Source organism: Nonomuraea turcica (genome assembly GCF_030718205.1).
GTDB lineage: Bacteria > Actinomycetota > Actinomycetes > Streptosporangiales > Streptosporangiaceae > Nonomuraea.
The window spans coordinates 1-57,671 of the sequence record NZ_JAUZQF010000008.1 but is presented as its reverse complement, the minus strand read 5'-3'; the positions used below and the strand labels follow the sequence as shown (position 1 = coordinate 57,671).

Annotated in this window: 49 protein-coding genes (1 of these 49 running past the window's edge); 34 read left to right on the top strand and 15 right to left on the bottom strand. The window is 70.3% G+C overall.

Annotated elements, in window-relative coordinates; all coding sequences use genetic code 11:
• The 8 genes from Q9G87_RS21410 to Q9G87_RS21375 form a co-directional block, all read left to right on the top strand.
• On the top strand, positions 1-850 hold the 3' portion of the coding sequence (locus Q9G87_RS21410; RefSeq protein ID WP_305918193.1) for an ABC transporter ATP-binding protein. It extends 215 nt beyond the left edge of the window; 850 of the gene's 1,065 nt are visible here — the last part of the coding sequence; the start codon falls outside the window, past its left edge; the stop codon is at positions 848-850.
• Positions 847-2,025 carry a CehA/McbA family metallohydrolase gene (locus Q9G87_RS21405; RefSeq protein ID WP_305918192.1) on the top strand — a complete coding sequence of 393 codons (1,179 nt, stop codon included), beginning with the start codon at positions 847-849 and terminating at the stop codon, positions 2,023-2,025. The genes Q9G87_RS21410 and Q9G87_RS21405 overlap by 4 nt, the downstream gene beginning before the upstream one ends.
• 17 nt (positions 2,026-2,042) lie before the next feature.
• Complete coding sequence (locus Q9G87_RS21400) at positions 2,043-2,912, top strand: TIM barrel protein (RefSeq protein WP_305918191.1); 870 nt, start codon at positions 2,043-2,045, stop codon at positions 2,910-2,912.
• Positions 2,909-3,982: a Gfo/Idh/MocA family protein gene (locus Q9G87_RS21395; RefSeq protein ID WP_305918190.1), complete on the top strand. Its 1,074-nt coding sequence runs from the start codon at positions 2,909-2,911 to the stop codon at positions 3,980-3,982. The genes Q9G87_RS21400 and Q9G87_RS21395 overlap by 4 nt, the downstream gene beginning before the upstream one ends.
• 2 nt (positions 3,983-3,984) lie before the next feature.
• On the top strand, positions 3,985-6,717 hold the full coding sequence (locus Q9G87_RS21390; RefSeq protein ID WP_305918518.1) for a glycoside hydrolase family 38 N-terminal domain-containing protein: 2,733 nt from the start codon (positions 3,985-3,987) through the stop codon (positions 6,715-6,717).
• 162 nt (positions 6,718-6,879) lie between these two features.
• Complete coding sequence (gene speB / locus Q9G87_RS21385) at positions 6,880-7,818, top strand: agmatinase (RefSeq protein ID WP_305918189.1); 939 nt, start codon at positions 6,880-6,882, stop codon at positions 7,816-7,818.
• Entirely contained in the window at positions 7,815-9,326 is a 1,512-nt protein-coding gene (locus Q9G87_RS21380) for a purine-cytosine permease family protein (RefSeq protein WP_305918188.1), read from the top strand. The genes speB and Q9G87_RS21380 overlap by 4 nt, the downstream gene beginning before the upstream one ends.
• The gene (locus Q9G87_RS21375) at positions 9,326-9,964 is read left to right on the top strand and encodes a cyclase family protein (RefSeq protein ID WP_305918187.1); all 639 of its coding nucleotides are present in this window, start codon (positions 9,326-9,328) and stop codon (positions 9,962-9,964) included. The genes Q9G87_RS21380 and Q9G87_RS21375 overlap by 1 nt, the downstream gene beginning before the upstream one ends.
• Here the strand turns inward: Q9G87_RS21375 and Q9G87_RS21370 are convergent.
• Positions 9,961-10,452 (bottom strand): Lrp/AsnC family transcriptional regulator, encoded by a 492-nt coding sequence (locus Q9G87_RS21370; RefSeq protein ID WP_305918186.1) that lies wholly within the window; start codon positions 10,450-10,452, stop codon positions 9,961-9,963. The genes Q9G87_RS21375 and Q9G87_RS21370 overlap by 4 nt on opposite strands.
• A 269-nt stretch (positions 10,453-10,721) precedes the next feature.
• Between Q9G87_RS21370 and Q9G87_RS21365 the strand changes: the two genes are divergently transcribed.
• The 7 genes from Q9G87_RS21365 to Q9G87_RS21335 are packed head-to-tail and all read left to right on the top strand — an operon-like array spanning position 10,722 to position 18,448.
• On the top strand, positions 10,722-12,155 hold the full coding sequence (locus Q9G87_RS21365; protein ID WP_305918185.1) for a gamma-aminobutyraldehyde dehydrogenase: 1,434 nt from the start codon (positions 10,722-10,724) through the stop codon (positions 12,153-12,155).
• Positions 12,156-12,161: 6 nt separating this feature from the next.
• A complete protein-coding gene (locus Q9G87_RS21360) occupies positions 12,162-13,226 on the top strand; it encodes an ABC transporter ATP-binding protein (RefSeq protein WP_305918184.1) in 1,065 nt (354 codons plus the stop codon).
• Positions 13,227-13,235: 9 nt separating this feature from the next.
• Complete coding sequence (locus tag Q9G87_RS21355) at positions 13,236-14,432, top strand: polyamine ABC transporter substrate-binding protein (RefSeq protein WP_305918183.1); 1,197 nt, start codon at positions 13,236-13,238, stop codon at positions 14,430-14,432.
• A gap of 3 nt (positions 14,433-14,435) precedes the next feature.
• On the top strand, positions 14,436-15,287 hold the full coding sequence (locus Q9G87_RS21350) for an ABC transporter permease (RefSeq protein WP_305918182.1): 852 nt from the start codon (positions 14,436-14,438) through the stop codon (positions 15,285-15,287).
• The gene (locus Q9G87_RS21345; RefSeq protein ID WP_305918181.1) at positions 15,284-16,069 is read left to right on the top strand and encodes an ABC transporter permease; all 786 of its coding nucleotides are present in this window, start codon (positions 15,284-15,286) and stop codon (positions 16,067-16,069) included. The genes Q9G87_RS21350 and Q9G87_RS21345 overlap by 4 nt, the downstream gene beginning before the upstream one ends.
• Before the next feature lie 25 nt (positions 16,070-16,094).
• The gene (locus Q9G87_RS21340; protein ID WP_305918180.1) at positions 16,095-17,489 is read left to right on the top strand and encodes an NAD(P)/FAD-dependent oxidoreductase; all 1,395 of its coding nucleotides are present in this window, start codon (positions 16,095-16,097) and stop codon (positions 17,487-17,489) included.
• A gap of 59 nt (positions 17,490-17,548) precedes the next feature.
• The gene (locus Q9G87_RS21335; RefSeq protein WP_305918517.1) at positions 17,549-18,448 is read left to right on the top strand and encodes a serine hydrolase; all 900 of its coding nucleotides are present in this window, start codon (positions 17,549-17,551) and stop codon (positions 18,446-18,448) included.
• A 1-nt stretch (position 18,449) separates the two neighbouring features.
• On the opposite strand, the gene Q9G87_RS21330 is transcribed toward Q9G87_RS21335, so the two are convergent.
• From Q9G87_RS21330 to Q9G87_RS21295, 8 genes are all read right to left on the bottom strand, one after another.
• The gene (locus Q9G87_RS21330) at positions 18,450-19,955 is read right to left on the bottom strand and encodes a DHA2 family efflux MFS transporter permease subunit (RefSeq protein ID WP_305918179.1); all 1,506 of its coding nucleotides are present in this window, start codon (positions 19,953-19,955) and stop codon (positions 18,450-18,452) included.
• Positions 19,956-19,989: 34 nt separating this feature from the next.
• Positions 19,990-22,809: a BTAD domain-containing putative transcriptional regulator gene (locus tag Q9G87_RS21325; protein ID WP_305918178.1), complete on the bottom strand. Its 2,820-nt coding sequence runs from the start codon at positions 22,807-22,809 to the stop codon at positions 19,990-19,992.
• Between the two features lie 7 nt (positions 22,810-22,816).
• Positions 22,817-23,572: an isocitrate lyase/PEP mutase family protein gene (locus tag Q9G87_RS21320; protein ID WP_305918177.1), complete on the bottom strand. Its 756-nt coding sequence runs from the start codon at positions 23,570-23,572 to the stop codon at positions 22,817-22,819.
• Positions 23,569-24,375 carry a cytochrome P450 gene (locus tag Q9G87_RS21315; protein ID WP_305918176.1) on the bottom strand — a complete coding sequence of 269 codons (807 nt, stop codon included), beginning with the start codon at positions 24,373-24,375 and terminating at the stop codon, positions 23,569-23,571. Before Q9G87_RS21315 ends, Q9G87_RS21320 begins: the two co-directional genes overlap by 4 nt.
• 57 nt (positions 24,376-24,432) lie before the next feature.
• Positions 24,433-25,113 (bottom strand): DUF998 domain-containing protein, encoded by a 681-nt coding sequence (locus Q9G87_RS21310; protein ID WP_305918175.1) that lies wholly within the window; start codon positions 25,111-25,113, stop codon positions 24,433-24,435.
• Positions 25,110-26,315 carry a glycosyltransferase gene (locus tag Q9G87_RS21305; protein WP_305918174.1) on the bottom strand — a complete coding sequence of 402 codons (1,206 nt, stop codon included), beginning with the start codon at positions 26,313-26,315 and terminating at the stop codon, positions 25,110-25,112. The genes Q9G87_RS21310 and Q9G87_RS21305 overlap by 4 nt, the downstream gene beginning before the upstream one ends.
• A 96-nt stretch (positions 26,316-26,411) precedes the next feature.
• Complete coding sequence (locus tag Q9G87_RS21300; protein ID WP_305918173.1) at positions 26,412-27,224, bottom strand: DMT family transporter; 813 nt, start codon at positions 27,222-27,224, stop codon at positions 26,412-26,414.
• A 36-nt stretch (positions 27,225-27,260) separates the two neighbouring features.
• The gene (locus tag Q9G87_RS21295; RefSeq protein WP_305918172.1) at positions 27,261-27,878 is read right to left on the bottom strand and encodes a DedA family protein; all 618 of its coding nucleotides are present in this window, start codon (positions 27,876-27,878) and stop codon (positions 27,261-27,263) included.
• Between the two features lie 420 nt (positions 27,879-28,298).
• On the opposite strand from Q9G87_RS21295, the gene Q9G87_RS21290 reads away from it, so the two are divergent.
• Positions 28,299-29,495 (top strand): sensor histidine kinase, encoded by a 1,197-nt coding sequence (locus Q9G87_RS21290; protein WP_305918171.1) that lies wholly within the window; start codon positions 28,299-28,301, stop codon positions 29,493-29,495.
• On the opposite strand, the gene Q9G87_RS21285 is transcribed toward Q9G87_RS21290, so the two are convergent.
• The 3 genes from Q9G87_RS21285 to Q9G87_RS21275 form a co-directional block, all read right to left on the bottom strand.
• Entirely contained in the window at positions 29,455-30,096 is a 642-nt protein-coding gene (locus Q9G87_RS21285; RefSeq protein ID WP_305918170.1) for a VC0807 family protein, read from the bottom strand. The two genes, Q9G87_RS21290 and Q9G87_RS21285, sit on opposite strands and share 41 nt — an antisense overlap.
• A 215-nt stretch (positions 30,097-30,311) precedes the next feature.
• A complete protein-coding gene (gene leuE / locus Q9G87_RS21280) occupies positions 30,312-30,959 on the bottom strand; it encodes a leucine efflux protein LeuE (protein WP_305918169.1) in 648 nt (215 codons plus the stop codon).
• A gap of 4 nt (positions 30,960-30,963) precedes the next feature.
• Positions 30,964-32,157, bottom strand: coding sequence for a serine hydrolase domain-containing protein (locus Q9G87_RS21275; RefSeq protein WP_305918168.1), 1,194 nt, complete (start codon positions 32,155-32,157; stop codon positions 30,964-30,966).
• A 90-nt stretch (positions 32,158-32,247) separates the two neighbouring features.
• Here Q9G87_RS21275 and Q9G87_RS21270 point away from each other — a divergent pair, with 90 nt between their 5' ends.
• From Q9G87_RS21270 to Q9G87_RS21240, 7 genes are all read left to right on the top strand, one after another.
• Positions 32,248-33,111: a TIGR03619 family F420-dependent LLM class oxidoreductase gene (locus tag Q9G87_RS21270; RefSeq protein ID WP_305918167.1), complete on the top strand. Its 864-nt coding sequence runs from the start codon at positions 32,248-32,250 to the stop codon at positions 33,109-33,111.
• A 31-nt stretch (positions 33,112-33,142) separates the two neighbouring features.
• Positions 33,143-34,534 (top strand): selenium-binding protein SBP56-related protein, encoded by a 1,392-nt coding sequence (locus Q9G87_RS21265; RefSeq protein WP_305918166.1) that lies wholly within the window; start codon positions 33,143-33,145, stop codon positions 34,532-34,534.
• On the top strand, positions 34,531-35,130 hold the full coding sequence (locus Q9G87_RS21260) for a hypothetical protein (protein ID WP_371825803.1): 600 nt from the start codon (positions 34,531-34,533) through the stop codon (positions 35,128-35,130). The genes Q9G87_RS21265 and Q9G87_RS21260 overlap by 4 nt, the downstream gene beginning before the upstream one ends.
• Positions 35,131-35,233: 103 nt before the next feature.
• The gene (locus tag Q9G87_RS21255) at positions 35,234-36,625 is read left to right on the top strand and encodes a cellulase family glycosylhydrolase (protein ID WP_305918165.1); all 1,392 of its coding nucleotides are present in this window, start codon (positions 35,234-35,236) and stop codon (positions 36,623-36,625) included.
• Positions 36,626-36,750: 125 nt separating this feature from the next.
• Positions 36,751-38,577 (top strand): M14 family zinc carboxypeptidase, encoded by a 1,827-nt coding sequence (locus Q9G87_RS21250; protein WP_305918164.1) that lies wholly within the window; start codon positions 36,751-36,753, stop codon positions 38,575-38,577.
• 255 nt (positions 38,578-38,832) lie between these two features.
• On the top strand, positions 38,833-40,401 hold the full coding sequence (locus tag Q9G87_RS21245; protein WP_305918163.1) for a chitinase: 1,569 nt from the start codon (positions 38,833-38,835) through the stop codon (positions 40,399-40,401).
• Positions 40,398-41,831: a carbohydrate-binding protein gene (locus Q9G87_RS21240; protein WP_305918162.1), complete on the top strand. Its 1,434-nt coding sequence runs from the start codon at positions 40,398-40,400 to the stop codon at positions 41,829-41,831. The genes Q9G87_RS21245 and Q9G87_RS21240 overlap by 4 nt, the downstream gene beginning before the upstream one ends.
• Positions 41,832-41,864: 33 nt before the next feature.
• On the opposite strand, the gene Q9G87_RS21235 is transcribed toward Q9G87_RS21240, so the two are convergent.
• Entirely contained in the window at positions 41,865-43,436 is a 1,572-nt protein-coding gene (locus tag Q9G87_RS21235; protein ID WP_305918161.1) for a molybdopterin-dependent oxidoreductase, read from the bottom strand.
• Positions 43,437-43,553: 117 nt separating this feature from the next.
• Between Q9G87_RS21235 and Q9G87_RS21230 the strand changes: the two genes are divergently transcribed.
• Positions 43,554-44,945, top strand: a complete 1,392-nt coding sequence (locus Q9G87_RS21230) for a hypothetical protein (RefSeq protein ID WP_305918160.1) — start codon at positions 43,554-43,556, stop codon at positions 44,943-44,945.
• On the opposite strand, the gene erm is transcribed toward Q9G87_RS21230, so the two are convergent.
• Entirely contained in the window at positions 44,934-45,758 is an 825-nt protein-coding gene (erm, locus tag Q9G87_RS21225) for an ErmE/ErmH/ErmO/ErmR family 23S rRNA (adenine(2058)-N(6))-methyltransferase (RefSeq protein ID WP_305918159.1), read from the bottom strand. The genes Q9G87_RS21230 and erm overlap by 12 nt on opposite strands.
• A gap of 244 nt (positions 45,759-46,002) precedes the next feature.
• Between erm and Q9G87_RS21220 the strand changes: the two genes are divergently transcribed.
• The 10 genes from Q9G87_RS21220 (at position 46,003) to Q9G87_RS21175 (ending at position 56,206) form a co-directional block, all read left to right on the top strand.
• Complete coding sequence (locus Q9G87_RS21220; protein ID WP_305918158.1) at positions 46,003-47,064, top strand: AAA family ATPase; 1,062 nt, start codon at positions 46,003-46,005, stop codon at positions 47,062-47,064.
• Entirely contained in the window at positions 47,061-48,839 is a 1,779-nt protein-coding gene (locus tag Q9G87_RS21215) for a vWA domain-containing protein (protein ID WP_305918157.1), read from the top strand. The genes Q9G87_RS21220 and Q9G87_RS21215 overlap by 4 nt, the downstream gene beginning before the upstream one ends.
• Before the next feature lie 44 nt (positions 48,840-48,883).
• The gene (locus tag Q9G87_RS21210) at positions 48,884-49,561 is read left to right on the top strand and encodes a response regulator transcription factor (protein WP_305918156.1); all 678 of its coding nucleotides are present in this window, start codon (positions 48,884-48,886) and stop codon (positions 49,559-49,561) included.
• On the top strand, positions 49,558-50,964 hold the full coding sequence (locus Q9G87_RS21205) for a sensor histidine kinase (protein ID WP_305918155.1): 1,407 nt from the start codon (positions 49,558-49,560) through the stop codon (positions 50,962-50,964). Before Q9G87_RS21210 ends, Q9G87_RS21205 begins: the two co-directional genes overlap by 4 nt.
• 24 nt (positions 50,965-50,988) lie before the next feature.
• On the top strand, positions 50,989-51,516 hold the full coding sequence (locus tag Q9G87_RS21200) for a hypothetical protein (protein WP_305918154.1): 528 nt from the start codon (positions 50,989-50,991) through the stop codon (positions 51,514-51,516).
• A 62-nt stretch (positions 51,517-51,578) separates the two neighbouring features.
• Positions 51,579-52,607 (top strand): peptidoglycan-binding protein, encoded by a 1,029-nt coding sequence (locus tag Q9G87_RS21195; RefSeq protein ID WP_305918153.1) that lies wholly within the window; start codon positions 51,579-51,581, stop codon positions 52,605-52,607.
• Entirely contained in the window at positions 52,607-53,317 is a 711-nt protein-coding gene (locus Q9G87_RS21190; RefSeq protein WP_305918515.1) for an ABC transporter ATP-binding protein, read from the top strand. Before Q9G87_RS21195 ends, Q9G87_RS21190 begins: the two co-directional genes overlap by 1 nt.
• Positions 53,314-54,510, top strand: a complete 1,197-nt coding sequence (locus tag Q9G87_RS21185; protein ID WP_305918152.1) for an ABC transporter permease — start codon at positions 53,314-53,316, stop codon at positions 54,508-54,510. The genes Q9G87_RS21190 and Q9G87_RS21185 overlap by 4 nt, the downstream gene beginning before the upstream one ends.
• A 109-nt stretch (positions 54,511-54,619) precedes the next feature.
• On the top strand, positions 54,620-55,471 hold the full coding sequence (locus Q9G87_RS21180; RefSeq protein WP_305918151.1) for a hypothetical protein: 852 nt from the start codon (positions 54,620-54,622) through the stop codon (positions 55,469-55,471).
• A gap of 33 nt (positions 55,472-55,504) precedes the next feature.
• On the top strand, positions 55,505-56,206 hold the full coding sequence (locus Q9G87_RS21175; RefSeq protein ID WP_305918150.1) for a helix-turn-helix transcriptional regulator: 702 nt from the start codon (positions 55,505-55,507) through the stop codon (positions 56,204-56,206).
• Here Q9G87_RS21175 and Q9G87_RS21170 read toward each other — a convergent pair.
• Complete coding sequence (locus tag Q9G87_RS21170; protein ID WP_305918149.1) at positions 56,189-57,217, bottom strand: AI-2E family transporter; 1,029 nt, start codon at positions 57,215-57,217, stop codon at positions 56,189-56,191. The genes Q9G87_RS21175 and Q9G87_RS21170 overlap by 18 nt on opposite strands.
• Positions 57,218-57,671: the final 454 nt, after the last annotated feature.

The following is a 57,671-nucleotide window of genomic DNA, read 5'->3' as shown; positions in this document are numbered from 1 at the left end:
GCCGGGCGGCCGGGACGTCGCGATGGTCTTCCAGGACTACGCGTTGTTCCCGCACATGGACGTCACGGACAACATTGCCTACCCGCTGCGCATCAAGAAGGTCGCCAAGGCGGCGCGCCGCGACAAGGCGGTCGAGGTCGCGGCGCGGCTCGGGCTCGAGCACCTCATGGACCGGCGTCCCGGCCGGCTGTCCGGCGGGCAGCAGCAGCGGGTCGCGCTGGCGCGGGTGATGGCCACGCAGGCGCAGGCGTTCCTGTTCGACGAGCCGCTGTCCAACCTGGACGCCCGGTTGCGGCTGGAGGCGCGGACGTTCCTCAAGAAGCTCCAGCGGGAGCTCGGCGTCACCACCGTCTTCGTCACCCATGACCAGGCCGAGGCGCTGGCCATGGCCGACCGGATGGCGGTGATGGAATCGGGGCACATCCGGCAGATCGGCACGCCGGCCGAGGTGTTCCAGCGGCCCGCCAACACGTTCGTGGCCGGATTCATCGGCTCCACGCCCATGAACCTGCTGGACGGCGCCGTACGAGGTGACAGGCTGGACGTGGCAGGGTGCAAGGTGGCCGTCCCGGCCTCGGCCGAGGGGCGGCTGAGCGACGGGGAGAAGATCGTGTACGGCGTGCGACCCGAGTACATGTCCTACTCGGCCGAGCCCGCGGAGGGCGCGCTCGGCGGGAAGGTGGCCATCGTGGAGAACCTCGGCGCCTCCCATCTGGTGACCCTCGACGTCAACGACGTGACCGTGCAGGCCGTCGTGCCGGAGGGCAGCGAGCCGGCGCTCGGCGAGGACGGCTACGCCGTTCCGCGGCGCGACCGGGCCCTCGTCTACCGGGACGGAGAGCTGGTGTGAGGGGTCACTGGAGCCTGGACGACCGGCTGGAGCTCACGCTGCGGGAGGTGCCGTTCGAGGTGCCCGCGGGGACCGCCGCCGTGACGGTGCGGCTGTCCTACGACCGGTCGCAGGGAGTGCTGGACCTCGGGTGCGGCTCGCCGGACGGGTTCCGCGGCTGGTCGGGCGGGGCGCGCGACGAATACACGATCACCGCCGACTGGGCGACTCCCGGTTACCTGCCCGGTGCTGTGGAGGCCGGCACCTGGCGCGTGTGGTTGCGGCTGCATCGCATCCCGCTCCAGGGGCTCGACTACACGCTGGACATCTCCACGGAGTCCGCTGTCCCTCCGGAGCCGGTCGTCGAGGAGCCGCCGCACGGGGAGCGGCCGCCCCGCCGGGAGATTCCCGATATCGACGGCATGCGGTGGTTCGCCGGGGATTTCCACGCCCACACCGTGCATAGTGACGGCAACCTGACCCTCGCCGAGCTCGCCGAGCTGGCCCACGGGCGGGCGCTCGACTTCCTGGCCGTCACCGACCACAACACCGTCAGCCACCACCCCTGGCTGGCCAAGATCGACCGCGAGATCACGCTCATCCCCGGCCAGGAGGTCACCACCGACCGCGGCCATGCGAACGTGTTCGGCGACGTCGGCTGGGTGGACTTCCGGCAGCCCGCCGACTCCTGGGTCGAGCACGCCGAGCGTGCGGGCGGCCTGATCTCCGTCAACCACCCGCTCGGCGGCGACTGCGCCTGGCTGCTGCCGATCAGCCGCCGGCCCCGGCTCGCCGAGGTGTGGAGCTCCGGCTGGTGGGACCGGCGCTGGGGCGCGCCGCTGGCCTGGGCGGACGCCTGGCGGGACGACGTGATCGCGATCGGCGGCAGCGATTTCCACAGCCACGGCTCCGACGGCCTGCCCGGCGCGCCCACGACCTGGGTGCTGGCCGAGGACACGAGCACGGTGCTGGACGGCGTGCGGGCCGGCCGCACCGCCGTCTCGGCGGGGCCGGACGCGCCGCTGCTGCTCAGACTGGGCGACGAGCTGCTGGCCCTGGACGCGGGCGGCCTGGTCCTGGTGCGCCCGGACGGCGGCAGACAGCTGATCCGCGACGATCGCGCGCTGATCCCCGCAGGTGTAGGGCGGCACCGCCTGGAAACCCACGAGAACGAGGTGATGGCCCTGTGCGAGTGAATGTCGCCAATGCGCCCGTGAGCTTCGGTGTGTTCGAGCTGACCGACGCGCCGCCGCCGCTCAGTCCCGACGCGATGGTGCGCGCGCTCTCCGAAGCCGGGTACGAGGGCATCGACTCCGGGCCGATCGGTTACCTGGGCACCGGCTCCGAGCTGGCCGACCGGCTGGCAGGGAGCGGGTTGCTGCTCGCGGGCGGCTGGGTGGACCTGCGGTACGGCGACGCGGAGGCGTACGCGCGGGGGCTGCCCGCGCTGGAGGCCGCGCTGGACGTCTTCGCCGCAGCGCCGCCGGCGCCCGAGGGGATGGGGCCGCGGCCCACGCTGGCCTGCTCGGGCTCGCCGGAGCGGTTCGCCCGCCCCGGCGGGAGCGTTCCAGGGTTGCCGGCGTCCGAGTGGCCCGCCTACGCCGCCCGCGTGCAGGAGGCCGTGGACCGCTGCCGCGACCGCGGCTTCGAGCCGGCCTTCCATCACCACCTGGGCACGTACGTGGAGACGTCCGAGGACGTGGAGCGGCTGCTCGAGCTGACCGACGTACGGCTCTGCCTCGACACCGGGCACCTGCTGCTGGCCGGGGGAGACCCGGTGGCGGCGCTGCGCGCGTGGGCCGGCCGGGTGGAGCACGTGCACATCAAGGACGGCGACACCAAGATCCTCGCCCAGGCCCTGGCCGATGGGGCCGACCTGCGCGAGCTCATGGGCCGTGGCGGATTCGCCCCGCTCGGCGAGGGCGAGCTGGATCTGCCTGCCGTGGCGCGGACCCTCGGCGAGATCGGGTATGCGGGGTGGATCGTCATCGAGCAGGACACGCTGCCCGGCCGCCGCACCGTCGCCCAGAACATCGCCGACCAGGCCGCCAACCGCAGGAAGCTGGAGGAGCTGGGATTGTGAGAATCGCACTGTTCGGGTGCGGCGCGGTGACGCAGGCGGTGTACGTGCCGCTGCTGTCCAGGCGCCGCGACCTGTTCGAGGTGACGGCCGTGTGCGACCTGTCGCCTACGCTCGCGGGCGCCGTCGGAGACCGGCTCGGCGCCGCCCGGCGGTACACGGCGCTGGAGGACATGCTCGCCGCCGGCGGCTTCGACGCCGTGCTCGTGCTGGCCTCCGGCTCCCACGGCGAGGCCGTGCGCCGGGCGCTGGCCGCCGGCCACGCCGTGCTGTGCGAGAAGCCGCTGGCGCTGACCCAAGCCGAGGTGGCGGCGCTGCCCGAGGGACGGCTGATGGTCGGCTACATGAAGCAGTACGATCCCGCCGTGCGCCGGGCCGAGGAACTGCTGGCCGAGCTGGGCGGACCCGGTGTCATCAGGGCGGTCGAGGTGACGGTGCTGCATCCGAGCGGGGAGTCGCAACTGGCGTTCGCGAACCTGGCGCAGGCGCGGGACGTGGACGCCGGGCTGCTGGCCTCGCTGCGGGCCGCCGAGAGTGCGCTCGTGTCGCGGGCGGTAGGGGACTCGTCGCAGGTGCAGAGTTTGTACGGGGTAGCACTCGGCTCGATATGTCACGACTTGTCGCTCCTGCGGCGCTTTACCGGGTCCCCAACCGAAATTTCGTACGTCGAGACCTGGGGTCCCCCGCCCGGCTCCATCGAGATCTCGGGCCCGCTGCCCGCCCAGGGCAGGTTCTCCATCCGCTGGCACTACCTGGAGGACTACCCCGCCTACCGCGAGAGCGTGACCATCCACCACGACAAGGGCACGCTGGAGCTGGTCTTCCCCTCGCCCTACCTGATGAACGCGCCGACGACGCTCACCGTCGTGTCCGGCGGGGAGAGCCGGACCGAATGGCGGGACGTGACCGAGGCGTTCGAAGTACAACTGGCCGCCTTCCATGCTTTCGTGAACGATGGCAAGCCGCCGCTCACCGACGTGGGCGGCGCTCTGGAGGACATCGTGACGGCCCAGCGGATCGCCGCCCGCTACGCCGTACAACATGATCTGCCCCTGGGAGGGGAGGCCGCGTGAGCATGGAGATCGTCGTCGTACCGCACACGCACTGGGACCGGGAGTGGTACGAGCCGTTCCAGCGGTTCCGGCTGCGCCTGGTGGCGCTGCTGGATGAGGTGCTCGACACGATGGAGCGCGAGCCCGGCTACCACTTCACCCTCGACGGGCAGCTGGCCTGCGTGGACGACTACCTGGAGGTGCGGCCGGAGAACCGCGACCGCATCGCCGCGCTGGTCGAGTCGGGGCGGCTGGCGATCGGGCCGTGGCAGATCCTGCTGGACGAGTTCCTGTGCTCGGGCGAGAACATCGTCCGCAACCTCGAGCTCGGCATGGACCGGGCCGACAAGCTCGGCGGGGCCATGCCGGTCGGCTACCTGCCCGACATGTTCGGGCACACGGCGCAGATGCCGCAGATCCTGCGCAAGGCCGGGCTGTTGCACGCCTGCGTTTACCGCGGCGTGCCGTCCTCCGTCACCACCGACTCCTTCGCCTGGGTCGCCCCGGACGGCACGGCGCTGCGGACCCAATACCTGCCGGTGGGCGGGTACGGGAACGGCGCCCACCTCTTCTCCGACGCCGAGGGGCTGACCGGGCGGGCGGCCGAGTTCGTCACGACGATGCGGGAGTGGCACGGGCCCGAGGGCGCGCTGCTGGCCATGTACGGCACCGACCACTCCGCGCCCGTGCGCGGCCTGCCGGAGATGGTGAAGGCGATCGGCGCCCGCATGGACACCCTGTCCGGCTATATCGGGAAATATCCAAGTGAAGTAGACGGGCTGCCGCGCGTGCACGGGGAGCTGCGCTCCCACGCCCGAGCCAACATCCTCCCCGGCGTCATCTCCATCCGCCCCCACCTCAAGCAGGCCATGGGCCGCGCCGAGCGCATGGTGGAGCGGTACGCCGAGCCGCTGGCCGCGCTCTGGGGCGGCGAATGGCCGGGACGCTTCCTCGACATGGCGTGGTGGCGGCTGGTGGACGCCAGCGGGCACGACTCGGTGACCGGGTGCGGCGTGGACGAGACCGCCCAGCAGGTGGCCGCCCGCATCGCCGAGGCCGAGCACCTCGGGCAGGCCGTCCGCGACATGGTGACCGCCCGGCTGGCGGCCGCCGTGCCGTCTGACGGCGTGCTCGTCGTCAACCCCACGCCCGGCGTACGCAGCGGCATCGTGATCGTGGACGTGGCAGGCACCGACCCGCTCGTGGACCCCTCGGGCGCGCCGGTGCCGGTGCAGCCGCTCGACTACGCGCCCACGCTGCTGCTCGACGCGGAAATGGACCCCGCCACGGCGCTGACGTTCATCCACGGGACCGAGCTGTACGGGCAGCACATCACCGGCTGGGCGGTCAAGGGCGGCACCCTGACGTTCACGGTGGCGCGCGAGAGCTCGGTCGTCATCGACGTGGCCGACCTGCGCGACGCGCTCGAGGGCGTGACCCGCGTGCGCATCGTCGCCGAGCCCAGGCGTACGGTCGCGGCCATGGTGGAGGCGCCGCCGCTGGGCCACACCAGCCTCCGGACCCGGCCGCACGAGCAGGTGTTCACCCCGCCGGTGCCGTCCGGCGGGCTGCCCAACGTCGAGCACCACCGGTCCTGCTGGATGGGCTCGGACTCCGCGACCCTGCCGGTGCGCGGGGACGAGGAGGTGCTGGACAACGGGCTGCTGCGGGTCACGATCAACCGTGACGGCACGCTGACGCTGGTCGGCCAGGACGGCACGACCGTGACCGGCGCGGGCCGCATCGTGGACGGCGGCGACGTCGGCGACACCTACAACCACGCGCCTCCGCTGGCCGACCTGATCGTGTCCGAGCCGTTGTCAGTCGAGGTGGAGCTGGTTTGGTCGGGGCCGCTGGTGGCGGCGGTGGACGTGCGGCGCACGTACGCGTGGCCGGCCGCCGGCGACGCCCTCGACGGCGCGCCCGAGGCCCCGGCCGGCTCGCGGACGACCCGTACCGAGGAGATTCTCGTCACGACCCGGGTCGAGCTCCGGGCCGGCGAGCCGTTCGTCCGCCTGCACGTCACCCTCGACAACCGCTGCGCCGACCACCGGGTCCGCCTGCACATCCCGCTGCCCGCCGCGGCCACCGAGTCGCACGCCGAGGGCCAGTTCGCTGTCGTCACCCGCGGCCTGACCGCCGAGGGCGGCTGCGGCGAGACGCCCCTGCCCACCTTCCCCGCCTCGTCGTGGGTGGCGGCCGGCGGGGTGGCGGCGCTGCTGGAGCACGTGACCGAGTACGAGCTGGTGGACGGGGAGCTGGCGCTGACCTTGTTGCGCTCGGTCGGCTACCTGTCCCGCAACCGCAACGCCTTCCGCCCCGAACCGGCCGGTCCTCAGCTGCCGACCCCGGCGGCGCAGTCGCGGGGCGTCCGGTCGGTGAGCCTGGCGCTGATGCCGTACCAGGAGTCCTGGGGCGAGGTAGTGCCGCACGCGGAGGCCTTCCGCCATGACCTGGTGGTGGTGCCGGGGGGCGGCGATCGCGCCCTTCCGCTGCCGGAGCCTGCGGCCGGGCTGTCGGTGACGGGGGACGGCGTGGTGATGACCTCGCTGAGGATGCGTGATGAGTGGCGGGAACTCCGCGTGGTCGCTCTGACGCCCAACGACACGGAAGCCGTGATTTCCGGCAACCTTCTGCAGGCCCGGCATGCTGATTTGCGAGGGCGTCCGGGGGAATCAGTGCACGTCGAAGGCGGTGAGGTGCGGCTTCCCCTGAAGGCGTGGGAAATCGCGACCATCCAAATTCGTCAACTCTAGGTGAATCAACGTGCCTGGCTACGGCGAGTGATCGTCGTCGCGTCCGCGGAGGCACACCCCTCAACACGCCTTGCCGCCTTGTGGTCAGCCACAACACACACCGTCATACTTCAGGTGACCTCCAATTGCCCCAGGTCAGAAGCATGACGAACACTGGCCGACATGACTATCGGCCCCGTCGACTCCTCCAAGGTCCCGCGCTTTGCGGGGCCCGCCACCTTCGCCCGCCTGCCCCGCCTCGACCAAGTGGAGCGGGCGGACGTCGCTGTCGTGGGGGTGCCCTTCGACGCCGGCGTGTCCTACCGGCCTGGCGCCAGGTTCGGGCCCGCGGCGGTCAGGGAGGCCTCCCGGTTGCTGCGGCCGTACCATCCGGCGCTTGACGTCTCGCCGTTCGAGCACGTGCAGGTGGCCGACGCTGGGGACATCGCGGCCAATCCGTTCGACATCGGTGCCGCCATTGAGGCGATCGAGGGGGCGGCCGAGGGGATCGACGCGAAGCTCGTCACCATCGGCGGGGATCACACGATCGCGCTGCCGCTGCTGCGGGCCGCCGCCAGGAAGCACGGGCCGGTTGCGTTGCTGCACTTCGATGCGCATCTCGACACGTGGGACACCTACTTCGGCGCCGAGTACACGCACGGGACGCCGTTCCGGCGGGCCGTGGAGGAAGGGCTGCTCGACACCGAGGCCGTCAGTCATGTCGGGATCCGGGGGCCGTTGTACGGCAAGAAGGACCTCCAGGAGGATCGGCGGCTCGGCTTCGGGATTGTGACCGCGGCCGATGTGCTGCGGCGCGGGCTGGACGAGGTGATCGACGCGTTGCGGCAGCGGGTCGGCGACCGGCCGCTGTACGTCTCCGTCGACATCGACGTGCTCGACCCCGCGCACGCCCCGGGGACGGGGACTCCTGAGGCGGGCGGGCTCACCAGCCGGGAACTGTTGGAGATCCTGCGTGGCCTGGCCGGCTGCGACCTGGTCGGAGCCGATGTGGTCGAGGTGGCGCCGGCCTACGACCATGCGGAGATCACCTCCATCGCCGCCTCCCACGTGGCGTACGACCTCGTCAGTTTGCTAGCGATGCAGGAGAAGAAGCAGCCATGAGCGGCATCACCGAGATCGAGACCTACGGGGTCGAGCGCATCCCCGACGCCGACCGCACCGCGCGCCCGCTTGATCTGTTCAGGGTGGCGTTCGGCGGTGCGAACACCTTCGCCACCTGCGTGCTCGGGGCCTTCCCCATTTTGTTCGGCCTGTCGTTCTGGCAGGGGCTGGCGGCCACCGTGCTCGGGCTGGTGGTGGGGGCCCTGATCCTGGCGCCGCTGTCGTTGTTCGGGCCGCTCAACGGGACCAACAACGCCGTCTCCTCGTCGGCCCACCTGGGCGTGCACGGGCGGATCGTGGGCTCGTTCCTGTCGCTGCTCACCGCGATCGCGTTCTTCTCGATCTCGGTGTGGTCGTCGGGGGACGCTTTGGTAGGTGGCGCGCACCGGCTGGCCGGGCTGCCCGACACTGACCTGTCCTATGGCGTCGCGTACGGGATCTTCGCAGTGCTCGTGCTCGTCGTCTGCGTGTACGGCTTCAGGTTCATGCTGTTCGTCAACAAGATCGCGGTTGCGGCGGCGTCGCTGCTGTTCGTGCTGGGAGTCTTCGCCTTCGCCGGCGACTTCGACCCGTCCTACCCCGGCACGCTCCCGGTGGGCGATCCGCTGTTCTTGCCGTCATTCATCGGCGCGGCGTTGATCGTGTTGTCGAATCCCGTGTCCTTCGGCGCGTTCCTCGGTGACTGGTCCCGCTACATCCCGGCGAACACGCCGCGCTCGCGGGTCATGGCCGCCGCGTTCCTGTCGCAGATCGCCACCATCCTGCCGTTCTTCTTCGGCCTCGCGACCGCGTCGATCATCGCGACCAAGGCCGCCGAATACGTGGACCCGGCCGCGCCCAACTACGTCGGCGGCCTGCTGGCGGTCTCGCCGGGCTGGTACTTCGTGCCGGTCTGTCTCATCGCGCTCATCGGCGGCATGTCCACGGGCACGACCTCCCTCTACGGCACCGGGCTCGACTTCTCCAGCGTCTTCCCCCGGTTCTCGCGCGTGCAGGCGACCGTGTTCATCGGCACGCTGTCGATCGTGTTCATCTTCATCGGGCGGTTCGCCGCGAACCTCACCCAGAGCATCTCGACGTTCGCGACCCTGATCATCACGTGCACGGCGCCCTGGATGGTGATCATGATGCTGGGGTATGTGACTCGGCGTGGCTGGTACGACCCCGAGGCGCTCCAGGTCTTCAACCGGCGCCAGCGCGGCGGCCGCTACTGGTTCACGCACGGCTGGAACTGGCGCGGGCTGTCGGCATGGCTGGTGTCCGCCGGTCTGGCGCTGATGTTCGTGAACCTGCCCGGGCAGTTCGTCGGGCCGCTCGGCGACCTGGCGGGCGGGGTGGACGTCTCGCTGCCGGTCGGCCTGGCCGTGGCGGGCCTGCTCTACCTGGCGCTGCTGGCCGCCTTCCCCGAGCCGCGTGAGGTCTACGGCCCTGAGGGGCCGCGCCTGGTCCGCGTGGCCGACACGCCGGTGCTGCCCATCGTGGACGCGGCGACCGAGCCGGTGACGTGATGGAGCTCGTCGACCTGTCTGTCCCGATTCAGGAGGGGATGCCCGTCTATCCGGGCGATCCCGAGGTCTCCGTCGGCCCGGCGCTCACTGTGGCGCGGGACGGGGTCAACGTGCTGGAGCTGCACCTGGGCTCCCAATCGGGCACGCATGTGGATGCCCCCTTCCACGTCGACGACTCGCTGCCCACGCTGGACGACCTGCCGCTGGAGCGCTTCTACGGGCCCGCCGTCGTGGTGGATGCCACCGGCCTGGCCCCGCGCTCGCCGATCGGGGCGGCTGCCTTCCAGAACGTCGCGGGTCCGATCGTGCTCGTCGCCACCGGGTGGTCGGCGTACTGGGGGACGGACGCCTACCAGGGGCACCCGTTCCTCACCGAGGAGGCCGCGGCGCTGCTCGTCGAGCGCGGGGTCAGGACGGTGGGGATCGACGCGCTGAGCGTGGATCCCACGCCGGCCGAGGACTTCCCGGCGCACCGGGTGTTGTGCGGCGCGCACGCCGTCATCGCCGAGAACCTGACCGGTCTGGAGCGGCTCCTGGACGCGCAGGCACGCGGCAGGCCGATCGAGGTTTCCCTGCTGCCGATCCGGCTCGCGGGAGCGGACGGGGCGCCCGTCCGGGCCGTCGCGAGGGTCGGTTAGCGGGTGCCCCAGGAGTAGGTCTGCTTACGCAGCTTCAAGTACACGAACGACTCCGTGGCCCGCACGGCGGGAATGGCGCGGATCTTGCTGAGGATCTCCAGCAGGTGCCCGTCGCCCTCGCACACCACCTCGACGATGACGTCGAAGGAACCGGCCGTGAGGACCACGTAGTCGATCTCCTCGATGGCCGCCAGTTCGTCCGCCACCGACTCCAGGTCGCCCTCGATGTTGACGCCGATCATCGCCTGCCGGGGGAAGCCCAGCGTGAGGGGGTCGGTGACCGCGACGATCTGCATGACGCCGGCGTCCTGGAGGCGCTGCACGCGCTGGCGTACCGCGGCTTCGGACAGGCCAACCGCCTTGCCGATGGCCGCGTACGGCATGCGCCCGTCACGCTGGAGTTGCTCGATGATCTGTTTGGACAGATCGTCGAGCACGACGGGGGCAGCGCTCGAGTTGTCGCGGCGTACGCGGGGCGGCGTCGTCATCGAGAGGAATCCTCCTAGCGGTCCGGCGTTTCGGGGGCGTTCCCGCTTGGTTGCCGTCCTGGTGCGACATGTTGTCAGTTCCAGGCATTCTGTCAAGCGAATTCGTAGCAATTTGATATCTTCACCACGAAATCCCTTGTCCGGATGCCTTCACTCTGTCAGAGTCGCGGCATCTCAGCCCACTCACGAGGAGGTCAGCCATGACCGAGCTTGTCGAGGGCATCAGTAAACACAGCGACCATGGTCATGGGACCGACGAAGGAGGGCACATGACCACCCGTCTGCAGAACTACATCAACGGTGAGTTCGTGGACGCCAAGAGCGGCCGCTTCTCCGACATCATCGACCCGTGCACGGGCGAGGCCTATGTCCAGGCCCCCGTCTCGGGCCCCGAGGACGTCGAGGCCGCCTTCGCCGCCGCGGCCGCCGCGTTCGACTCGTGGGGCAGGACCACACCGGGGGAGCGGGCCAACCTGCTGCTCAAGGTCGCCGACGCGATCGACGCGCGGGCCGACGAGATCAACGAGGCCGAGTGCCGCAACACCGGCAAGCCGCGCGCCCGCATGGCCGAGGACGAGACGCCGGTCGCGTCCGACCACTTCCGTTTCTTCGCGGGTGCGGCCCGCACGCTCGAGGGCCCTACGGCCGGCGAGTTCCTCGCCGAGCACACCAGCGTCATCAGGCACGAGCCGATCGGCGTGATCGGGCAGGTCACGCCGTGGAACTACCCGATGATGATGGCGGTGTGGAAGATCGCCCCGGCCCTCGCGGCCGGCAACACGGTCGTGCTCAAGCCGTCCGACACCACCCCGGCCTCCACGCTCAAGCTCGCCGAGATCCTCGGTGAGGTGCTGCCTCCTGGCGTCTTCAACGTCGTCACCGGCGACCGCGAGACTGGAGCGCTCGTGGTGAGCCACCCGACGGCCTCCATGGTCGCGATCACCGGCTCGGTCGGCGCCGGCATGTCCGTGGCCAAGAGCGCCGCCGACGACCTCAAGCGGGTGCACCTGGAGCTCGGCGGCAAGGCGCCGGTCGTGGTCTTCGAGGACGTCAAGGACCTGCGCAAGGCCGCCGCCGACATCGCCACCGCGGGCCTCTACAACGCCGGCCAGGACTGCACCGCCGCCTGCCGGGTGCTCGTGCACGAGAGCGTGCACGACGAGTTCGTGGCCGCGCTGACCGAGGCCGCCGCCGGCACCGTGACCGGCGACCTGGACAACGAGGACGCGTTGTACGGGCCGCTCAACAACGAGAACCAGCTGGCCAAGGTCCAGGGCTTCATCGAGCGGGTCCCCGCCCACGCCAAGGTCCTCACCGGCGGTCAGCGGGTCGGCGACAAGGGCTACTTCTTCGCCCCGACCATCGTCGACGGGCTCAAGCAGGACGACGAGATGGTGCAGAACGAGGTCTTCGGGCCCGTGATCACCGTGCAGACGTTCACCGACGAGGCCGACGCCCTCGCCAAGGCCAACGACGTCAAGTACGGCCTGAGCGGCTCGGTCTGGACCTCCGACCACGGCCGCGCGATGCGCATGTCGAACCGGCTGGACTTCGGTGTGGTCTGGGTCAACACCCACATCCCGTTCGTGTCGGAGATGCCGCACGGCGGCTTCAAGCACTCCGGCTACGGCAAGGACCTGTCCGTCTTCGGCCTGCACGACTACACCAGGGTCAAGCACGTCATGCACTACATCGGTGAATAGGCCACGATGACCACCAGTGCCATCGAGCTAGAGAACGTCGTCAAGGAATACCTCTCGCACGGCGAGGTGGTCCAGGCGGTCAAGGGTGTCTCGCTGGACATCGCCGAGGGGGAGTTCTTCTCCCTCCTCGGCCCGTCCGGCTGCGGCAAGACCACGACCATGCGGATGATCGCCGGCTTCGAGGCCCCGTCGAAGGGCCTGGTGAAGCTGCTCGGCCAGGACGTCACGAACGTTCCGCCGAACAAGCGCGACGTCAACATGGTCTTCCAGTCCTACGCGCTCTTTCCGCACATGAGCGTCTGGGACAACGTGGCCTTCGGCCTCAAGCAGCGCAAGACGCCGCAGGAGGAGATCAAGCGGCGGGTCGGCGAGATGCTGGAGATCGTCGACCTGACCGGCCGGGAGAAGCGCCGGCCGCGTGAGATGTCCGGCGGCCAGCAGCAGCGGGTGGCGCTGGCCAGGGCTTTGGTCAACCGGCCGCGGGCGCTGCTGCTGGACGAGCCGCTCGGGGCGCTCGACCTCAAGCTGCGCCAGGCCATGCAGATCGAGCTCAAGCGCATCCAGCGCGAGGTCGGCATCACGTTCGTGTACGTCACGCACGACCAGAACGAGGCGCTCACCATGAGTGACCGCATCGCCGTCATGAACGACGGCCTGGTCGAGCAGCTCGCCGGGCCGCGCGAGATCTACGAGCGGCCCGCGACGTCGTTCGTGGCCGGCTTCATCGGCACCTCCAACCTGCTGGCGGGGACGGCCACCGGTGGCGAGCTGAAGATCGCCGGTGGGCGGGTGCTGCTGCCCGGCCGTGAGGGCGATGTGACGGTCACCGTGCGCCCGGAGAAGATCACCATCGGCACGGAGCAGCCCGTGAACGGCGTGAGCTCCGTCCGCGGCACCGTGGCCGAGGTCGTCTACCTGGGCACTTACAACAGTTACGCCGTGAGTCTCGCTGACGGGGCCGAGATCACGGTGTTTCAGCAAAATGCGCATGACGCCACGGCCACGGCGGAGCGGGGCGACTCCGTGTGGCTGTCGTGGCAGGCGCAGCACTCGTACGTGATTGGAAGTTGATAGCACCTCATGAACCCCCGTCTCCGCACCCGTCGTGACGCCTTCAGAATCGCCGGCTTCTCCGCCGCCGGGCTCGCCCTTGCCGCCTGTGGCGTGCAAGGGCAGAAGGCCGCACCGCCCAAGGCCGACGCCGTCCAGGACTTCTGGTCCAAGCAGACCAAGCACGGCAAGGTCGTCTTCGCCAACTGGCCCGAGTACATGCCCGAGGACCAGGCCCCGCTGAAGAAGTTCCAGCAGGCCACCGGCATCTCGTACGAGTACAAAGAGGTCATCCAGGAGAACGCCGAGTTCTTCGGCAAGTCCGAGCCCGTGCTGCGCGCCGGGCAGTCGCTGGGCTACGACATCGTCGTCATGACCAACGGCATCCAGCTCCAGAACATGCTCCAGCTGGGCTACGTGCTGCCGCTCGACCACTCCAAGCTGCCGAACTTCGCGGCCAACGCGGGCCAGAAGTACAAGGAACGGTCCTACGATCCGGGCAACAAGTACACGATTCCGTACACGTCCGGTGTGACCGGGATCGCGTACAACACCGAGCACGTCAAGGACGACATCACCAGCATCCAGTCGTTGTTCGATCGCAAGTACAAGGGGCGGGTCGGCATGATGGCCGACGCCCAGGAGATCGGGAACTTCGGGATGTTCGCGCTGGGCATCGACCCGGAGAAGTCGACCGAGGCGGACTGGCGCAAGGCCGGGGACAAGCTCAAGGAGCAGCGCGACGCCGGAATTGTCCGGAAATATTACGACCAGAGCTACATCGACGCCGTGTCCAAGGGCGACGTCTGGCTGACCATGGCCTGGTCGGGCGACGTCTTCCAGCGCCAGCTCGCCGGTGAGCCCGTCAAGTTCGTGGTGCCCGAGGAGGGCGGCACGATCTGGACCGACAACATGCTCATCCCCAAGGGCGCCGCCAACCCGGTGGACGCGCTCATGCTCATGGACTACCTCTACCAGCCGGCCGTGGCCGCCGAGCTGGATGAGTTCATCCAGTACGTGACCCCGGTCCCGGCGGTGCAGGACCTGCTCAGGGAGAAGGCCAAGACGGCCAAGGGCGAGGACAAGAAGGCGCTGGAGGACATGGTCGACAGCCCGCTCATGTTCCCGACCGAGGCCGACTACGCCAAGCTGCGCGGCTACACGCCGCTGACCAGCCAGACGCAGCAGGTCTTCAACCCGATCTTCCAGTCCATCACGCAGGCGTAGCACATGCGGCGGCTCACCCCCTACCTGCTGGCGTTGCCGAGCTGGATGTGGCTGGCGATCTTCCTGGTCGTGCCCATGGTGGCGATGGCGTCGGTGTCGTTGCAGACCGGCAACGCCATCGACGGCTTCGCCATGACGTTCAGCTTCTCCAACTACGGCGACGCCATCGGCAGGTACAGCACCCAGCTGGTCCGCTCGCTCTTCTACGGCGCGATGGCGACGGCGGCCATGCTGGTCATCGGGTATCCGGTGGCGTACTGGATCGCGTTCAAGGGCGGCCGGCGCAAGTCCGTCTACCTGTTCCTGATCCTGCTGCCGTTCTTCGTGTCGTTCGTGCTGCGGACGATCTCGTGGAACTTCCTGCTGGCCGACAACGGCATCCTGTTCGGCACGCTGAAGGACTGGGGGCTGCTGCCCGACGACTTCCACGTGCTGGCCACGACGTTCGCGGTGGTGGGTGGGCTGACGTACAACTTCCTGCCGTTCATGATCCTGCCGATCTACGTGTCACTCGAACGCGTGGACCCGCGGGTGGTGGAGGCGGCGCAGGACCTGTACGCGACCCGCACGGGGGCGTTCCGGCGGGTGGTGCTGCCGCTGTCGTTGCCGGGGGTGTTCGCCGGGGTGTTGATGACCTTTGTGCCCGCCACGGCAGACCCGATCAACGCCGCCATCCTGGGCGGGACCTCCAACACGATGATCGGCAACATCATCCAGACCGAATACCTGACCAACCTGAACTACCCGACCGCTTCGGCGCTGTCGTTCACGTTGATGGCGGTGCTGCTCGTGGGCATCTTCATCTACGCCAGGGCGCTCGGCACCGAGAACGTCCTCGAGGCGGCGGCCCGATGAGAGGGACTCGGCTCGGGGACAAGCTGCTCCACGTCTACACGTGGCTGGTCATCGTCTGGCTGTCGTCGCCGATCGCCGTGATGATCCTGTTCGGGTTCAACGACAAGAAGAGCAAGTCCAACACCACGTGGCAGGGCTTCACGCTGCGCTGGTACGGCGAGCTCTTCGACATCTCCGACCTGACCGTGGCGTTGCGGAACTCGCTGGTCATCGCCGCCGTCAGCACGATCATCACGGTGGTGATCGGCACCATGCTCGGGCTGGCGCTGGGCCGGCACCGCTTCCGCGGCAAGGGGGTCACGAACTTCCTCATCTTCGCCGCGATCTCCACGCCCGAGCTGGTCATGGGCGCGTCGCTGCTGTCGCTGTTCGTCTCGGGGAACGTGCCGCGCGACGCGAACACGATCATCATGGCGCACGTGTTGTTCTCGCTGGCGTTCGTGGTGGTGACCGTGCGGGCGCGCATCGTCACGCTCGACCCGTCGCTGGAGGAGGCCGCCAGGGATCTCGGGGCCACGGCGTGGGGGACATTCCGGCAGGTGACGCTGCCGGCGATCATGCCCGGCGTGCTCGCCGGGGCCATGTTGTCGTTCGCGCTGTCCATCGACGACTACGTGGTCACGAGCTTCGTCAACGGCTCGACCATCACGTTCCCGCTGTGGATCGTCGGCGCGGTGAAGACGGGAATCCCACCGCAGGTCAACGTCATGGGTACGCTGATCTTCGGCATCGGGGTGCTGATCGCGATCGGCAACGCGGTCGCGGCGAGGCGCCGTACCTGAGATTTTCCGTAGGGATGTGGGATTTGTGGATCCGCTGAAGGCGCTTGCTGACGCGGAGCGCAAGCCGTACTGGCTGGACAGCCCGGCCAGACCCGAGCCGCAACCGCGGCTCGACCAGGACACCAGCGCCGACCTCGTCGTGGTCGGCGGCGGCTTCTCAGGGCTCTGGACCGCCCTGATGGCCAAGGAACGCGACCCGTCGCTGGACGTGGTCCTGCTCGAAGGGCGCAGGATCGGCTGGGCGGCCACCGGCCGCAACGGCGGGTTCTGCATGGCGACGCTCACTCACGGCCTGGCCAACGGGCTGGAGCGGTGGCCGGACGAGATCGACCGGCTGGAACGCATGGGGGTGGACAACCTCGACGAGATCGAGGGCACGCTGGAGCGTCACGGCATTGACTGCTCCTTCGAACGCACCGGCGAGCTGCACGTGGCCACCGAGCCGTGGCAGCTCGACGGGCTCAACGAGCACCTGGACCTGATCTCCGAGCTCGAGCTCGACTACGTGCCGCTCGACCAGGACCAGGTGCGGGCCGAGGTCGACTCGCCGACCTACCTGGGCGGGCTCTGGGAGCGCAGCGGCTGCGCCATGCTGGACCCGGCGCGGCTGGCGTGGGGGCTGCGGGAGGCGTGCCTGCGGCTCGGCGTCCGCGTGTACGAGCGCAGCCCGGTCCGCTCGCTGCGCGACGACGGCACGAAGATCACGCTGCGCACCCCGTACGGCTCTGTCACCGCGCCGAAGGTCGCGCTGGGCACCGGCGTCTTCCCGCCGCTGCTGCGGCGGCTCAAGCACTTCGTGGTCCCCGTGTACGACTACGCGCTCATGACCGAGCCGCTGACCGACGCGCAGCTCGCCCAGGTGGGCTGGCGCAACCGGCAGGGCGTCGGCGACTCCGCCAACCGGTTCCACTACTACCGGCTCACCGACGACAACCGCATCCTGTGGGGCGGCTACGACGCCGTCTACTACAACGGCGGCCTGGTAAAACCGGAGTACGACCAGCGCGACGAGACGTTCGTCACGCTCGCCCGGCACTTCTACGACACCTTCCCCCAGCTCGCCGAGGTACGCTTCACCCACCGGTGGGGCGGCGTGATCGACACCTGCAGCCGGTTCAGCGCCTTCTACGGCCAGGCGCACGGCGGGCGGCTGGTCTACGCCATCGGCTACACCGGCATGGGCGTCGGGGCCACGCGCTTCGGCGCGAACGTCATGCTGGACCTGCTGGCAGGCGAGCGTACCGAGCGGACCGAGCTGCGGATGGTCAAGGAGAAGCCGATCCCGTTCCCGCCCGAGCCGGTGCGGTCGGGGGTCATCCAGTTCACCCGGTGGTCGATCGCCCAGGCCGACCAGCACCAGGGCAAGCGCAATCTGTGGTTGCGCGCGCTCGACCGGATGGGGCTGGGATTCGACTCGTGACCTGAGGGCAGGAGACTGCCGACCCCCGATGAGAGCTCGGGGGTTTGCGTGTGCGTGTGATGTGGCTGGCCGCCGCCGGGCTGGCGCTGGTGGCGGCGTGTGGGGCCCAGCGGGCGCCGACGGTGCCCGCCGTCGCGAGGGCTCCGGTCAAGGCGGCGCGCTGTGTACTGAAATTTCCGGATGTGCGGGCGGGCGCCGCCGCCCGCGCCCGGCTCCTCCGTGACATCTCCCGGTATCTGAGCCACCGCCCGGGGCGGGTCGTCTTCGCGGCGCAGGACCTCGTCACTGGGATCACGCTGGGGCAAGGAGCGCACCAGCACGACATGATCACCGCGAGTGGCGCCAAGGTCGACATCCTGGCGGCGCTGCTGGCGGCCCGCTCCGGCGGGCTGGACGAGGGCGAGCGCGATCTGGCCGACCGCATGATCAGGGAGAGCGACAACGGCGCCGCGGACGCGTTGTGGTCGCGGGCCGGCGGAGGCGGCGCCCTGAGCGCCTTCTACGGCCGGGTGGGACTGCGGGAGACCACGCCGGGGCCGAGCCACTTCTGGGGCGGCACCACCACCAGCCCGGCCGATCGCATCCGCCTGCTGAAGGCGCTGATCCGCGGGGGCAAGGGACTGAGCAAGGCCGATCGGCGGCTGGTGCTCGGGCTGATGCAGCGGGTCCAGAAGGACCAGGCATGGGGCGTCAGCGCCGCCGCCCGCCCCGGGGACCGGGTGGCGCTGAAGAACGGGTGGACCCCGCGGCCGTTCATCCAGAACACGTGGGCCGTCACCAGCTACGGCCGTGTCGTGGGGCCCGGGCGGGACCTGCTGCTGTCGGTGCAGACGGACCGGCAGCCAGGGGAAGGCACGGGCATCGAGACCATCGAAAGGGTGGCCAGGATGATCGGCGCCCGCCTCGACGCCCTCATCCCGACCACCACCCGGCCCTGCCCGACCAACCCCGTTCTCTGAGTCACGCGCGGGCCAGGACCTCCTCGGGAATCTCCTTCGGCACGCCGCGCAGCCCCACCAGCGCCAGCAGCGCGACCACGGCCAGCAGTGCCGCCGTGACCAGCGCGGTGACCTGCAGCCCCTCGATGAACGCCGTCTGCGCGGCCCGCATGAGCTGGCCGGCCTGCTCGGCAGGCAGCTGCGCGGCCGTGCCCACCGCCCCGGCGATCGACTCCCTGGCGCCCTCGCCGGGAACCCCGGCAGGCAACTCCAGGTTGGCGCGGTAGGCGCTGTTCAGCACGGTGCCCAGGATCGCGATGCCGAGCGCCCCGCCCAGCTCGAACGCCGTCTCCGACACCGCGGCCGCGGCCCCCGCGCGCTGCCTGGGTGCGGTGGCCAGCACGTTGTCGTTGTTGACGGTGAAAGCGAACCCGATGCCGATGCCGCCGATCATCATGACGGGCAGCAACGTCAGGTAGTTCAGCTCGATGCCGAGGGTGCTGTAGTAGAGGAACGAGCCCGCGTTCATGGCCAGGCCCAGGGCGACCACGCCGTTCCTGCCGATGCGGGGGATCAGCTGGGCGGCCAGCACCCCGCCGATCGCGCCGCTGAGGCCGCCGGGCAGCTGGGCCAGCCCCGCCTGCAGCGGCGACCAGCCGAGCACGAGCTGCAGGTACCAGGCGAACATCAACATCATGGCGGACATCGCGAAGATCGCCAGCAGGTTCGTGACGATGGACGCGGTGAACGCCCTGCGGGCGAAGAGCCGCACGTCGATCAGCGGCTCGGCCAGCCGCGTCTGCCGCCACGCGAACAAGGCCAGCAGCGCCACCCCGCCCACGCCCGCCACGAGCACGTCGGCGTGCTCGATGCCCTTGTGGGCGGCCTCCTTGATCGCGTAGACGACCGACACCACGCCGGCGAACGACAGGACGACGCTGAGGAGGTCCAGCCGGCCCGCGTCCGGGTTGCGGGACTCGGGCAACACCAGGATGCCGCCGGCCAGCACCAGCAGCATGATCGGCACGTTGATCAGGAACACCGAGCCCCACCAGAAGTGGTCGAGCAGCAGCCCGCCGACCACGGGGCCCACGGCGAAGCCCGCGGCGCTCATGCCGCTCCAGATCCCGACGGCCGTCGTGCGCTCACCGGGCTCGGTGAACACGTTCCTGACGATCGACAGGGTGGAGGGCATGATCGTGGCGCCGGCCACGCCGAGCAGGGCTCTGGCCGCGATCAGCAGCTCGGCGTTGGGCGCGTACGCGGTCACGACCGAGGCCGCGCCGAACGCCGCCGCGCCGATCAGCAGCAGGCGCTTGCGGCCGATGCGGTCGCCGAGGTTGCCCATGGTGATGAGCAGGCCGGCGAGCGCGAAACCGTAGACGTCGCCGATCCAGAGCAGCTGCGTGGAGCTCGCGCCGAGGTCGGTCACCAGCCTCGGCAGGGCCAGGTGCAGGACGGTGAGGTCGAGCGACAGCAGCAGGGTGGCCAGGCACGCGATCGCCAGGCACGACCATTTGTTTCTCATGGCGCCACTGTCCGGCGGGCGCCTGACCGCCCGCCTACCGTTCGCTGACCATCCTGCTGACCTCGCTCAGCGCGGCGTCGATGCGGACGCGGGTCTCCGCGGCGCTGTACCAGTCCTCCGGGCATTCGTCGCGGGCCTGGGTCAGCACGGCCTGCGCCTCCGCCAGATCCCCGCGGGCCAGCGCCACCTCGCCCAGGCCGAGATGGGCCCACGCGATGGTCTCCACGGACCCGTTCATCCGCGACAGATCGGCCGCGAGCCCGTAGTCGTCCCGTGCCCGCGCCGGGTCGCCCAGTCCCTGCAGGGCGTCGCCGCGCCGGCACAGGGCCTCGGCGATCTCCGTCTTGGCGTCCAGCTCGCGGGCCAGCGCCAATGCCTCGCCGGCCAGCGCGTACGCCGTCGAGTAGTCGCCCTGCTCCTGGTACAGGGCGCCGAGCCCGGACAGCGCCAGCACGGTGCCCCAGCGCTCGCCGATCGCCTTGAACGCGGCCAGGCCCAGATGGAAATGGGCCACCGCCTCCTCCATCCGGCCGAGGGTCTGCAGAACGAACGCCGCGCCGGTGCAGCCCAGCGCCGCCTGCCAGGGCGGGAGCGTGCGAGAGTTAAGCGTGATCTCCTCGTAGGCCATTTGGAAGTCGTCGGGCGGCCCGGTGTACATCGACAACATCATCATGAGGAACTCGACCCGCGCCGGCAGATGATTCCACTCCAGCAGGCCTCTGGCCACCGTCACCAGGTCACGCAGCTCGTCCTCCACCCCTCCTCGCCAGGCGGCGACGAGCACGCACATGACGTACTCCTCGTCCAGGCCCTCGGGGCAGGTGGAGGCGAGCCGGGTCACCAGCGCGCTCGCGAGAACGGCGCTCGTGACGCGGTCGCCGCGCAGGTACCAGTAGCAGGCGGCGTGGGCCACCAGCCGCAGCGCCGTCTCCACCTGCCCCGACTCGGTCGCCCAGCGCACCGCCGCGTTGACGTCGTCGCTCTCCTCGTCCAGCCGGGCCAGCCACTCCATCTGCTCACGGGTCCGCAGCCGCGCGTCGGCGGCCTCGACCAGGTCCAGGTAGTAAGCGGCGTGGGCGTCACGCATCGCGCCCACTTCGCCGGATTCGGCCAGGTGTTCGGCGCAGTACGCCCGGATCGTCTCCAGCATCCGGTATCGCCCGCCGACCACCTCCACCAGCGACTTCTCCGCCAGTGAGAACAGCACCTCCTCCGGCAGCCCGCACACCCGCTCGGCCGCCTCCGGCCGCGCGCCCCCCACGAACACGCTCAGCCGCCTGGCCAGCCGCTGCTCGCTCTCGTCCAGCAGGTCCCAGCTCCACGCCACGACCGCGCGCAGCGTCTGGTGCCGGGGCAGCGCCGCCCGGCTGCCACGCGTCAACAGCCTGAACCGGTCGTCCAGCCGGGCCGCCACGTCGGACACCGACAACGTACGCAGCCGCGCCGCGGCCAGCTCGATGGCCAGCGGCAGCCCGTCGAGCGCCCGGCAGATGCGCACCACCTGCGCGGCGTTGTCCGCGTGCACGGCGAAGCCGGGCTGGACGGCGGCGGCCCGGTCGGCGAACAGCCGGACGGCCGGGTAGTCCAGCGGGTCGTCCACCTCGGGCGGCGGCAGCCGCAGCGGCGCCACGGGCAGGATGGACTCGCCGGTGATGCCGAGCGCCTCCCGCCCGGTCGCCAGCACCCGCAGCCCGGGGCACGAGGCGAGCAGCAGGTCGGTCAGCTCGGCGGTGGCTGCGATGAGGTGCTCGCAGTTGTCCAGGACGAGCAGCAGCTTGCGGTCGGCGAGCGCGGTGAGCAGCCGGGTGACCGGGTCCACGGCAGGACGGTCGGGCGTGTGCAGGAGGGAGTCGCGGATGTCGAGTGCGGCCAGCACGGCCCTGGGCACGTCCGCGTCGTCGGTGACCGGCGCGAGCGGCACGAAGCAGACGTCGCCCGGCTCCTGCTCGGCCGCTTCGATCGCGAGTCTGGTCTTGCCCGCGCCACCCGGACCGATCAAGGTGACGAGCCGGCCGCTCTGTAACCTCTGACCGACGTGCGTCAGCTCCTCGGCGCGGCCGACGAAGCTGGTGAGCTGGGCCCGCAGCCCCTGCCGCTGGGTGGCCGTCCTGGCCGCAGGGGCGCCGAGCGCCGGATCGGCCCGCAGCACGGCCAGGTGCGCGGCGGCCAGCTCCGCCCCGGGCTCGACGCCCAGCTCCTCGTCCAGGATCTTCCTGGCCTCGTCGTAGACGGTCAGCGCCTCGGCCTGCCGGCCGCTGCCGTACAGGGCGCGCATGAGCTGGGCCCGCGGTCGCTCGCGCAGCGGATGGGCGGCGATGAGCTGGCTCAGCTCGGCGACCAGCTCCCGGTGCCTGCCCAGGTCGAGATCGGCCTGGACGCGGTCTTCCGTGGCGGCCAGCCGCAGCTCCTCCAGTGCGGTCGCGGCGGCCTCGGCGTAGGGGGCGTCGGTCAGTGGAGCGCCCCGCCACAGTTCCAGTGCCTCGCGCAGCAGCGCGGCCGCCCGTGCCGGGGCGCCGCCCTCCAGCGCCTGCCTGCCCGCCTGCGCGAGCTGCTCGAACCGGCGCGCGTCCACGTCCTGCGGGTCGGCGACCAGCCGGTATCCGGCCGGGTGGAACTCCACCAGGTCCCGCCCCAGCGCCCTGCGTAGCCTGGACACCTGCGACTGCAGCGCGTTGGCCACGCCCTCAGGGGGACGGGCGCCGTAGATGCCGTCCACGAGCTGCTCCGCGCCGACGATGCGCCCGGCGTGCAGGGCGAGCAGCGTGAGAAGGGCCCGCACCCGGGGCCCGCCGAGCGCGACGGGTTCGCCGTCCTCGCCCAGCGCGGTGGTGGGCCCGAGGATCTGGAAGCGCATGCGTCGATTATCGCGGCTGCGGCAAGAACGCGGCCATCTCCGCATAGGTCGGCATCGGGGGTGCAGGCTCACCGCGGATGCCGAGCACCGTCGCCAGCGCGCCCTGGATCGCCGCCCGATACAGCAGGGACCCGGTGCTCACCCTGGCCACGCCGGCCTCGGCGAGCTCGGCCAGTGTGGGGCCGCCCGGCTGGTAGAGCACGTTGAGCGGCAGCGGCGTGCTCGCCGCCACCTCCGCGATCTCGCCGAGATCGCTCAGCCCCGGTACGAAGATCCCGTCGGCGTGGCCGTACGCCCGGACTCGCTCACGGGTGGCGCCGGTCCGCAGCCAGCACGTGTCCGTACGGGCGTTGACGAACACGCCGTGGCCCGTGGCCGCTTCGATGATCCGCTGATGCAGGCCGATCGGGCGCAACGTGCCGTCGGGGCGGCCGTCCTCCAGGTTGACGCCGGCCACGCCGAGCGCGCCCAGGCTCGCCACCAGGTCGGACACCTCGGCCGGGTCGTCGCTGAAGCCGCCCTCGATGTCGACGGTGACCAGGACGCCGAGGTCCTTGATCGACTCCGCCAGCTCGATCGTCTCGGCCCGGGTGGCGCCGGCCGCGTCCGGCTTGCCGTGCACGGCGGCCACGCCGAGGCTGGTCGTGCCGATCGCCGGGAACCCCTGCGCGGCCAGGACGGCGGCCGAGCCATAGTCCCAGGCGTTCGGCAGCAGCAGCGGGTCGCCGGGACGGTGCAGGTCGCGGAAATTCACAGCAGTCACAGCAGTCCCTCCAGGACGCCGGCGGCCAGGGCGAGCGCGTGGCCGGGGGCCGGGCACGGGCGGAGGCCGTGGCCGAACGTCAGGTGCGGGGCCGGGCCTCGCGTCGGGTCGAACCGGTCGGGATCGGTGAACACGCCGGGGTCCCGGTTGGCGGCCACCAGGTCGATCGTCACCTCACCACCGGTGCGGGTGTCCAGCCGGCGCGTGGCCTTGAGCGGCGGATCATGCCGGAGCGTCTCGTGCAGCAGGGCCTCGACGTCGACGCCGGTCCGCGTGCTGTGCGGCGCGGCGGACGAGGGCGGGCTCGGCTGGGCGGCCGGGCGTGCGGCGTCGCAGGAGGCGTGCCTGAGCGCGTTCTCGATGAGTCCCTCCGTGGCGGCGTACGCCTGCAGCAGCAGCGTGACGGCCGGCAGGTCGGCCTGGTCGAGCAGGGTGGCGACGGCGGCATCGGACTCCGGGCTCTCCTCGCCCGACAGGTAGCCGCTCGCCGCGGCCGGCACGGCGGCGGTGTCCTTGACACCGAGCGCGGCCCCGAGCACCTGCGTCGGCACGCCCCGCCACTCGCCGCCACGCTCCAGGGTCATGGCCCTGGCCGCGGATCGGAGCTCGGCGGGGTCCAGCGCGGCCAGCCGCTCGACGACCGCGCGGCGCCGCCGGGCGTGCGAGTCGCCGGTGCTGAACCGCGACACGTGCGCCCGCAGCCACGCGAGTGTCCCCTCCCTGCCGTCCTGGGACACGGGAGGCGGCACATATCTGGGGTCATCGAGGACCGTCCTGGCTTCGGCATGGCGGGTGATGAGCATGGAACCCACGCTAGAAGGCGGTTCCTTCGACGGGGGTCGAAGCATGCTCGCCCGCGGTCAGGCGGCGATCCGCTCCTCCTCGGGCCCGGCCGTCTCGGAGGTGGGCTTCGCCGGCGCGGTCCGGTTGGCCATCGCCGGCCGTTCGGCGGCGGACGCCAGCGCCATCACCATGATGAGCACCATCTCGGCCAGCACCACGGCACGTTCGAGCGGCCCGTAGTAGGCCACACCGTTGATCAGCGGCGAGGTGATGGTGGCGGGGTGTGCCGCCAGGTACGCCGCCAGCGTCAGCGCGGAGGCCACGCTCATGGCCCGGACCGCGTTCCAGAGGGGCATCGCCGCCCGGCCCCTCACCAGGGTCCAGCCGGCGACCGGCAGTGAGGTGAACACCACCGCCGCCGACCAGCGGTGGATCTCGCCGGAGAGCGAGCCGACCTGCGAGGTGCCGGGATCCGTAGGGAAGATCGCGCTCATCATCAGGCCTGCGGCCCCGGCCAGCAGCAGGACCCGGGTGGCCGCCGTACGCGCCGGGTCGGCCGCCGCCAGCCCGTACGCCAGACACAGGCACGCCCCCGCCAGCGCCAGCATCCCGATCAGCACCGGCACGAGCCCGCCGGAAACGAGCGCGTAGTCGCTGAGCAGCGGCTGAGCGGGCAGGGCGACCTGTGCGTACGCGAGCGCGCACGCCGACACGACCGTGCCGAGTAAGGTGCCCCAGACACTCTGCCGTGGGGTCATCGCGCCACCTCGTCGTAGATCGTCTCGAACCGGGCCAGCGACGACTGGTCGTCGTGGGTGAGCGCCAGCTCCCTGCTGGCCTTGCCGAGCCTGGCCCGCAGATCGTCATCGGCCAGGATGCCGGTCAGGTGCCTGGCCAGCGCCACCACGTCGCCCGGCGGGAACAGGAACCCGTTGTCGTCCACCAGGTGCGGCAGCGCCATCGCGTCCGCGGCCACCACGGGCAGCCCCGTGGCCATGGCCTCCAGCGTGGCGATGCTCTGCAGCTCGGCGATGCCCGGCATGGCGAACACGTCGGCCGCCGCGTACGCCTGCGGCATGCTCTCGTCGGGCACGAAACCGAGGAAGAACACCCGGTCGGCCACGCCGATGCGCCTGGCCAGCTTCTCCAGCTCGCCGCGCTGGTTGCCTTTGCCGACGAGCGCCACCTGGGCGTCGGTCTCGTTGAGCACCAGGGGCAGCGCGCGCACCAGCTCGTCGAGGCGCTTCTCCTCGTCCAGCCGGCCGACGAACAGGACCGTGTGCCGGTCGGGCAGGTCGAACAGCTTGCGCGCCCACGCCTTGGGCTCGGTGTGCGGGTGGAACCTGCCCAGGTCGATCCCGCAGGACACCGGCTCGACGGTACGCGCGAACCCCTGGTCGGCCAGGAGCTTGGCGGCCAGCGGGGTGGGCGTGGTGATGTGATCGGCCCGATTGAAGATCCGGTTGAAGTCGCGCCAGGCGAGCTGCCCCGCCTTCACCCGCAGCCGGTCCGGGAGGTGCACGAACTGGAAGAGGTTGTCGGGCATGAAGTGGTTGGTGGCCACGACGGGCACGCCCACGCGGCGGGCGGCGGCGATGGCGGCCCGGCCGACCACGAAGTGACCCTGGGTGTGCAGCACGTCGGGCTTGATCTCGGCGACCAGCCGGTCGAGCCGGGTCGGCACGGTGAACCGCATGGTGGGGTGGAGCAGGATCGGGGCCGAGCGCAGCCGGTGCACGATCACGCCGTCCACCACCTCGGCGCTGGCCGGGCCGACGTCGGACTGGCAGACCACGTGCACGTCGTTGCCGCGCGCGGCCAGGCCCGTGGCCAGGCGGTGGGTGAAGTACGCCGCGCCGTTCACGTCGGGCGGGTAGGTGTCGGTCGAGATCAGCACACGGCGGGGGCGTTCGGGTGCGGGGGCAAGATCGGCACGGGCGGTAACGCTGTGTAGGGGCATGGCCATGACGGTGACTCCAAATTCACACGAGAACCCGGCTGGGGGAGGGCCGGAAGACGAACGGGGCCGAAAGAAACGAAGCAGGCGAGCATGGGATCAGGCGAGCTCGTTGCGGGCCTCCAAGGGGCTGGTCCGGGCCAGGGCGACGGTGCCCGCGGCGGTGAGCGCGGCCGCTGCGATCGGCGCGATCCCGGTCGGCAGCGGCTCGCCGAGCAGCAGCGCGCCGAACGCCACCGCGGTCAGCGGGTCGGCGATCTGCAGCGAGGCGAAGGAGACGCCGAAGTGGCCGACGGCGTAGGCCCGCTGCAACATCACCAGTGCCAGCAGCAGCGGCACGGGCAACGCCAGCAGGTACCACCAGTTCCACGTGCCGTCCACGAGCACCCGCATGAGCGTGGCCGTGGCGCCGTACAGCACGCCAGAGCTGGTCGCCAGCAGTGCCGCCCGGGCCGCGGGCGAGACCACCTGGGAGCCGGCCCACAGCAGCACCGCCGCGACGCCGGACACCCCCAGCAGGGTGAGCACGCCGTTGGGGTCGAGGTGGGTGGGCCCCTCCGACTCGGGGACCATCAGGACCAGGAGGATCAGCCCGCCCGCCACCACCGCCGCCGCGCCCAGCTCCTGGCGGGAGGGCTTGCGCCCGTGCAGGGTGGCGGCGATGGGAAGGGCGAACAGCAGGCTGGCCACGCCCATCGGCTGGACGATGGTCAGCGGGCCGAGTCCGAGCGCGACGATGTGCAGGCCGCCACCCACCACGATGGAGGCGCCGCCGAACAGCCAGCGCGGCTTCCGCAGCAGGGCGAGCAGCCCCGGCTTGGCCGAGCCGGCGGCCTCGAACTGCTGCAGGGCGGCTCCGAGCGCGAAGAACAGCGAACCGACCAGGGCGATCGCCGCGGCCAGCACAGTCATCAGCACTCCTTTCAGACGGATGGTTGCCAGGTTGTGTCAAACGGACGTGTCTGCTGGAAGTCGTTCTGGAGAAGCTTGGATGGCGCGTCGCTTCCTGAGCCATCTCACGAGCTCCACGACCCCGGTGATGGACACCGCGATGCCCAGGCCGAGCAGCAGACCCTTGATCGGATCGTTCTCGAACGCCATCCCGCCGAAGAACCCGATCAGGCCGGAGTACACCGCCCACGAGCTCGCCGCGATCGCGTCGAAGAACGTGAACGAGCGCAGCGGATGGCGGACCGCGCCCATGGTCAGCGTGGTCGCGGTGCGCCCTCCGGGGATGTACCTGGCCACGACCAGGACGAGCCCGCCCCGCTCCGCCAGGGCGTCGCGGGCCCAGATGAACGCCTTCTTGTTCCTGAGCCTGCCGCCGGACTTGTTGCCGATCAGATAAGAGATGTGATCACCCGCGAACGCGCCGAGTGCCGCGACCACCATCACCAGGGCCAGGTTCGTCTCTCCGGACGCGGCGAAGACCCCCGCCGTGATCACCGACGTCTCGGCCGGCACGATCGGGAAGAACCCGTCGAGCAGGGCCAGGCCGAACAGCGCCGCGTATAACCACGGTGACGACATCGCCTGATGGACCAGGTCGAGAATGGCGTGCGACATGAGCGTGTACTCCGATCCTTAGGGCACTCACACAGCGTCTCTGTGTGCGACGGTCCGGGACATCGGGGATGCCCCGGGTCGAACGCGGACCCCGTCCCCTATGCGGGTCAGGGCCGGTACCCCTTGAAGGTAGAAACTCCGCAGGTCATGGCACATCGGACGATCGGCAGGCACCACCCCCGACTTTGGTCGGGGTCGGTGACGCGACCTCCGAGTGACACCATCGATCCAACCCGTTCGGGCAGCTGAACGCAGGAGTGGAGGTAGGCGCTTTCGGGGTGGGGCTAGCCATACCTCGACGGTGCGCTCCGCTCTACCCTGTTCATGGCCTCACTCCGTTCGGCGGCTGACTTTCGTCAGGGCCGCCTCCTGCCTTTGGAGGAGGTCCGGCATCGACCACGCGGGGATAACGTCGGTGCCGTGAACCGTCTGCGCCCGCTGCGCCGGGAGAGCCGCCGCCAGGTGGTCTACGACCTGCTGCTCTGGGTCGTCCTCGGCATCTTCATCGCCGCCATGGGGCCCGATCCGCTCAAGGATCCGGCCGCCTTCGGCATGGTGACCGCGCCCCGGCTCGCGCTCGCCGCCGTGGCGGTGCTGGTCGGGCGGCGCTGGCCGCTGGCCGCGCTGGTGCTGCTGCTGCCACTCGGGCCGTGGCGGTTCAGCGATGGGTTCGCCACCGTGGACCTGAGCTGGTTGATGCCCAGACGCAATGTGAAGATCCTCCCATTGCTGCCCACTTCGCCGTTCATCATGTGGTACGCCTACCTCACGGGCCGGCGGCTGATCAGGACGTGGCCGGCGCTGGCGGCGTTCGGCCTGATCTCGGCCGTCGGCATGAGTGTGGTGCTGGCCATGGGCGGCGATCTGGCCCTGTGGGTGTCCATGGTCACCGGCTTGCTCGGCACTTACCTCGTGCCCTACCTCCTGGGGCTGCTGCGACGGCGGTTGCTGCAGCAGCGGCGGCAGGCCAGGCTGTCCGCCGAGGCGCAGGCCCGGCTGCGCGAGCGGGCCAGGATCGCCAGAGACATGCACGACTCGCTCGGCCATGATCTGGCCCTCATCGCGGTCCGGGCCGCCGGGCTGGAGCTGGCTCCCGGGCTCGATCCCGGTCAGGTCAAGGCGGCCGGGGAGCTGCGGGTGGCGGCGGCGGACGCCACGGAGCGACTGCGGCAGATCATCGGGCTGCTGCGCGAGGACGCCGACGCCTCGCCGCTGTCGCCCGTCGACGAGGACGTGGCCGAGCTGGTGCGGCGGGCCAGGGACTCGGGCATGGCGATCACCCTCGACCTGGACGGCGGGCCGGTGCCCGGCCTGGCGCGCGCCGTGGTCCAGGAAGGGCTCACCAACGCCGCCAAGCACGCCCCCGGGGCGGCCGTGCAGGTCACGGTCGCACCCCACCGCGTGAGCGTGCGTAACGGGCCGCCCCGCTCCCGCCCCAGCGCGCGGCCGGGCGGTCTGGGGCTGGCGGGGCTGCGGGAACGCGTACGGCTGGTGGGCGGCACGCTGACCGCCGGGCCCGTCGCGGGCGGCTTCGAGCTGGCCGTCGAGCTTCCCCGTACGGGGGAGGAGGGAGCGGTCAGGCGTGGGCCACGTGCAGCCGGTGCAGGACCCGCTTGAAGGCGAAGATCGAGAAGGCGATCGCCAGACCGCTGATCACGGCCACCGCTGAGGTCCGCAGGATCATGAACGCGCCCAGTGATCCGGCCAGCGACTCATAGACGGCCAGGGCGATGCTCAACGTCGAGTTCATCAGCAGCACGAACGCCCACAACAACGTGATCCTGGCGAAGAACCTGCGGATCCGCTCGTGCTTGAGCACCGCCGACGGCAGATGGATGTAGTCGAGCGTGAGCTTCTGCACGAGCGGCTTGTTCAGCCGCACGGAAGCGAGGAAGGCCATGCTGATGCAGATCGTGCCCATCTCCGGCTGGATGAAGAACCACATCCAGGTGCCCGTCCAGAACGACACCAGCGCCCGGATCGTGATCGCGAACGAGGCCAGCCACATCGTCGCGGGCACCTTGACCCGCCTGACCAGCCGCCACGCCACGCCCAGGTAGACCCAGGCGACGGTCGCGACGAGCGCCCACTTGAATCCGAGAACGACCATGGCCAAGTAGAAGACCGCCAGCGGGGCCACGACGCCTTCGAGCAGCCGGGGGGCCGCCTGCCGGACGAGAGCGGTGAGGCGGGGGAGGGCGACAGGGGGATGATTCAAGGCTGCTCCGCAGATAGGCCGACGATCAGCGACTACCCGGGCTTCGAGGGACCAGGCTATCCAGATGGACCGCACGCGCTAACCGATGCGGCGACCTCTGCGTCCCCGGGAAGCACGCCGGTGGCCTACCGTACCCGAGCCGCAGGAGTGCGACCGCCTCTTTGTGCACGTTCCATCTGTTTCCTACGAAATCAGCAGAGCCTTGAACCACGCTTTCAGCCGAGTGAAGCGGTGGCCAACTTCGCGCCGAATCCCACGAAGACGGCGCCGACGCACGAGGTCAGACCGGCGCTGAGCCGTCGGCGCCGGCGGAACTGAGCGGCCAGGAACGTTCCGCCGAAGATCAGCGACGTCAGGTAGAGAAAACTGAAGACCTGGATCACCGCGCCGAGGATCAGGAACGACAGCGCCGGCGTCGCGTACGCCGGGTCCACGAACTGGACGAAGAAGGAGATGAAGAACAGAATCGCCTTCGGGTTCAGCAAGCTGATCATGAGGGCCTTGCGGAACGGGCGCGGCTGGTGTTCCACCGTCACCGGCGCCTCCTCGGCCGCCAGGGCTCGTCGCGACCTCCAGGCGCCCCTGATCATCTGGAAGCCGATCCAGGCCAGGTAGCCGGCGCCCGCGTACTTGACGATCGTGAACAGCACCGGGTTCGAGCGCAGGAGGGACGCGGCGCCGGCGGCGGACAGGACCATCAGCACCGCGTCGCCGACGAAGACGCCTGCCGCGGCCCGGTAGCCCTGCCGCACGCCGTGCTGGGCGGCGAAGCTGAGGACGTAGAGGGAGTTCGGGCCGGGCAGGAGGATGATCAGGAAGGCGCCGATCACATAGGCCCAGAAGTCCGTGATGCCGAAGAACATGGGACTATATGTACCAAACGCCTCCTTGGAGCTGCCGATAGCCCAGCGTTCGGTAGGTCGCGTCCACCATGGCCTGCCCTCGCGGATTGATCCCGAGCCCCGCGCCCTGCTTGTTCATCGTGTAGCCGAAGGCCAGCCGGGCCGTCGGATCGCAGAATCCGACGGATCCCCCCATCCCCGCGTGCCCGAACGCGGTCGCCGACAACAGCGCGCCCTCGCTGTCGGACCCCGGCAGGTATCGGTTGTCGGCGGCCTTCATGAATCCCAGGGAGAAGCGGGTCGGCACGGCCAGCACCGCGTCCGTGCCCGCGGACTCGGTCAGCGCCATGATCTGGAGCTGCTCGCGGCTGACGAGCTCACCCCCGCCGAGCGACAGCGGCCGGTACAGGCCCGCCAGGTTCCGCGCGTTTGTGATCCCGCCGACGGCCCCGAGCTCGGCCGCGTGCGCCGCCCGGCTGTCCGACTCCCCGGGCGCCATGAAGCCGCCCTCGTGGGCCAGCAGCAGCGCCGGGACCGAGGTGGGATCGGTGAAGGCCCTGACGTAGAACGTGGGCGGCGCCTCCGGAGGGTCGGCGGGGATCGTCGGTGCGACCCTGCCTTCCTGCTCTTCAGGCAGCCCGAGCCAGAACTCCAGGCCGAGCGGCTCGGCCACTTCCTCGCGGAAGAACGTGCCGAGCGAGCGCCCGCTCACCCGCCGGACGACCTCGCCGACGAGATAGCCGAACGTCAGCGCGTGATACCCGTGTGCAGTGCCCGGTACCCAGAACGGCTCCTCCTCCGCGAGCCGGTCTGCCATCAGCTTCCAGTCGTAGAAGGCGCCCGGAGGCAGCGGCTCCCGGAACACGGGCAGTCCCGCCCGGTGGGCGAGCAGGTGACGGACGAGCGTCGCTTCCTTGCCCTTGGCGCCGTACTCGGGCCAGTAGCGCACGACCGGCGCGTTCAGGTCGAGCTCGCCGCGCCCGGCCAGGATGTGGGCGCACAAGGCGGTCGCGCCCTTGGTGCACGACCAGACGTGCCCGATGGTGTCGCGCTCCCAGGGGCGGCCGGGCGCCGTCTGCCCGCCCCACAGGTCGACGACGACCTCGCCGTCCACGATCACGCACACCGACGCGCCCACTTCGCCGCGGGTGGCGAGGTTGGCCTCGAACTCCTCCGCGACCTGGGAGAACCCTGGATCACAAGTGCCTTGCACGCTCATTGCCCGAATGCATCACGAAAGGGAGCCCCTGTAAACCGATGACTTCTCGTTGTCATCACGGTCAATCCAGCGAACAGAGAGGAGCCACAGATGGATCTCGGAATCGGCCTCCCCACGTCGGGGCGGCAGGCGGACCCGGAGGCGATCGTCAGGGTGGCGCTGGCGGCGGAGCGGGCGGGACTGGGCGCGGTGTGGGCGTTCGAGCGCCTCCTGCGGCCGGCCGAGGCGGTGTTCGCCGGCACCGACCAGTCCATGCCGCTGCCCGACAACAATGCGCTGGTGTACGACCCGCTGGAGACGCTGGCGTACGTCGCGGCCAAAACCAGCACGATCAGGCTCGGCACGAGCGTCGTGGACGCGCTGTTCCACAGTCCGGTCGTGCTGGCCAAGCGCCTGGCGACGCTCGACAGGCTCAGCGGCGGGCGCGCCGTGATCGGCCTGGGGCAGGGGTGGATGCAGCAGGAGTTCGACGCGACGGGGATCCCCGCCAGACGGCGCGGCGCCGGTTTCGAGGAACACCTCGCCGCCATGCGCGCCTGCTGGGGCCCCGACCCAGTGCGTTTCGACGGCCGCTTCTACACCATCCCTGAGTCGGAGATCGCCCCCAAGCCCACCGGGCTGACGCTGCTGGCGGGGGCGGCGGCGCCGGCCGCCATCGAGCGGGCGGCCAGGCTCGGGCTGGGGCTGACCGTGGTGGTGTTCGCCTGGGACCAGCTCAGGCAGTCCGCCGAGACGTACCGCAAGGGCGGCCAGGGGCCCCTGGTCGCCCAGGTCAACGGGCTGATCACGGATCGGCCGCTGGACGAGCGGATGCCGCTGACCGGCTCGCCGGAGCAGGTGGCCGAGGACCTGGCCGAGGCCCGGGCGCTGGGTGTGGACCACGTGTTCTGGCATCCCTTTGACGGGGACCCGGACGAGATGGTCGGCCGCATCCAGCAGCTCAATACCCATTGACCGGGTCGGGAATCGGTCTATACCTGGAGTAATGACACTCTGGACTCCCGATCCCACGTTCTACCCCTCGCCGAGGGACGCGGCCGGCGCACCGCCCGAGCAACTGGCCTACGTCGCCGCCTTCGACCGCACCGCCGAGCGGCCGGACGCGCTGGCCGTCATCGACACCGATCCCTCCTCGCCCGGCTACGGCACGGTCGCGGGCTGGACGGACCTGCCGAACACCGGTGACGAGCTGCACCACTTCGGCTGGAACGCGTGCAGCAGCGCCCTGTGCCCCAACGCGCCGCATCCGCACGTCGAGCGGCGTTACCTGGTCGTGCCCGGGCTCCGCTCCTCGCGTATCCACATCTACGACACCAAGGACCGGATCAGCCCGGAGCTGGTCAAGGTCGTCGAACCGGAGACCCTCGCTCGCCGCGCGGGTTACTCGCGTCCGCACACCGTGCACTGCGGCCCCGAGGGCCTGTACGTGTCGGCGCTCGGCGGCGCGAACGGGCAGGACGGGCCGGGCGGCATCGCGGTGCTCGATCACACCACCTTCGAGGTGGTCGGGCAGTGGGAGCTGGAGCGGGGGCCGCAGTACCTGGCCTACGACTTCTGGTGGCACATCAACCACGACGTGCTGGTGTCCTCGGAGTGGGGGACACCGTCCATGATCGAGGACGGGCTGGTCGGGGAGCTGCTGCTCGGCCGGAAATACGGCCATAAGCTGCATTTCTGGGACCTCCGCAAGCGGACCCACGTCCAGGAGGTCGACCTCGGCGACCAGCACCAGATGCCGCTGGAGCTGCGCCCCGCCCACGACCCGACCCGCCTGTACGGCTTCGTCGGCGTGGCCGTCAGCGTCGAGGACCTGTCGGCCTCCGTGTGGCTCTGGTTCCACGAGGACGGCCGATGGCAGGTCCGCAAGGTCATCTCCATCCCCGCGGAACCGGCCGACGCCGGCAGCCTGCCGCCGCTGCTGCAGCCGTTCGGCGCGGTGCCTCCGCTCGTGACCGACATCGCGCTCTCGGTGGACGACCAGCGGCTCTACGTCTCGTGCTGGGGCACCGGCGAGATCAAGCAGTACGACGTGTCGGATCCGTACCAGCCGGTGGAGCTGGGATCGCTGCGGATCGGCGGCATCGTCGGGCAGGTCCCGCACCCGGCCGAGCCCGGGCTCGGCCTGCGCGGCGGCCCGCAGATGGTCGAGGTCAGCCGCGACGGCCGCCGCGTCTACCTCACCAACTCCCTGTACGGCGCCTGGGACGACCAGTTCTATCCGGACGGCGTCGGCGCCTGGATGGCCAAGATCGACACCGACGGGTTCGCCTTCGACACCCGCTTCTTCCCGCACGGCGACGATTTCCGCGGCCTACGCCCCCACCAGGTACGCCTGCAGGGTGGGGACGCCTCCTCCGACTCCTACTGCTACCCGTGACCGTTACGGCGGTGCTGCTTCTCGGGGCCTTCCACGGCCTGAACCCGGCCATGGGCTGGCTCTTCGCCGTCGCCCGCGGCCTGCAGGAGCGCAGCAGGGACCGGCTCCTGCAGTCGATCCCGATGATCGCGCTGGGGCACCTGGGCTCGGTGGCCCTGGTGGCGCTCGCCGTGGCGGCCACCGGCTCCCTGGTCACCGGCGCCGTGCTGTCAATCGGTGGCGGCGTGGCGCTGGTGGCCTTCGGCCTGTGGCGCCTGCTGTCCAAGCGGCACTTCCGGTGGGTGGGCATGCGGTTGTCGTTGTGGCAGCTGGCCGGGTGGTCATTCCTCATGTCGTCCGCGCACGGGGCCGGACTGATGTTGCTGCCCGTACTCACCGGGTTGCACGCCGAGGGCCACGCCGGTCATGCCATGTCGGGAGGACTGGGGGTGGCGGCCCTGCACACCCTTGCCATGTTCCTGGTCGCCGGGACGGTCGCAGTGATCGTTTACGAGATCGCCGGACTCAGCGTGCTCCGACGCGCCTGGTTCAACGTGGACCGCATGTGGGCGGTGGCGCTCGTGGCCGCCGGGATCATCACCGTTCTGCAGGCTTGACCGGGCCGGTCAAAATTTGGGTCTTGTCGGTTGACCATGTGCGGATCTACGCTCCCCTTGCTTGTTAGTAAAGTTTCCTAATCAACAAGGGGAGCGCTCGCCCATGCTTCGATCCCTGCGGCTCGCCACGCTGGCCGCGCTCGTCATCGCCTGCTTACACGCGGCCCCCGCCCGGGCGGCGACGACGTACGAGGCCGAGAACGCCACGATCTCCCAGGGCGCGGTCGAGTCGAACCACGCCGGTTACAGCGGCACCGGCTTCGTCAACTACGCCAACGCCACCGGCTCGTACGTCGAGTTCACCGTCACCGCCGCCACCGCCGGCCCCGCCACCCTGACCTTCCGGTACGCCAACGGCACCACCACCAACCGCCCGATGGCCATCGCCGTGAACGGCGCCGCGACCAACCGGGACTTCCCGGGCACCGGCGCCTGGGCCACCTGGCAGGAGACCACGCTCACCACGACGCTGAACGCCGGTGCCAACACCGTCCGCGCCACCGCCACCACCGCGAACGGCGGCCCGAACCTGGACCGCCTGGTGGTCGGCACCCCGTCGAGCGGTGGCACGCCCGTGCAGGCCAACGGGCAGTTGCGGGTGTGCGGCATCAAGCTCTGCAACCAGAACGGCAAGGAGATCCAGCTCCGCGGCATGAGCTCGCACGGCCTGCAGTGGTATTACCAGTGCCTCAACACCGCCTCCCTCGACGCCCTGGCCGGCGACTGGAAGGCCGATGTGCTGCGCATCTCCATGTACATCCAGGAAGACGGGTACGAGACCAACCCGCGCCTGTTCACCGACCGGGTGCACAACCTGATCGAGCAGGCGACGGCGCGCGGCATGTACGCCATCGTCGACTGGCACATGCTCACCCCCGGCGACCCCAACTACAACCTGTCGCGGGCCAGGACGTTCTTCACCGAGATCGCCCAGCGGCACAACGGCAAGAACAACCTCCTCTACGAGATCGCCAACGAGCCGAACGGCGTCTCCTGGTCCACGATCAGGAACTACGCGCACCAGCTCATCCCGGTGATCAGGCAGTACGACCCGGAGACCCCCATCTTGATCGGCACCCGCGCCTGGTCGTCCCTGGGCGTCTCGGACGGCGCCACCGAGACCGAAGTGATCAACAACCCGGTCAACGCCACCAACATCATGTACACCTTCCACTTCTACGCCGCCTCCCACGGGACCGAATACCTCAACGCGCTGTCCCGGGCGGCCGACCGGATCCCGATGTTCGTCACGGAGTTCGGCACCCAGACCGCCTCCGGAGACGGGTCGAACAACTTCACCCGGGCGCAGCAGTACCTCGACCTGATGGCGCAGAAGAAGATCAGCTGGGTGAACTGGAACTTCTCGGACGACTTCCGCTCAGGCGCCGTCTTCACCGAGGGCACCTGCCCGAGCGGCCCGTTCGCCGGCACCTCCCGCCTCAAGCCGGCCGGCGTCTGGGTCCGTGACCGCATCCGCACCCCTGACGACTTCTGACCTCGCCGGCGCGCCGTCCCGGCAGCCGGACGGGAAAATTGGGTCTTTCCGAGGGATGCTCGTGTCTTCACTCTCAGTTCAGGCGCCGGTCAACATCCGAGTCCCGAGCGTCTGAGGAGGACGTGGTGAAACGCCGATTAGTCATCCTGCTGGCGGCCCTAGGCCTGATCTGCCTTACCGGCATGACAGGAGCGGGCGCCTCCGCCGAGCCACCGCCCAACAAGCAGTACCGCGTGCAGGGCCCGGCCACGGCCCAGCAGCGCAGCTCCGTCGCCGCCACCGGCGCGGCCATCGAGGAGGTGACCGCGGACTCGGTCCTGGTCACGGCCACGGAAGCCGAGGTCGCCGCCATCAAGCGGCTCGGCTACCGGGTTGCGGAGGTCCCGCGCCCGACACCCCCGTCCGTCGACGCGTTTGACTTCCCGCCGGCGGACTCCGCTTACCACAACTACGCGGAAATGACCGCGAACATCAACGCCCTGGTCGCGGCCCACCCGAACATCGTCAGCCAGACGACGTACGGCACCTCCTACGAGGGAAGGGCGCTGCGGCTCATCAAGATCAGCGACAACGTGGGCGCCGACGAGGCCGAGCCCGAGGTGCTCTTCACCGCCCACCAGCACGCCCGCGAGCACCTGACGGTCGAGATGGCGCTGTACATCATGCACCTGCTCGCCGACAACTACGGCAGCGACTCCAGGATCACGAACCTGGTCAACTCCAGGGAAATCTGGATCATGCCCGACATGAACCCGGACGGCGGCGAGTACGACATCGCCACCGGCTCCTACCGCTCCTGGCGCAAGAACCGCCAGCCCAATTCCGGCTCGACGGCCGTCGGCACCGACATGAACCGCAACTGGGCCTACAACTGGGGCTGCTGCGGCGGCTCCTCCGGTTCGGCGTCCAGCGACACCTACCGCGGCGCGAGCGCGGAGTCGGCACCCGAGGTCAGGGCGGCGGCCAACTGGGTACGCAGCCGCGTCGTCGGCGGCACCCAGCAGATCAAGGCGCACATCGACTGGCACACCTACAGCGAGCTCATCCTGTGGCCCTACGGCTACACCTTCAACGACACCGCGCCCGGCCTGACCCAGGACGACCGGGACGCGCACGCCACGCTCGGCCAGAACATGGCCTCCACCAACGGCTACACACCGGAGCAGGCCAGCGACCTCTACATCACCGACGGCACCATCGACGACTGGATGTGGGGCGTCTACAAGATCTTCAGCTTCACGTTCGAGATGTACCCGACCGGCTCCAGTCCCGGCTTCTACCCGCCTGACGAGGCGATCGTCCCCCAGACCACCCGCAACAGGGAGGCCGTGCTGCGCTTCCTCGAATACTCGGACTGCGTCTACCGGATCATCGGCAAGGAGGCCCAGTACTGCGGCACCGGCAACCCGCCGGTGACCGTCTACTCCGACACGTTCGAGACGGCCACGGGCTGGACCGTCAACCCGGGCGGCACCGACGCCGCGACCCTCGGCCAGTGGGAGCGCGGTGACCCCGAGGCCACCACGTCCTCGGGTGCCAAGCAACTGGGCACGACGATCAGCGGCACGAACGATCTCGTGACCGGCCGGCTGGCCGGCTCTTCGGCGGGCGCCTACGACATCGACGGCGGCGTCACCTCGATCCAGTCACCGCCGATCGCCCTGCCGTCCACCGGCGCGCTCAACCTCTCCTTGTCGTGGTATCTGGCACACGGCTCGAACTCCTCCAGCGCCGACTATCTCAGGGTCCGCGTCGTGGGCACCACCACGGCCACGGTGTTCCAGCAGGCCGGCGCGGCCTCCAACCGCAACGGCTCCTGGGCCACGGCCACCGCGAGCCTGAACGCCTTCGCGGGCCAGACGGTCCGCATCCTCATCGACGCCGCCGACGCCTCAGGGGCCTCCCTGGTCGAGGCCGGCGTCGACGACGTCAGGATCACCCAGCAGCCGTAGAACACACCGCGCTCCGCCGTACGGGATCGCCGTCCCGTACGGCGGAGCCGTGTTTTTGGGTCTTGTAAGGGCGGGGTGTCAAAGCTACGATCGCGATAACTCTTAGGAAACTTTCCTAAAAGTAATCTTCACCTGGACAAACTCTTACAACCCCCGCAAAGCCCTGACCCTGGGCCTCTGCCCGTGCCGCACGGCTCACGCTCTCACCCCCCGGCACGAGCCGTGCGGCACGTCACTCCCCAAAGGAAGAAACCCGTGAAACACCGCGCGATCCTCGTGGCGTTCGCGACCTTCGCCCTGAGCCTGCTCGTCGCGCCGCCCGCCCAGGCGGCCACCGCCACCGCGACCTTCGTCAAGGTCTCCGACTGGGGCTCGGGCTTCGAGGGCAAGGTCACCGTCACCAACGGCACCACTACCGCGATGAACGGCTGGAACGTGCAGTTCGACGTCCCGGCCGGCTACTCGATCCCGTCCGTGTGGGACGCGGTCATGACCCGCAACGGCCAGCACTACACGTTCACCAACCCGAGCTGGGCGGGGACGCTGGCCGCCGGCGCCAGCGCGAGCTTCGGCTTCAACGGCGGCCCGGGCAACTTCCCCGGCATCACCGGCTGCACGCTGAACGGCGCCTCCTGCGGCGGCACCACCACACCTGGCGTCCCGGGCGCGCCGGGGGCGGCGAGCGCCACCGCGACCGCGGGCGCCATCACCCTGACCTGGGGCGCGTCCTCGGGCACGGTGACGGGCTATCGCGTCTATGAGGGCGCCGCTGTCAAGGCCACTGTCACCGGCACGACGACCACGATCTCCGGCCTCGGCGCCTGCGAGACCCACACCTACACGGTCAAGGCGTACAACGCCCAGGGCGAGTCGCCCGGGCGGGACGCCACCGCCACCACCACCGGCTGCACGGGCGGCGGCGGGACGCTGCCCAAGCACTTCCTCACCGGCTACTGGCACAACTTCGTCAACGCCGCGGCCGAGCTCAAGCTCTCGGCCGTGCCGAACGAGTACGACCTGGTCGCGATCGCGTTCGGCGAGGCCACCGCCACCCCCGGCGAGGTCGTCTTCGCGGTCGATCCCGGCCTGGCCACGGCGGTGGGCGGCTACACCGACGCCCAGTTCAAGGCCGACGTGCAGGCCCTGCACCAGCGGGGCAAGAAGGTCATCCTGTCGGTCGGCGGCGAGGCCGGGCGGGTGCAGGTCGCCGACGCTGCGGCGGCCACCAGGTTCGCCGACTCCGTGTACGCCATCATGCAGAGCTACGGCTTCGACGGCGTGGATATCGACCTGGAGAACGGCCTCAACGCCACCTACATGGCCCAGGCCCTCCGGGCGCTACGCGCGAAGGCGGGCTCCGGCCTGATCATCACGATGGCCCCGCAGACCATCGACATGCAGTCGACCGGAATGGAGTATTTCAAGCTCGCCCTGTCGATCAAGGACATCCTCACCGTCGTCCACACGCAGTTCTACAACTCCGGCTCCATGCTCGGCTGCGACCAGTCCTTCGCCTACGCGCAGGGGACCGTGAACTTCATGACCGCGCTGGCCTGCATCCAGCTGGAGAACGGCCTGCGCCCCGACCAGGTGGCGCTGGGCCTGCCGGCCGGGCCGGGCGCCGCGGGCGGCGGAGTCGTGTCGCCCTCCCTCGTCAACCAGGCACTCGACTGCCTGGCCAAGCGGACCAGCTGCGGGACCTTCGTGCCACCGCGCGCCTACCCGGACATCAGGGGCGCGATGACCTGGTCCATCAACTGGGACGCCAGCAACAACTGGTCGTTCTCCAAGACCGTCAAGCCGCACCTCCAGGGGATGCCATGAGATTTCGCAGCAAGCTGACCGCGTTACTGGCCGGCACCGCACTTGCCCTGACCGGCGCCGGCCTCGTCACCGCCGCGCCCGCGGCCCACGGCGCGGTGCAGCAGATGGCCGCCGCCTGGGCCCCGTGGACCGCCTACGCCGTGGGCGCGGTCGTCACCCACAACGGCGTCGACTACGTCTGCCTCCAGGCCCACACCTCGCAGCCCGGCTGGGAGCCGCCGAACGTGCCCGCCCTCTGGAAGGCCGGCACCGGGGGAGGAGGCGACACCACCGCGCCGTCGGTGCCCGGCAGCCTCCGCTCGACCGGCGTCACCTCCAGCAGCGTCTCGCTGGCCTGGAACGCCTCCACCGACAACGTGGGCGTGACCGGCTACAACGTCTACCGCGGCGGCACGCACGTGGGCACCGCCACGGGCACCACGTACACCGACTCCAGCCTGAACCCCTCGACCGGCTACACCTACACGGTGCGTGCCCGCGACGCGGCCGGGAACCTGTCGGGCGTGAGCAACTCCGTGACCGCCACCACCTCCTCGGGCCCGCCGCCTACCAACCCCACCAAGATGGCCGGCGCCCCCTACCTCTACATGGGCTGGGGCAACCCGCCCAACCCGGGCACCGTGATGGACGCGACCGGCGTCAGGTCGTTCACGATGGCCTTCATCCTGTCCAGCGGCGGCTGCACCCCGGCCTGGGACGGCAACCGGCCGCTGACCGGCGGCGCCGACCAGCAGGCGATCAACACGATCAAGTCCAAGGGCGGCAACGTCCAGATCTCCTTCGGCGGCTGGTCGGGCAACAAGCTCGGCCCCAACTGCTCCACGCCGCAGGCGTTCGCGAACGCGGTGCAGCAGGTCATCAACGCCGTCGGCCCCGCCGTCGTGGACTTCGACATCGAGAACACCGACGAGTTCGAGAACTACACCGTCCAGGACCGCATCCTGAACGGCCTCAAGATCGTCAAGCAGAACAACCCGAACGTCAAGGTCGTCGTCACCTTCGGCACCACCAGGACCGGCCCGAACGCCCACGGCATCCGGCTGATCAACCAGTCCAGGGCGCTGGGCGTGCCGATCGACAACTACACGATCATGCCGTTCGACTTCGGCAGCTCCAACATCTACCAGGACACCGTCAACGCCTCTGAGGGGCTGAAGAACGCGTTGAAGAGCGCGTTCGGCTGGAGCGACGCGCAGGCGTACGCGCGCATGGGCATCTCCGGCATGAACGGCCTGTCCGACCAGCAGGAGCTCACCACCCCGGCCACCTGGACGCAGATCCGTGACTGGGCCAAGGCCCGGGGCCTGACCAGGTTCGCGTACTGGTCCGTCAACCGCGACCGTCCCTGCCCGGGCGGCGGCGTGGTGTCGAACTGCAGCGGCATCGCTCAGGCCGACTGGGAGTTCACCAGGATCACCGCCGGCTTCTGAGCCACGACCCGGCCTGCGCGGGGCTGAACGCCCTCACATGACGAGCTGAGTGGGCTTGAGCGGGACGCCGAGGCCCGGCGGACGGTACGTCGGCAGGGCCTCGCCGTACTCGTGCATCCAGGCGTGGTCCACCAGCAGCCGCATCCGCCCGGCCGCCCGGTCGCCGTCCGGCTCGGTCACGGCCGGGCTGCCGGTGAGCCTGGCCACCGCGCCGGCCACCAGCTCGGCGTCCGGGGGCGACAGGTCGCAGTGGTCGTCGGGCCCGATGAGCAGATCCACGTCCGGCGGCAGCGGGTAGATCGGCCGCGGCAGGGCGAGCACGCGCGGCGGCGGCGCCATCGGCCAGCCGTCGCGCACCGCCTCCAGCAGCACCGACCGCGACGTGCGGTGCGTGAACAGCCCCTCGGCCAGCGCCCAGCTGAGCGCGCCCACGTCCGAGCGGTCCTCGCCACAGGCATGCAGGCACAGGTACGGCACCAGCGGGATCCCCACACCGCTCGCCTGCGCCCACCCGCTGCCGCACCCGGTGAGCACCAGCAGTGCCAGCATCGCCCGGTAGGCGGTGTCGGCGTGCGGGGTCTCCAGCCGGCCCGGTACGATCACGCACCGCCCTCCGGTCTTCTCCGCCGTCACCCCCAGCTCGCGCGCGATCTTCAGGGTGCGCGAGGCGGGCACGCCGGTGCAGGCCTCCTGCCAGCCGGGCGTGTACGGCTCGGCGCGGTCGTCGTACCCGGCCGGCCACGCGCCGGGCAGGCCGGGACGCGCCACCCCGTACACGGCCAGCAGCAGGTCGAACACGGTCGTCACCAGGTTGTCGCCGTCCCGCACCACCGGCACGCCGCGCCGCAGCACCCCCGGACCGTCGTCGAAGCGCGGCAGCAGCACCTCGACCGCCTCGCCGCCGTACACGGTGAGCCGGTCGCTGACCCGCCCGAGCACCCCGCCGGGCACGTACGCGCCGTTCCTCGGCTGCAGCCGCACCAGGAACGGCAGATCCGTGCGCTCCATGGCGTGCCCGGCGAACGGCGTGCGGTCCAGGAAGAACTCCTTGAGCAGCACGTGCCCCATGGCCATGGCCAGCGCGCCGTCCGTGCCCGGGCGCACGACCAGCGTCTCGTCCGACAACCGCGTCGGATGGGTGCCGATCGCGACCACCTTCTGGCCCTTGTACCGCCCGGCGATCACCCAGGGCGTGTCGGCGGTGCGCACGAGTCGGTTGTTCTCGCCCCAGAGCAGCACGTACGCCGCCCGCGCCCAGTCCTCGGCCCGCGGACCGGCGAACCGCGGCCCCAGCACCTGCTCGGGTGCGCACGGATGCTCGGTCAGCACCGCGCCGCCGAGCCCGCCGACGATCCGCGCCAGCGGTGAGGTGGCCAGCGCCGCCACCCGATCCGCGCCGTGCCGCGCGGTGGTGTGCACGATCGCCGCCGCGGCGAGCTCGGCCGCGGTGCCGTCGTCGAGCGGCACCCGCCGCTCGCCTCTCGCCCGGACATATTGCTGTGAGTTCCCTGTGAGTTTCGCCCAGGCCGCGACCGGGTCGCGCAGCCCATCTCTCACCTCGAAGTAGAGCCTCACCAGTGCCTGGTTGACCTGCGATCCCCCCATGCAAAAAGTTGAACACAGACCGTGGTGCCGTATCGCGAAACGTGTCGGCATGTCGGGGATAAGAATCGGAACCCCAGGTGGCGGCACTCGGGTGGATGCGGCAGGCTAGATCCCGCCATGGATTACGCAGTCCTCACGGGGATAGTCCTCGTCGCCGGTGTCATGCTCGCTCTCATCGCCCAATGGCGCGATTGGCGGCCTCCGCTCATCGCCGCCATCGTCGTCGGCGTGGCGGTGCGCGTGCTCATCATGTACACCTCGGCGATCGATTCATGGCAGCCCGTCGACTTCATGGAGAGCTTCAAGCCCGCGGGCGAGGCCGTGCTGCGGGGCGAGGACCCGGTGCTGGCCAGCGAGGGAGGCTGGCACTTCCTGCCGACCATCCCCTACGTGTACGGCATCCTGCTATGGCTCGGCATCCCGTGGGAATACGCCGGGCGCCTGGTCACCGTCGTCGCCGACATCGTGCTCATCCCGCTGGTGGCCAAGCTCGCCGGCGGCCCAAAGGCGTCGCTGCGCGCCTTCCAATATGCGCTCAACCCGCTCGCCCTGCTCATCGCCTCCGTCCACGGCCAGGTCGAGCCGGTCGCGCTCGTGTTCGGCGTGGCCGCGTTCGTCGTCGCCCGCGGCCCCGGCGAGCCCGAGCGTCCCGGCATGACCACCGACGTGATCGCCAAGGTGCGCCGCGGCCTGGCGGCGTACGGCGTGCGTGCCTCGATCCCGCGGGTGATCGGCCGCGGCGGCATGCTGCACCGCGCCCTCCTGCCCGGCGCCGACGACCTGGCCCACGTCAAGCGCGGCGCGCTGGCCGGGCTGCTCATGGGTCTGGCGTTGTGCGCGAAGAGCTGGCCGATCTGGCTGATCCCCGGCATGCTCCTGCTCCTGCCCAACCTGCGCTCCCGGGTCGCGGCCCTGTTCACCACCGGCATGGTGCCGATCTTCTTCCTGGTCACGCTGCCGATCTTCGCGGGCACGTCGCTCGACCAGATCCCCGCGGTCATCCACACCATCCAGGACATCCGGCCGATCATCGGCGAATGGGGCTGGACGCCGTGGTTCACCGGCGGCGACTGGGCGCTGATCCCGGAGCTGGCCTCCTTCGGCACCAACCTCATCTACGTGTGCGTCATCGCGGTGCTCATCCTCTGGCGGCGGGCCGACCCGATCGACCTGACCACGGCCATCCTGCTGATCTTCATGGTGGTGACGCCCCGGCTGGGCGCCCAATACCTGCTGTGGTTCATGCCGTTCCTGATCGCCAGGCCAACCAGGTTCGCCTGGCCGGCCATCATCGGCGTCTCGCTCTGGGCCGGCTACGGCTACCTCTACATGACCCAGTTCGACGTCACCACGTGGTGGTATCTGCACCAGGACTGGTCGCGGGCGTCGATCGTGCTGCTGCCGATCCTGTTCCTGGCCATGCCCTGGGGCCGGCGCGTGGCACCGGCCCCCGGCCTGGCCCCCGCCGTGGAGACCGCGGCGAAGGCCAAGCTCACCTCAGCGGCATAGCCGCTCCCACAACGTGATCCACTGATCGGGGTGCACGTGACCCACGACGGCGTCGCGGGCCACGCCCGCGGCCTTCAACGCGGCGTCCACCCCCGGATAACGGGTCTTCAGCGAGGCCCGCACCGATCCTCCGACGCCGCCGAACCCCAGCTCGACCAGCTCCTGATAGGAACGACGGCCCTGGACCAGCGGCTCGGGCCGCCGCCTGACCAGGAGGATCGCCGAGTCGACCGCCGGGACGGGCCGGAAGCTCTCCCTGCCGATCGTGTCGCCGAGCCGCCAGTCGAACCACGGCCACGACTCCACCGTGACCAGGCTCCAGCGGCCGTAGTCGCCGGTGCGTTTGCGGGCGTACTCCCGCTGCGTGAGCAACGTCGCCGAGGTCAGGCCAGGCGCCCGCAGGCACCAGTCCACGATCTTCGACGTCACCGAGTACGGGATGTTGCCCACGACCGCGAACGGCTCACCCGGCGCCCGCGCGGCCGTGAAGTCGCCCCTGACCACGTCGATCCGGGGATCGCTACGGGTCCGCGCGCTCAGCTTCCCGGCCAGCAGGGGATCGATCTCGTAGCCGACGACCCTGGCGCCCGCCTCGGCCAGCGCCAAGGTGAGCACGCCTTCCCCCGCGCCCGGCTCCAGCACCAGCCCTTTGGGCGCGGCGGCCTTCACCATCAGGTCGACGGCATGCCTGTCGACCAGGAAATTCTGCGAGAGCGTGCGCCGCGCCCGGTCTCTGGGCGTGCGGCCGCCACCGCTGTTCCTGGCGTTCTTCTGGGTGTGTGAATAGTTACCGTGTGCGAAATTCCGCGCCACAGCGCTGCCCCTTCGGGTCCTCGAGATGAATGGGGTCTCGAAGGGCCCTGGGCACGCGTGCGGACGCGCAGCCTCAGATGATCGCGTCCGCTAGCGGGCCAGAGCCCGGCTGCGGCGGATGCGAATGAACATCGGGCAGGCGCACATGCATGTCATGCCTGCCACAGTAGGCAGCGGACCGGCACCCGGGCAACGCAATTAAATGTGATGCGCGAGCGGCGCCTGGTTCGTCACTCTGGACAGCGTGCAGGCAACGGTCACGGTCACCCCCGCGCAGCTCCCCGAGCTGCTGCTGCACGTCGCCGTGGTCCGGCCCGTGTTCCTGTGGGGCGCGCCCGGCATCGGCAAGAGCTCGCTGGTCCGCGAGTTCGCCGGCTCCCTCGGCCTGGAGTGCGTGACGCTGCTCGGCACCCAGCTCGCCCCCGAAGACCTGATCGGCGTGCCCGAGCTGGTGGGCGGGCGCAGCCGGTTCGCGCCGCCGGAGTCGATCGCCCGCGACGAGCCCTACTGCCTGTTCCTCGACGAGCTCAACGCCTCGGCGCCGGAGGTGCAGAAGGCGTTCTACTCGCTGATCCTCGACCGCAGGATCGGCACCTACGAGCTGCCGGCCGGCTCGGTCGTGATCGGCGCGGGCAACAGGGCGACCGACAACGCCCTCGCCCGCCCGATGGCCTCCGCGCTGATCAACCGGCTGGTCCACGTCCACCTGCGGGCCTCGGCCGACGACTGGCTGAAGTGGGCTGCGGCCAACGGCATCCACCCGTGGATCGTCGACTATCTCGTGCAGCGGCCCGACCACCTGTGGAGCCAGCCGCCGAAGACCGAGGAGACGTTCTCCTCGCCCCGGGCCTGGCACATGCTGTCCGACGTGCTCCTGTCCTACGGCGACGACGTGTCCGACGAGACGATCGCCATGCTCGCGTTCGGCACGCTCACCGCCACCCACGCCTCGGCGTTCCGCGCCTACGTCAAGACCGTGCGGCACGCGTACGACCTGGAGGCCGTGCTCAAGGGCGAGGCGCCCTGGCCGCGCGCGCCCGAGGAGCGCGACCTGCTCTACTTCCTGGCCGAGGCGTTCCGCGCCCGCCTGATCAAGGAGCTGCCCGCGGACAAACGCGGAGCCTCCTCCCGGGGTCGCGACCTCGGCTTCCGCGCCAAGACGCTGCTGGTCGAGCTGGCCGAGATCTCCCTCGAGTGCGCCCAGCTCGTCATCGCCAACAACGCCGACGGCGCACCCGCGCTGCCCACCTGGTTCCTGGTCGAGGTCGGCAGGGACGTGCCGCGGCTGATGGCGGCCCGGTCATGAGCAGCCGCCGCAAGGCCAAGGTCGACCCGTGGCGGGCCGAGCTCATGAAGGGCTGGCAGGCCACCACGAAGCAGCCGCTGTTTCGCGTCTTCTACTCCCACTTGGAGGAGGCCGAGGAGGGTGAGCTGACGAACGACACCTGGGCGATCGTCACCGACGACGGCGACGTGCGCTTCCACCCCAAGCGCCGCGCCCCGGCCGAGGAGTGGACCTGGGTCTTCGCCCACCTTCTGCTGCACCTCGGCTTCGGCCACGCCGACCCGCGCACCTGCGCGCCCAGGGACGTCGACGGCGACCGCCCGCATCCCGCCTACCACGCCGCCTGCTGCCTGGCCGTGGAGCGGTTCCTGCGCACCCTCAAGATCGGCCGCTGCCCCTGGCCGCTCCCTGCCGAGGTGCCGGAGAACGACGAGGTGACGCTGTCCGAGCAGTGGCGCAGATTCGGGATCCCGGCCCCGCTCAAGCCACGGGGGGAGCCCGACTTCCGCATCGGCTCGGCGAAGCTGGCCGACTACATGGACTTCCAGCGGTCGTTCGCGATCGGCGTCGCCGAGGCCGCCACGAGCGCGCTCGACCAGGCCGGCGAGCCTCGCACCCCCGTCGAAGGGCACGTCAAAGGGCCGTGGGACCTCGCGCTGCGCTGGTTCACCTCCTCCTACCCGCTGCTCGGCGCGCTGGCCGCGGGCATGAAGATCGTCTCCGACGCGGAGCTGGCCAGGGGCTGGTCCATCTCGATCGCCGCGGTCAGCGCCGAGGCGGGGGAGATCTACATCAACCCGCTCGCTCACCACTCCGAGGACGAATGGCGTTTCGTGCTGGCGCACGAGATGCTGCACGCCGCGCTGCGCCACGGGGAGCGGTGCGGCCTGCGGGACCCCTACCTGTGGAACGTCGCCTGCGACTACGTGATCAACGGCTGGCTGGCCGAGATGGGCGTCGGTCAGATGCCGGAAGGGCTGCTGTTCGACCAGTCGCTCAGCGGCATGTCCGCCGAGGCGGTCTACGACCACATCGCCACCGACCTGCGCCGCCTGCGCAAGCTCGCCACCCTGCGCGGGCGCGGGCTCGGCGACGTGCTCGACCGCCCGCCCCGCCGCATCGGCGGTTACGTCGACCTCGACGATTACTACCGCAACGCGCTCTGCACCGGCCTGGCCTATCACCAGAGCAACGGGCGGGGCCTGCTGCCCGCCGGGCTCGAGGAGGAGATCCGCGCGCTCGACCAGCCGCCGCTGCCCTGGGACGCCCAGCTGGCCCGCTGGTTCGACGAGCACTTCCAGCCCGAGGAGAAGCGTCGCTCCTACGCCCGCGCATCGCGCCGGCAGGCGTCGAGTCCCGGCATCCCGCGCCCCGGCTGGATCCGCCCCGAGGAAGTCGTGCGCAGGGCCACGTTCGGGGTCGTCCTGGACACCTCGGGCTCCATGGACGTCAAGCTGCTCGGCAAGGCGCTCGGCGCGATCGCCTCCTACGCCGCGGCCCGCGACGTGCCCCGCGCCCGCGTGGTCTTCTGCGACGCCGCCGCCTACGACGCCGGCTACCTGCCGGTCGAGGACATCGCGGGCAAGGTCAGAGTGCGCGGCCGCGGTGGCACCGTCCTCCAGCCGGGTGTCAGACTGCTCGAGCAGGCCGACGACTTCCCACCGGACGGGCCCATCCTGGTGATCACCGACGGCGGGTGCGACGTGCTGCGCATCCGAAGGGAGCACGCGTTCCTGGTGCCGCAGGGCGCATCGCTGCCGTTCAGACCGCGTGGTCCCGTGTTCTTCGTGAAGTGATGCCTTTGAGCTGGCATTGAGCTGGCTCGGGTATTCCTTTAACCATGGATCGACCCGCCAGGGTGCTCGTCGTGGACGACGAGCCCAACATCCGCGCCCTGCTGTCGCAGACTCTGCGACTGGTCTCCTTCGAGGTGCGGACCGCGGAGACGGGCGCGGAGGCGGTGACGGCCGCCAGGGAGTTCAAGCCCGACATCGTGGTGCTTGATGTGATGCTGGCCGACTTCGACGGGTTCGAGGTGGCCAGACGGCTCGGCGAGCGGATCCCCGTGTTGTTCCTGACCGCCCGCGACCAGGTCGAGGACCGCGTGCAGGGGCTCACGCTGGGCGCCGACGACTACGTGGCCAAGCCGTTCAGCCTGGAGGAGGTGGTGCTGCGCATCCGCGCCATCCTGCGCCGCAGCCGCACCGTCCCGCGCGACGACGTCCTGCGCTACGCCGACCTGGAGCTGGACCCGCAGGCCCACGAGGTACGCCGGGCCGGGGTGCCGGTCGAGCTGTCGCCCACCGAGTTCAACCTCCTCGAATACCTGCTGACCAACGCGGGGCGCGTGGTGAGCAAGGCGCAGATCCTGGACAGCGTCTGGCGCTACGACTTCGACGGCGACTCCAGCATCGTCGAGTCGTACGTCTACTACCTGCGCAAGAAGATCGACAAGTGGGAGCCGCAGCTCATCCACACCGTACGCGGGGTCGGCTATACGCTGAGGACCCCACGATGAGACCCGCCACCTGGACCTTGCGCACCCGGCTGGTCATGGCCATCCTCGGCCTCACCACGGTCGCGCTCGTGCTCTCCAACGTCGTCGGCGTCACGCTGCTGCGCGACACCATGATCGGCCGCGTGGACGAGCAGCTGGCGCAGATCTCCAGGGCCGCCACCGTCAGGGGCCTCCCGATGCTCGCCCAGAAGCAGATCACGGGGAACGACTACTTCGACACGCTCGCCAGGCGGTTCGCCGCCATTCAGCTGATGATCTACAACCCTGACGGCACGCTGCAGTTCCGAAGCTCCGCGCCCGGCGAGCCCGCTCCCGTCCTCGAGGAGATCAGGACCGATGTCGCCTACACCGTTCCCGGTACCTCGGGCCCGTCGTGGCGGATCCGCGCCGTCGAGGCGGCCGACGGCAGCGTGTCGGTGTTCGCCCAGTCACTGGCCGAGCTGGAGCAGAACCTCACCGCGGCCATTGCCATCGCGGTCGCGGTGAGCGCGCTCGTGCTGCTCCTGCTCGGTATGGCGGCCGCTGCCGTGGTACGCCTCGGCCTGCGCCCGCTCACCAGGATGGAGGCCACCGCCGGGCACATCGCCCGCGGCGACTTCTCCCGCCGCGCCCCCGCCCACGACCCGCACACCGAACCGGGCCGGCTGGCCCGCGCCATGAACGTGATGCTCGACCGCCTGGAGTCCGAGATCGCCGCCAGGACCGACTCGGAGGCCCGCATGAGGCGTTTCCTCGCCGACGCCTCCCACGAGCTGCGCACCCCGCTCACCTCCGTACGCGGCTTCGCCGAGCTCCACCGCAGGGGTGGCGGCGACGCCGACGAGGCGATGCGCAGGATCGAGGACGAGGCCGCGAGGATGGGCGTGCTCGTCAACGACCTGCTGACGTTGGCCCAGCTCGACGAGGAACGCCCGCTCGACCGGCACCCCGTCGACCTGCTCGAAGTGGCCGCCGACACGATCAGGGACGCCCGCGTACGGGTGCCCGAGCGGCAGGTCAGGCTGGGCGGGTTCGGCGGGCCGCTGGCGCCCGTCTCGATCGTGGGCGACGAGGCCCGCCTGCGCCAGGTGGCCGCCAACCTCATCGGCAACGCGATCTGCCACACGCCGCCCGACGCCGCGATCACCGTCAAGGTCGGCAGGTCGGATGGCATGGCCGTGCTCGAGGTCGCGGACACCGGGCCGGGCATCCCGCCCGAGCACGTGCCCCACCTGTTCGACCGCCTCTACCGGGTCGGCCAGGGCAGATCCAGGGCCGACGGCGGCGCCGGGCTGGGCCTGGCCATTGTCTCCGCCATCGTCCGCACGCACGGCGGCCGCGTCGAACTCGACACCGCGCCGGGCAAGGGCGCCACCTTCCGCGTGCTCCTACCCGGCTCCGAGGCGGCTCCCAGCTCGCATTGAAGCGCGCTCGGCACATTCGGGAGCATGAAACGGACAATCGTCGCGACGGCCCTGCTCGCCGCACTGGCCGTCGGCTGCGCCGGCCAGCAGGGCAGCACCGGAGTCGCTTCCGTATCCAGTAGCGCGTCCCCGCCCCCGGCAAGCTCAGGCGCCACGCCCACCGGCACCGCCGACCCCCAGGAGCAGGGCATGAAGTTCGCCCAGTGCATGCGCGAGCAGGGCATCCCCATGGAGGACCCCGATCCCAACGGCGGCGGCGGCCTCAGGCAGCTCGGCGAGGACGTCGACAGGGACAAGGTCCAGAAGGCCATCGAGGCCTGCCGCGACTACGCGCCGTCCAGGGACCGCACGCAGCTCAACCCCGAGCAGATCGAGCAGATGCGGCAGTTCGCCCAGTGCATGCGCGACAACGGCGTTGATATGCCCGACCCCAACCCCGACGGCACCATGGGCAGCGGCGAAGGACGCAACTTCAACCGCGACGACCCCCAGTTCCAGAAGGCGTTCGACGCGTGCCAGGACAAGTTCCCCAGAACGGGTGAGACCACGTGACCCAGATCGAGGAAAAGACTGCGCGCGCCACGCGTGCATTGCCGCCGCGCCGCCGCAGCCCGATGCGTGTCCTTGCCTGGACGGGCGGGGCCGCGCTGCTCGCCGCCGCCGTCGCGGCCGCCGCCGTGGGCTTCGGCGGCAACGGCGCCGGTACGACCACCGCCGGCCGCACGCCCCCCGCCACCGCCACGGTCAGCCGTACGACCCTCACCGAGACCACGACCGTGGACGGCACCCTCGGCTACGGCGACGTGATCACCATCGCCGCCAAGTCCCAGGGCACGATCACCTGGCTGCCCGGCGAGGGCTCCACCATCACCCGGGGCCGCGGTGTCTACAGCGAGGACGCCGACCGCCGCCCCCTCCTGTACGGCGACATGCCCCTCTACCGCACCCTGCAAGACGGCGTCACGGGCAGTGACGTCGAGCTGCTGGAACGCAACCTCGACAAGCTCGGCTACACCGGCTTCGACGTCGACAACGAATACACCTGGGCCACCAGGGAGGCCGTCGAGGACTGGCAGGAGGACCTCGGCCACGACGTCACAGGCGTGGTCCAGCCAGGCGACGTCGTGGTCGCGGACGGCGCCCTGCGCGTGGCCGAGCTGAAGAAGGCCCTCGGCGACACCGCGAGCGGCCCCGTGCTCACCGCCACCGGCACCACCCGAGAGGTGCTCGTCAACCTCGACGTGGCCGATGAGCACCTGGTGAAGAAGGGCCAGCAGGCCACCGTCGAGCTGCCCGACGGCAGCACCGTGAAGGGCAAGGTCGCGAGCGTCGGCAAGGTCGCCACCGAGACCGGCAGCGGCAACGACACCGCCACCACGGTCGAGGTCACGGTGTCGGTGAGCGGGCTGAAGAAGTCGTTCGACGCCGCCCCCGTGGACGTCACGATCGTCGCGGAGCAGCGCGAGAACGTCCTGGCCGTGCCCGTCGGAGCGCTGGTCGCGCTGGCCGAGGGCGGCTACGGCGTGCAGGTCGTGGAGGGCTCGGCCACGCGCTACGTCCCGGTCGAAACCGGCATGTTCGCCGACGGCAAGGTCGAGGTCACCGGCGTGGACGAGGGCATGACCGTGGCGGTGCCCAAGTGATCGTCGAACTGCGTGATGTCAGCAAGCTGTACGGCGGCGTCGCCGCGCTCCGCGGCGTCTCGATGGACATCGAGTACGGCGAGCTCGTCGGCATCGTGGGCCCGTCGGGCTCGGGCAAGTCCACCATGCTCAACATGATCGGCACCCTGGACCGCCCGACCGGCGGCACCGTCCGCATCGCCGGGCACGACGTGAGTGCGCTCACCGACAAGCAGCTGTCCGCCTTGCGCGGCAACGTCATCGGCTTCGTCTTCCAGCAGTTCCACCTCGCCGCCGGGGTGCCCGCGCTGGACAACGTGGCCGACGGCCTGCTGTACGGGGGACCGTCGCTGCGCGAGCGGCGGCTGCGCGCCTACGAGGCACTGGAACGCGTCGGGCTCGAGCACCGGATCGACCACCGCCCGCACGAGCTGTCCGGCGGCGAGCGCCAGCGCGTGGCCATCGCCCGCGCCGTCGTGGGCAACCCGGAGCTGCTGCTGGCCGACGAGCCGACCGGCAATCTGGACTCCCGCTCCGGTGCCGGCGTGATGGAGCTGCTGCGCGAGCTGCACGCGGCCGGCACCACCGTGGTCATCATCACCCACGACCGCAGCATCGCCGCCTCCCTTCCCAGGCAGGTCGAAATGCTCGATGGCCGCGTCGTGCCGGAGGCGCGCAGTGGACGCGTGCCGGAGGCGCACAGTGGACTCGTTGAGGGAGCCAGGACATGACAGTGCTCACCACATCCCGCCTGCGCCCGCGCGACGTGGTCAGAGTCGGCGGAGCCGGACTGCGGGCCAGACCGCTGCGGGTGTTCCTGTCCGCGCTGGGCATCGCCATCGGCATCGCCGCCATGCTCGGCGTCGTCGGCATCTCCGCCTCCAGCCAGGAGGACCTCAACCGGCAGCTGGAAGCGCTCGGCACGAACCTGCTCACCGTGTCGCCGGGGCAGACCCTGTTCGGCGAGGCTTCCCACCTGCCCGCCGAAGCCGAGGGCATGATCGGGCAGATCGCCCCTGTCACGTCGGTCACCGCGACCGGCACGACGCCCGCCAAGGTCTACCGCAACGACCACATCCCCGCGGCCGAGACCGGCAGCATCTCCGTCACCGCCGCCCGGCTCGACCTGCTCCAGGACACCGGCGTCACCGTGGTCAGCGGCGCCTGGCTGAACGCGGCCACCCACCGCTACCCGGCCACCGTGCTCGGCGCCAAGGCCGCCGACCGGCTCGGCGTCGTCCAGGCGGGCCCCGACCAGCGGGTCTGGCTCGGCGGCCAATGGTTCACCATCGTCGGCGTGCTCGCCCCCGCGCCGCTGGCGCCCGAGCTCGACACGGCCGCCCTCGTCGGCTGGCCGGTCGCGGAGGAACGGCTGGACTTCGACGGATACGCGACCACGATTTACGCCAGAGCGCAGGAAGACCACGTCGTGGCGGTCAGCGACGTGCTCGGCGCCACCGCCAACCCCGAGAAGCCGAACGAGGTCGAGGTCTCCAGGCCCTCCGACGTGCTGGCCGCCAAGCAGGCAACCGACGCCACGCTCAACGCCCTCCTGCTCGGCCTCGGCGGCATCGCACTGCTGGTCGGCGGCGTGGGCGTGGCCAACACGATGGTCATCTCGGTTCTGGAGCGGCGTGCCGAGATCGGCCTGCGCCGCTCCCTGGGGGCGACCAAGGGCCAGATCAGGCTCCAGTTCCTGGCCGAGTCGCTGCTGCTGTCGGCCATCGGCGGCGTCGGCGGCGTGGTGCTCGGCATCGGAGTGACCGGGGCGTACGCGGGTTTCCAGGGCTGGCCGGCGATCGTGCCCGTCTGGGCCATGGCCGGCGGCGTGCTGGCCACGCTCGTGATCGGCGGCATCGCAGGCTTCTACCCGGCCGTACGCGCCGCCAGGATGTCGCCGACCGAAGCCCTGGCCACTCCGTGACCTCCCCGGCGACGCCGCTGCTCTTCCATGCGTCCGATTCTTACAAGTGAGCCGCCGGGCGGCGAGGGTAGCGTCGCGCGGAGGAACCACGAGGGAAGGGCCGCAACTCATGGACGTGCTGGACCGGGCAGAGAGATATCTTCAGCTGCACGGAAGGCTGATCGACCGATTGCGCTTCGAGGCGCTGTTCCGGGATGGCTCGCGGGAGCGGGTCCTGGACGTGCTGCGCTGCTACCAGAACCCCGACGGCGGCTTCGGCCACGCGCTCGAACCCGACCTGCGGGGCGCGGGCAGCCAGCCGGAGCCGGTCGAGGTCGCGTTCTGGATCCTGGACGAGCTCGCCGCCTTCGACTCGCCGATGGTGCCGGCCGCCTGCGACTACCTGGCCGGCGTCACGGCGGCCGACGGAGGCGTGCCGTTCGTCCTGCCGTCGGTCAGGGACACCTTGAGGGCGCCATGGTGGCAGACCGATGGCGATCCGCCTGGGAACCTCATCCCAACGGCGTCGATCGCCGGACTGCTGCACAAGCACGGCATCACACACCCCTGGCTCGCCACCGCCACGGACTTCTGCTGGTCGCGCATCGCGGCCGTCCAGGAGACCAGCCCGTACGAAGCCCGCGCGATCGTGACCTTCCTGAACCTGGTCACGGAGCGGGATCGGGCGGAGGCCGAGTTCGCCCGGCTGCGCGAGGCCATCCTGGCCACGGTCGCGTTGGATCCGGACACGCCGGGGGAGGTGCACTTCCCGCTGGACTTCGCGCCGGAGCCGCTGCGGCTGCCGCTGTTCACCCAGGACGTCCTGGACGCCCATCTCGACGCCCTCCTGGACCCGCGAAGCGACGACGACAAGTGGGGCCTCAACTGGCTGATCTGGACACCGGTGGTCGAGCACGAATGGGGCGGATACCTCGCCGTCCAGAGGCTGAAGACGCTGCGCGCGTACGGGCGGCTGCCCTGAGGTTCTGTCGGTGGGGTGGCATACGTTGGAGTCATGTACGAGGAGCGGCCTCCCGGCCCGGACCTCGCCGGGCGCGTCGCCTGCGTGTGGCACCAGGTCAGCGAGACGGACACCACCCAGCTCGTGGTGCCCGACGCCTGCGTCGACCTTATCTGGGGCCCCGAGGGCCTGTTCGTGGCCGGACCTGACACGGGCCCTATGCCCACGGCCATGGCGGCAGGCGACACCTTCATCGGCATCCGGTTCAAGCCCGGCGCGGTCGGCGACGTCTTCGGGGCTCCGGTCCACGAGCTGCGTGACCAGCGGGTCCCGTTGTCCGCTCTCCCCGGTCTGCCGATCGACGAGTCCTGCGCCCCCCGGCCCGAATGGCGTCTGGAGGCCATGGGCGCGGCCGTCGAGCGGCGCCTGTCCCGTTCCGCCGCCGACCCTGCCGCGCCCGCCATCGCCAGAGCACTCATGGCCGGGCGCACGGTGACCGAAGTGGCCTGGGACCTCGGCTTCAGCGATCGCCACCTGCACCGCCGCGCCGTGGCCGCCTTCGGCTACGCGCCCAAGACCCTGCAACGCATCGTCCGCTTCCAGCACGCGCTGCGGCTCGCCCGCGCAGGCATGCCCCTCGCCGAGGTCGCCGCCACGAGCGGCTACACCGACCAGGCCCACCTGTCCCATGACGTCAAGCGGCTGAGCGGGGTGTCCATGGGACGGCTGGTCTCACCCCTACGGGTGCCTGCCTGAAACGAGCGCCTGGGCCCATCTGGCGCTCGGGTCGCTGTCGATCAGCAAGGCCCGGGCGAGCAGACTCAATGGGATGGCCAGAATGGCGCCCAACGGCCCCAGCACCAGAGTCCACACCAGCAACGAGATGAACGTCATCGTCGTCGAGAGCCCCACCGCGTCACCCAGGAATTTGGGCAGAATGAACGACTGGATGACGACGTTGATGACGATATAGGCGATGACGACGAGCACCATGGTCCGCACGCCGCCGTCCAGCAGCGCGAGCATCGCGGGCGGCAGCAACGCGATGACGAACCCGATGTTCGGGATGTAGTTGGCGATCAGCGCCAGCACACCCCAAAGCAGCGGCAGGGGGACGTCGAGGAGCGACAGCGCGAGCACGTCGAGAATCGCGTTCATGAGCCCGAAGACCGTGGAGACGATGAGATAGCGCCGCGTCTTGTGGGCGAACGTGGCGAGCGCCGTCACCAATTGGGGTCTGTTCTCTTCCCCTGCGGTGAGAATTCTGGCCATCACCGGCGCGTCCAGACACATCGCCAGCAACAACACCACCACGAGAAAGCTCGCCGAGAGCACGCCGATCAAACTCCCGAGCAGGCCCTGCGCGAGCTCGAACAACCGGCTCGGGTCGAACGCGTCCAGCGCCCGGTCGAACACGTCGGTGCCGAGCCCGTAGGTGGCGGCCCACCGCTGCGCGTCGGCGAGCAACTGCTCGAACTCGCTCGCGTACGCCGGGAGCAGCGACGTCAGCTGAGTGACCGAGATCGTCAGGATGCCCACCATGGCCAGCAGCACCAGCACGACGACGAAGAACGGCACCGCGACCTGCACCCAGACGGGCAACCCTTGGGCGTCGAGCCAGCCGCGCACCGGGGCGACGGCGATGACGAGGACAAGGGCCAGCACGACCGGGCCGGCGATCGAGGCGACCTCCCGGAGCCCGAACAGGGTGATGACCGCGCCGGCGATGCCCACCAGGATGATGAGTGCCCTGGGCAGAGTGTTCACGTGCGCTCCCTTGCGATTACCCGGTGTGAATGCCCGGGTGCCGGATGCCGGAACCGCCGATTTGACGGTTCCGGGAGGCGCACATACAGTTCTTCAGTCCCGAGGGGACGGCATGATCGCCGGCCTCACTTCGGGGACAGCCTCCAGACTTCTCCACTCCGGTGGACGTTCGCGTCCACTCTCAAGGGCTGGTAAGTTAGAGGGGTTGTCCCGGAAACGGGGCGCGACTTAATTCCCGCAGTTCTCGCGAGTCCGGTCAATTTGACAGGAATTCGCGGGGATGTAAGAATTAAGACATAACGCAAGACCGAAACGAAACGCCGGAAAACGCGTCCGTTTCTTGAGAACTCAACAGTGTGTTAAAAGCCAGTGCATGTGCATCACACATGTATGACCCCGTCATTTTTGACGGTTATTGCTTGGATGATTCATCCGAACATGATCATTGTTTGGA

What these genes read in the sequence shown, in the direction of transcription:
- Q9G87_RS21195 (WP_305918153.1), top strand. Translation starts at nt 51,579, where the DNA reads ATGCGTGTCCTTGCCTGGACGGGCGGGGCCGCGCTGCTCGCCGCCGCC.
- Q9G87_RS21295 (WP_305918172.1), bottom strand. Translation starts at nt 27,878, where the DNA reads ATGTCGCACGCCATTCTCGACCTGGTCCATCAGGCGATGTCGTCACCG.
- speB (WP_305918189.1), top strand. Translation starts at nt 6,880, where the DNA reads ATGACTATCGGCCCCGTCGACTCCTCCAAGGTCCCGCGCTTTGCGGGG.
- Q9G87_RS21325 (WP_305918178.1), bottom strand. Translation starts at nt 22,809, where the DNA reads ATGCGCTTCCAGATCCTCGGGCCCACCACCGCGCTGGGCGAGGACGGC.
- Q9G87_RS21210 (WP_305918156.1), top strand. Translation starts at nt 48,884, where the DNA reads ATGGATCGACCCGCCAGGGTGCTCGTCGTGGACGACGAGCCCAACATC.
- Q9G87_RS21365 (WP_305918185.1), top strand. Translation starts at nt 10,722, where the DNA reads ATGACCACCCGTCTGCAGAACTACATCAACGGTGAGTTCGTGGACGCC.
- Q9G87_RS21270 (WP_305918167.1), top strand. Translation starts at nt 32,248, where the DNA reads ATGGATCTCGGAATCGGCCTCCCCACGTCGGGGCGGCAGGCGGACCCG.
- Q9G87_RS21255 (WP_305918165.1), top strand. Translation starts at nt 35,234, where the DNA reads ATGCTTCGATCCCTGCGGCTCGCCACGCTGGCCGCGCTCGTCATCGCC.
- Q9G87_RS21390 (WP_305918518.1), top strand. Translation starts at nt 3,985, where the DNA reads ATGGAGATCGTCGTCGTACCGCACACGCACTGGGACCGGGAGTGGTAC.
- Q9G87_RS21205 (WP_305918155.1), top strand. Translation starts at nt 49,558, where the DNA reads ATGAGACCCGCCACCTGGACCTTGCGCACCCGGCTGGTCATGGCCATC.
- Q9G87_RS21350 (WP_305918182.1), top strand. Translation starts at nt 14,436, where the DNA reads ATGCGGCGGCTCACCCCCTACCTGCTGGCGTTGCCGAGCTGGATGTGG.
- Q9G87_RS21305 (WP_305918174.1), bottom strand. Translation starts at nt 26,315, where the DNA reads ATGCCCCTACACAGCGTTACCGCCCGTGCCGATCTTGCCCCCGCACCC.
- Q9G87_RS21180 (WP_305918151.1), top strand. Translation starts at nt 54,620, where the DNA reads ATGGACGTGCTGGACCGGGCAGAGAGATATCTTCAGCTGCACGGAAGG.
- Q9G87_RS21300 (WP_305918173.1), bottom strand. Translation starts at nt 27,224, where the DNA reads ATGACTGTGCTGGCCGCGGCGATCGCCCTGGTCGGTTCGCTGTTCTTC.
- Q9G87_RS21200 (WP_305918154.1), top strand. Translation starts at nt 50,989, where the DNA reads ATGAAACGGACAATCGTCGCGACGGCCCTGCTCGCCGCACTGGCCGTC.
- Q9G87_RS21175 (WP_305918150.1), top strand. Translation starts at nt 55,505, where the DNA reads ATGTACGAGGAGCGGCCTCCCGGCCCGGACCTCGCCGGGCGCGTCGCC.
- leuE (WP_305918169.1), bottom strand. Translation starts at nt 30,959, where the DNA reads ATGTTCTTCGGCATCACGGACTTCTGGGCCTATGTGATCGGCGCCTTC.
- Q9G87_RS21360 (WP_305918184.1), top strand. Translation starts at nt 12,162, where the DNA reads ATGACCACCAGTGCCATCGAGCTAGAGAACGTCGTCAAGGAATACCTC.
- Q9G87_RS21215 (WP_305918157.1), top strand. Translation starts at nt 47,061, where the DNA reads ATGAGCAGCCGCCGCAAGGCCAAGGTCGACCCGTGGCGGGCCGAGCTC.
- Q9G87_RS21355 (WP_305918183.1), top strand. Translation starts at nt 13,236, where the DNA reads ATGAACCCCCGTCTCCGCACCCGTCGTGACGCCTTCAGAATCGCCGGC.
- Q9G87_RS21230 (WP_305918160.1), top strand. Translation starts at nt 43,554, where the DNA reads ATGGATTACGCAGTCCTCACGGGGATAGTCCTCGTCGCCGGTGTCATG.
- Q9G87_RS21330 (WP_305918179.1), bottom strand. Translation starts at nt 19,955, where the DNA reads ATGAGAAACAAATGGTCGTGCCTGGCGATCGCGTGCCTGGCCACCCTG.
- Q9G87_RS21335 (WP_305918517.1), top strand. Translation starts at nt 17,549, where the DNA reads ATGTGGCTGGCCGCCGCCGGGCTGGCGCTGGTGGCGGCGTGTGGGGCC.
- Q9G87_RS21235 (WP_305918161.1), bottom strand. Translation starts at nt 43,436, where the DNA reads ATGGGGGGATCGCAGGTCAACCAGGCACTGGTGAGGCTCTACTTCGAG.
- Q9G87_RS21310 (WP_305918175.1), bottom strand. Translation starts at nt 25,113, where the DNA reads ATGACCCCACGGCAGAGTGTCTGGGGCACCTTACTCGGCACGGTCGTG.
- Q9G87_RS21380 (WP_305918188.1), top strand. Translation starts at nt 7,815, where the DNA reads ATGAGCGGCATCACCGAGATCGAGACCTACGGGGTCGAGCGCATCCCC.
- Q9G87_RS21240 (WP_305918162.1), top strand. Translation starts at nt 40,398, where the DNA reads ATGAGATTTCGCAGCAAGCTGACCGCGTTACTGGCCGGCACCGCACTT.
- Q9G87_RS21345 (WP_305918181.1), top strand. Translation starts at nt 15,284, where the DNA reads ATGAGAGGGACTCGGCTCGGGGACAAGCTGCTCCACGTCTACACGTGG.
- Q9G87_RS21265 (WP_305918166.1), top strand. Translation starts at nt 33,143, where the DNA reads ATGACACTCTGGACTCCCGATCCCACGTTCTACCCCTCGCCGAGGGAC.
- Q9G87_RS21185 (WP_305918152.1), top strand. Translation starts at nt 53,314, where the DNA reads ATGACAGTGCTCACCACATCCCGCCTGCGCCCGCGCGACGTGGTCAGA.
- Q9G87_RS21275 (WP_305918168.1), bottom strand. Translation starts at nt 32,157, where the DNA reads ATGAGCGTGCAAGGCACTTGTGATCCAGGGTTCTCCCAGGTCGCGGAG.
- Q9G87_RS21370 (WP_305918186.1), bottom strand. Translation starts at nt 10,452, where the DNA reads ATGACGACGCCGCCCCGCGTACGCCGCGACAACTCGAGCGCTGCCCCC.
- Q9G87_RS21315 (WP_305918176.1), bottom strand. Translation starts at nt 24,375, where the DNA reads ATGCTCATCACCCGCCATGCCGAAGCCAGGACGGTCCTCGATGACCCC.
- Q9G87_RS21375 (WP_305918187.1), top strand. Translation starts at nt 9,326, where the DNA reads ATGGAGCTCGTCGACCTGTCTGTCCCGATTCAGGAGGGGATGCCCGTC.